General features: G+C 54.6%; 46 protein-coding genes and 2 pseudogenes (2 of these 48 cut by a window edge). 33 read left to right on the plus strand and 15 right to left on the minus strand.

Annotated elements, in window-relative coordinates; translation table 11 throughout:
* Positions 1-935, minus strand: the 5' portion of a protein-coding gene (locus AB4P92_RS24400; protein ID WP_395598279.1) for a dermonecrotic toxin domain-containing protein. The gene continues 841 nt to the left of window position 1, outside the view; only the first 935 of its 1776 coding nucleotides appear in the window; it begins with the start codon at positions 933-935; the stop codon falls past the left edge of the window.
* A gap of 451 nt (positions 936-1386) precedes the next feature.
* A complete protein-coding gene (gene mnmC / locus AB4P92_RS24405) occupies positions 1387-3366 on the minus strand; it encodes a bifunctional tRNA (5-methylaminomethyl-2-thiouridine)(34)-methyltransferase MnmD/FAD-dependent 5-carboxymethylaminomethyl-2-thiouridine(34) oxidoreductase MnmC (RefSeq protein WP_395598280.1) in 1980 nt (659 codons plus the stop codon).
* Positions 3367-3562: 196 nt separating this feature from the next.
* Between mnmC and pap the strand changes: the two genes are divergently transcribed.
* A complete protein-coding gene (gene pap, locus AB4P92_RS24410; protein ID WP_042560381.1) occupies positions 3563-5077 on the plus strand; it encodes a polyphosphate:AMP phosphotransferase in 1515 nt (504 codons plus the stop codon).
* A gap of 103 nt (positions 5078-5180) precedes the next feature.
* A complete protein-coding gene (locus tag AB4P92_RS24415) occupies positions 5181-6365 on the plus strand; it encodes a thiolase family protein (RefSeq protein ID WP_395598281.1) in 1185 nt (394 codons plus the stop codon).
* Between the two features lie 122 nt (positions 6366-6487).
* Here the strand turns inward: AB4P92_RS24415 and AB4P92_RS24420 are convergent, their stop codons facing one another.
* The gene (locus tag AB4P92_RS24420; protein WP_395598282.1) at positions 6488-6682 is read right to left on the minus strand and encodes a DUF6316 family protein; all 195 of its coding nucleotides are present in this window, start codon (positions 6680-6682) and stop codon (positions 6488-6490) included.
* Between the two features lie 213 nt (positions 6683-6895).
* On the opposite strand from AB4P92_RS24420, the gene AB4P92_RS24425 reads away from it, so the two are divergent.
* Positions 6896-7849, plus strand: coding sequence for a DMT family transporter (locus AB4P92_RS24425; protein ID WP_047302466.1), 954 nt, complete (start codon positions 6896-6898; stop codon positions 7847-7849).
* Positions 7850-7936: 87 nt separating this feature from the next.
* Here AB4P92_RS24425 and AB4P92_RS24430 read toward each other — a convergent pair whose 3' ends face one another.
* A complete protein-coding gene (locus AB4P92_RS24430) occupies positions 7937-9331 on the minus strand; it encodes a class II fumarate hydratase (protein WP_395598283.1) in 1395 nt (464 codons plus the stop codon).
* 194 nt (positions 9332-9525) lie between these two features.
* On the opposite strand from AB4P92_RS24430, the gene AB4P92_RS24435 reads away from it, so the two are divergent.
* From AB4P92_RS24435 to AB4P92_RS24465, 7 genes are all read left to right on the plus strand, one after another.
* Positions 9526-10041 (plus strand): DUF2059 domain-containing protein, encoded by a 516-nt coding sequence (locus AB4P92_RS24435; protein ID WP_042560377.1) that lies wholly within the window; start codon positions 9526-9528, stop codon positions 10039-10041.
* Between the two features lie 12 nt (positions 10042-10053).
* Positions 10054-10353 (plus strand): BolA family protein, encoded by a 300-nt coding sequence (locus AB4P92_RS24440; RefSeq protein ID WP_395598284.1) that lies wholly within the window; start codon positions 10054-10056, stop codon positions 10351-10353.
* A gap of 170 nt (positions 10354-10523) precedes the next feature.
* Entirely contained in the window at positions 10524-11465 is a 942-nt protein-coding gene (locus AB4P92_RS24445) for a rhodanese-related sulfurtransferase (protein WP_042560375.1), read from the plus strand.
* A 2-nt stretch (positions 11466-11467) separates the two neighbouring features.
* Positions 11468-12103: a DsbA family protein gene (locus AB4P92_RS24450; protein WP_395598285.1), complete on the plus strand. Its 636-nt coding sequence runs from the start codon at positions 11468-11470 to the stop codon at positions 12101-12103.
* The gene (locus AB4P92_RS24455; protein WP_395598286.1) at positions 12096-13922 is read left to right on the plus strand and encodes an ABC transporter ATP-binding protein; all 1827 of its coding nucleotides are present in this window, start codon (positions 12096-12098) and stop codon (positions 13920-13922) included. Before AB4P92_RS24450 ends, AB4P92_RS24455 begins: the two co-directional genes overlap by 8 nt.
* Positions 13923-14124: 202 nt before the next feature.
* Positions 14125-16584 (plus strand): EAL domain-containing protein, encoded by a 2460-nt coding sequence (locus AB4P92_RS24460; RefSeq protein ID WP_395598287.1) that lies wholly within the window; start codon positions 14125-14127, stop codon positions 16582-16584.
* A gap of 79 nt (positions 16585-16663) precedes the next feature.
* Positions 16664-17425, plus strand: a complete 762-nt coding sequence (locus AB4P92_RS24465) for a TenA family transcriptional regulator (RefSeq protein WP_395598288.1) — start codon at positions 16664-16666, stop codon at positions 17423-17425.
* Between the two features lie 75 nt (positions 17426-17500).
* Here AB4P92_RS24465 and AB4P92_RS24470 read toward each other — a convergent pair whose 3' ends face one another.
* From AB4P92_RS24470 to AB4P92_RS24490, 5 genes are all read right to left on the minus strand, one after another.
* On the minus strand, positions 17501-18427 hold the full coding sequence (locus tag AB4P92_RS24470; RefSeq protein ID WP_042560370.1) for a GGDEF domain-containing protein: 927 nt from the start codon (positions 18425-18427) through the stop codon (positions 17501-17503).
* 361 nt (positions 18428-18788) lie between these two features.
* Positions 18789-19529, minus strand: a complete 741-nt coding sequence (locus AB4P92_RS24475) for a YciK family oxidoreductase (RefSeq protein WP_042560369.1) — start codon at positions 19527-19529, stop codon at positions 18789-18791.
* Between the two features lie 112 nt (positions 19530-19641).
* On the minus strand, positions 19642-20313 hold the full coding sequence (mupP, locus tag AB4P92_RS24480; protein ID WP_210622846.1) for an N-acetylmuramic acid 6-phosphate phosphatase MupP: 672 nt from the start codon (positions 20311-20313) through the stop codon (positions 19642-19644).
* A gap of 4 nt (positions 20314-20317) precedes the next feature.
* Positions 20318-21016 carry a bifunctional 2-polyprenyl-6-hydroxyphenol methylase/3-demethylubiquinol 3-O-methyltransferase UbiG gene (ubiG, locus tag AB4P92_RS24485; RefSeq protein ID WP_042560367.1) on the minus strand — a complete coding sequence of 233 codons (699 nt, stop codon included), beginning with the start codon at positions 21014-21016 and terminating at the stop codon, positions 20318-20320.
* A 58-nt stretch (positions 21017-21074) separates the two neighbouring features.
* Positions 21075-22409, minus strand: a complete 1335-nt coding sequence (locus AB4P92_RS24490) for a TRZ/ATZ family hydrolase (RefSeq protein WP_042560366.1) — start codon at positions 22407-22409, stop codon at positions 21075-21077.
* Positions 22410-22517: 108 nt separating this feature from the next.
* On the opposite strand from AB4P92_RS24490, the gene mtnA reads away from it, so the two are divergent.
* The 15 genes from mtnA to AB4P92_RS24565 all read left to right on the plus strand — a co-directional run bounded on the left by mtnA (position 22518) and on the right by AB4P92_RS24565 (position 40291).
* Positions 22518-23594, plus strand: a complete 1077-nt coding sequence (gene mtnA, locus AB4P92_RS24495) for an S-methyl-5-thioribose-1-phosphate isomerase (RefSeq protein WP_047302451.1) — start codon at positions 22518-22520, stop codon at positions 23592-23594.
* A 424-nt stretch (positions 23595-24018) separates the two neighbouring features.
* Positions 24019-26793 carry a DNA gyrase subunit A gene (gyrA, locus tag AB4P92_RS24500; protein WP_042560364.1) on the plus strand — a complete coding sequence of 925 codons (2775 nt, stop codon included), beginning with the start codon at positions 24019-24021 and terminating at the stop codon, positions 26791-26793.
* 231 nt (positions 26794-27024) lie between these two features.
* Positions 27025-28110, plus strand: a complete 1086-nt coding sequence (gene serC, locus AB4P92_RS24505) for a 3-phosphoserine/phosphohydroxythreonine transaminase (RefSeq protein WP_042560363.1) — start codon at positions 27025-27027, stop codon at positions 28108-28110.
* A complete protein-coding gene (pheA, locus tag AB4P92_RS24510) occupies positions 28110-29204 on the plus strand; it encodes a prephenate dehydratase (protein ID WP_007908404.1) in 1095 nt (364 codons plus the stop codon). Before serC ends, pheA begins: the two co-directional genes overlap by 1 nt.
* Positions 29205-29216: 12 nt before the next feature.
* Positions 29217-30329 (plus strand): histidinol-phosphate transaminase, encoded by a 1113-nt coding sequence (gene hisC, locus AB4P92_RS24515; RefSeq protein WP_042560362.1) that lies wholly within the window; start codon positions 29217-29219, stop codon positions 30327-30329.
* A 28-nt stretch (positions 30330-30357) separates the two neighbouring features.
* Positions 30358-32565, plus strand: coding sequence for a bifunctional prephenate dehydrogenase/3-phosphoshikimate 1-carboxyvinyltransferase (locus tag AB4P92_RS24520; protein WP_395599698.1), 2208 nt, complete (start codon positions 30358-30360; stop codon positions 32563-32565).
* Positions 32562-33251 (plus strand): (d)CMP kinase, encoded by a 690-nt coding sequence (gene cmk, locus AB4P92_RS24525; protein ID WP_395598289.1) that lies wholly within the window; start codon positions 32562-32564, stop codon positions 33249-33251. Before AB4P92_RS24520 ends, cmk begins: the two co-directional genes overlap by 4 nt.
* Before the next feature lie 119 nt (positions 33252-33370).
* Positions 33371-35053, plus strand: a complete 1683-nt coding sequence (gene rpsA, locus AB4P92_RS24530) for a 30S ribosomal protein S1 (RefSeq protein ID WP_007908431.1) — start codon at positions 33371-33373, stop codon at positions 35051-35053.
* Between the two features lie 192 nt (positions 35054-35245).
* A complete protein-coding gene (locus tag AB4P92_RS24535) occupies positions 35246-35524 on the plus strand; it encodes a hypothetical protein (protein WP_200616958.1) in 279 nt (92 codons plus the stop codon).
* Between the two features lie 150 nt (positions 35525-35674).
* On the plus strand, positions 35675-35971 hold the full coding sequence (ihfB, locus tag AB4P92_RS24540) for an integration host factor subunit beta (protein WP_003189779.1): 297 nt from the start codon (positions 35675-35677) through the stop codon (positions 35969-35971).
* Between the two features lie 27 nt (positions 35972-35998).
* Positions 35999-36238, plus strand: coding sequence for a lipopolysaccharide assembly protein LapA domain-containing protein (locus tag AB4P92_RS24545; protein WP_200616959.1), 240 nt, complete (start codon positions 35999-36001; stop codon positions 36236-36238).
* A gap of 223 nt (positions 36239-36461) precedes the next feature.
* Positions 36462-37538: a dTDP-glucose 4,6-dehydratase gene (rfbB, locus tag AB4P92_RS24550; RefSeq protein ID WP_395598290.1), complete on the plus strand. Its 1077-nt coding sequence runs from the start codon at positions 36462-36464 to the stop codon at positions 37536-37538.
* Positions 37535-38428, plus strand: a complete 894-nt coding sequence (gene rfbD, locus AB4P92_RS24555; RefSeq protein ID WP_395598291.1) for a dTDP-4-dehydrorhamnose reductase — start codon at positions 37535-37537, stop codon at positions 38426-38428. The genes rfbB and rfbD overlap by 4 nt, the downstream gene beginning before the upstream one ends.
* Positions 38425-39315 (plus strand): glucose-1-phosphate thymidylyltransferase RfbA, encoded by an 891-nt coding sequence (gene rfbA / locus AB4P92_RS24560; RefSeq protein WP_395598292.1) that lies wholly within the window; start codon positions 38425-38427, stop codon positions 39313-39315. The genes rfbD and rfbA overlap by 4 nt, the downstream gene beginning before the upstream one ends.
* Before the next feature lie 55 nt (positions 39316-39370).
* Positions 39371-40291 (plus strand): glycosyltransferase, encoded by a 921-nt coding sequence (locus tag AB4P92_RS24565; protein ID WP_395598293.1) that lies wholly within the window; start codon positions 39371-39373, stop codon positions 40289-40291.
* Positions 40292-40693: 402 nt separating this feature from the next.
* On the opposite strand, the gene AB4P92_RS24570 is transcribed toward AB4P92_RS24565, so the two are convergent.
* Positions 40694-41683 (minus strand): glycosyltransferase family 2 protein, encoded by a 990-nt coding sequence (locus AB4P92_RS24570; protein WP_395598294.1) that lies wholly within the window; start codon positions 41681-41683, stop codon positions 40694-40696.
* A gap of 918 nt (positions 41684-42601) precedes the next feature.
* Here AB4P92_RS24570 and AB4P92_RS24575 point away from each other — a divergent pair.
* From AB4P92_RS24575 to AB4P92_RS24605, 7 genes and pseudogenes are all read left to right on the plus strand, one after another.
* The gene (locus AB4P92_RS24575; protein ID WP_395599699.1) at positions 42602-43126 is read left to right on the plus strand and encodes a dTDP-4-dehydrorhamnose 3,5-epimerase family protein; all 525 of its coding nucleotides are present in this window, start codon (positions 42602-42604) and stop codon (positions 43124-43126) included.
* Complete coding sequence (locus AB4P92_RS24580) at positions 43123-43953, plus strand: ABC transporter permease (protein WP_395598295.1); 831 nt, start codon at positions 43123-43125, stop codon at positions 43951-43953. Before AB4P92_RS24575 ends, AB4P92_RS24580 begins: the two co-directional genes overlap by 4 nt.
* The gene (locus tag AB4P92_RS24585; protein ID WP_395598296.1) at positions 43943-45334 is read left to right on the plus strand and encodes an ABC transporter ATP-binding protein; all 1392 of its coding nucleotides are present in this window, start codon (positions 43943-43945) and stop codon (positions 45332-45334) included. Before AB4P92_RS24580 ends, AB4P92_RS24585 begins: the two co-directional genes overlap by 11 nt.
* Positions 45321-49817, plus strand: coding sequence for a glycoside hydrolase family 99-like domain-containing protein (locus AB4P92_RS24590; RefSeq protein WP_395598297.1), 4497 nt, complete (start codon positions 45321-45323; stop codon positions 49815-49817). The genes AB4P92_RS24585 and AB4P92_RS24590 overlap by 14 nt, the downstream gene beginning before the upstream one ends.
* Positions 49818-50083: 266 nt before the next feature.
* Positions 50084-50404 (plus strand): hypothetical protein, encoded by a 321-nt coding sequence (locus AB4P92_RS24595; RefSeq protein WP_395598298.1) that lies wholly within the window; start codon positions 50084-50086, stop codon positions 50402-50404.
* A 724-nt stretch (positions 50405-51128) separates the two neighbouring features.
* Positions 51129-51509 (plus strand): hypothetical protein, encoded by a 381-nt coding sequence (locus AB4P92_RS24600; RefSeq protein ID WP_395598299.1) that lies wholly within the window; start codon positions 51129-51131, stop codon positions 51507-51509.
* A gap of 566 nt (positions 51510-52075) precedes the next feature.
* A pseudogene (locus AB4P92_RS24605) lies at positions 52076-52363 on the plus strand (reverse transcriptase domain-containing protein); the annotation flags it as partial.
* A 255-nt stretch (positions 52364-52618) separates the two neighbouring features.
* On the opposite strand, the gene tnpC reads toward AB4P92_RS24605, so the two are convergent.
* Both tnpC and tnpB read right to left on the minus strand, forming a co-directional pair.
* Entirely contained in the window at positions 52619-54151 is a 1533-nt protein-coding gene (gene tnpC / locus AB4P92_RS24610) for an IS66 family transposase (RefSeq protein ID WP_395598300.1), read from the minus strand.
* Between the two features lie 18 nt (positions 54152-54169).
* Positions 54170-54529 (minus strand): IS66 family insertion sequence element accessory protein TnpB, encoded by a 360-nt coding sequence (gene tnpB, locus AB4P92_RS24615; RefSeq protein WP_024647222.1) that lies wholly within the window; start codon positions 54527-54529, stop codon positions 54170-54172.
* 84 nt (positions 54530-54613) lie between these two features.
* Here tnpB and AB4P92_RS24620 point away from each other — a divergent pair.
* Positions 54614-55036, plus strand: a pseudogene (locus AB4P92_RS24620) (transposase); the annotation flags it as partial.
* 297 nt (positions 55037-55333) lie between these two features.
* Here the strand turns inward: AB4P92_RS24620 and AB4P92_RS24625 are convergent.
* From AB4P92_RS24625 to AB4P92_RS24635, 3 genes are all read right to left on the minus strand, one after another.
* Entirely contained in the window at positions 55334-56275 is a 942-nt protein-coding gene (locus AB4P92_RS24625) for an acyltransferase family protein (protein WP_395599700.1), read from the minus strand.
* An 888-nt stretch (positions 56276-57163) separates the two neighbouring features.
* On the minus strand, positions 57164-57544 hold the full coding sequence (locus AB4P92_RS24630) for a GtrA family protein (protein ID WP_395598301.1): 381 nt from the start codon (positions 57542-57544) through the stop codon (positions 57164-57166).
* A protein-coding gene (locus tag AB4P92_RS24635) for a glycosyltransferase family 2 protein (protein ID WP_395598302.1) crosses the window boundary here: on the minus strand, positions 57534-57671 show its end. The gene runs 816 nt beyond the window's last position; only the last 138 of its 954 coding nucleotides appear in the window; the start codon falls outside the window, past its right edge; the stop codon is at positions 57534-57536. The genes AB4P92_RS24630 and AB4P92_RS24635 overlap by 11 nt, the downstream gene beginning before the upstream one ends.

Here is a 57671-nt window from a genome sequence, read left to right on the forward strand (position 1 = left end):
GTGTCGTTTTGCAGTAGGTATTCAAACTTCTGACGAAAATCATCCGGGCTGTCGTACACATAAAAGCCCGGCCCCCTGTCATTGGGGACATATAATATGTACTGGTTTTTCGTCGGGTCGTCTTTGCTCACTATCAGCATGACCGTGTTGGTGTCGTACTTGCCTAAAAGTTGAACGCTGTAAAACAGGGTGCGTCCTTTTTCAGGGGCGCTACCATTGGCAGTGTCGACTTTTTTATCTGTCAGGTTCTTTAGCGTCGACCAGGTTTGTTCATCGATATCCTTGCTGAAGAATTTGGTGTACGCCGCCAATTTCATATTGAGCATGGCCAGTTGCACGGCATCTGCTCGGGCTTGCGCAGTATTGAACTTTTCCTCGATCATTTTCTGGTATTCGTTGCCAAGATCAAGGCTGCGGCTCAGCGCAGAAAATTCCTGGGCGGTGATTTTCTCCTTGGGAATATCGTCATCAGACGCGTCCTGAGGATTGAGCACGATTTCGCTGTCACTTGAGTAGTAATCGGCGGCGGCTTCGGTGTCCGTGAAGTTCAACATCGCAGCCTGCAGCAAGGTAATACTGTAATCCGCATCATCCGTGGAAGCTTTCGGTTTGAGCTTGATTTTGTGTTTGGAGGTGACCCAGGCCGGGTATTTAGTTCGCATCATCATGTTGAGCTTTCGCTTGCAGAAGACGCTGGGTGTCTCGAGTGTTGAAAGTGATTGGTCGACAGCGTTCTGAAGAACAAACGCCTCCTCCAGTGCCGCACGATATTCATCAATCTTGCTTTTGTGCGAAGGTTCAAAGTTTTCCAGAGATGTGGCCAGGAAGTTTGCTACAGGCGTTGTCATGTCCTGATCGGTGATTTTTTCGAAAGCGTTGTTGATGACTTCATGGGCGTGATTGTTATTTGTCGAGTTGTCTGTCGGTGATGTCATGTAGGAAAGCTCATCTATTGGGTGTGGAACTAGCCTACGGATGTTTCGTGGATAAATATAACTTCAATATTGAATGGTTTTAGGGTGTGTTTGTGCAAGACTTTGAAAGCTTGATATAGATATGTAGTGCACGAATGTTGTGGTTTTATGCTGCATATGATGTATCTGCGATATATCGTTATTGTCGGGTTGTAATTTGGTTTCAAGTCGATAGGTTTATTGGCTCCAACCTGCAATAAAGGATTATTGCCATGAAAACCGAAACGGAAAACACCGGCCCGCAACCGTGAGCCGTGAGCCGTGAGCCGCGTAAGGCGGCTGGCGAAGGGGGGAATAGCTTAAAACTTTTGCTTGCTCTTGGCTGGGACCTGCTTCGGCTGGAAAAACTGGATCCATGGGCTCGATACGCCTGGTGGATCTGGGCATCTGTGCGATGCCCGAGGTGTAACGGTTATTTGCCGCGAATCAGTTGGCGTAACGCAAAACGATTGGGATGACAGGCCTCGGCCACGCTGCGTGGCACCGGCAACGGCTCATTGTCCAGCCACGCGGCGAGCAGCTCACCCGACAGCGGCGCGGTGATCAGCCCGCGCGAGCCGTGGCCGCTGTTGACGTACAGACCGTCGAGCCACGGGCAGGCGATGTCCGGCACTTGCCGGGCATCTTTGCTCAGCGCGGCATACGCCTGAGTGAAGGCTTCACGGTCGGCGAGCGGGCCGACAATCGGCAAATAATCCGGACTGGTGCAACGAAAGGCTGCGCGCCCCTCAAGGTCTTCAGCATTGAGTTCGTTGATGGCCAGACGGGCAACCAGATCGCTGGAGATCTCTTCAAGCATCGCCAGATTGCCCAGGTGTTCGGCGGTGGTCGGGGTCAGGTCATCGCTATTGAAATCGAAGCTGGCGCCGAGGGTATGTTCGCCCAGCCGCGCGGGCGCAACGTAGCCTTCGGCGCACACCACGGTGGACAGCGCCTGACTTTGTCCGGTCTGCGCCAAACGGGTGATCTGCCCGCGAATGCGCTTGAGCGGTAACTCGGCGCTTTGGGCGAAACGCTTGATCTCGGCAGCGCCGGCCAGCACCACGACCGGCGCGCTGGCGAGCAAATGGTCACCGTCGAAGGCTTGCCACTGGTCATCGACCCTGCGCAGTTCGACAGCTTCCTGATGGCTGAGCAATTTGATCTTCGGGTGCGTCGCTTGTGCCTGGCACAACGCGGGCGGATGCACCCAACCCCCTTCGGGATAGTACAAGCCGCCATGGGCCAGACCGACACCGGCGCGGGTTTGCGCCTCGGGCTGTTCGAGCCACTGCAACAGATCTTCGGGGAACGCAGCGGCCAATTGCGCGTGGCGTTCGGCTTCCTTGGCGTTGAACGCCAGTTGCAGCACGCCGCAATCGTCCCAGTCGGTGCCGCGTTGCAGGGTTTCAAGCAGGCGTCGGGTGTAGCCGAAACCGCTGACGATCAGTTGCGACAGCGCGGTGCCATGGGCAGACAGTTTCAAATACAGCACGCCCTGCGGATTGCCCGACGCTTCTTGCGCAACGCCAGCATGACGCTCCAGCAAACTCACTTGCCAGCCGCGTGACGCGAGGCTGGCCGCCGTGGCGCAGCCGGCCAGACCTGCGCCGATCACCAAGGCTCGCCGCTCACCGGTCAATGGCCTCGGGCGCGCAAACCAGGGTTTCTCGGCAGCGGGCGGCGCAACGCCTTCGGGCCAGCCGAGGAACTCACCACGCAGGATTTCCCATTTGTGGCCGATGCCCGGCGTGCGCTTCATCTTGAACCCGGCGGCATTGAGCAAGCGCCGCACCCAACCGGTGCTGGTGAAGGTGCTGATGGTCGAGCCGGGCGCCGCCAGACGTGCCAGTTCGGCGAACAGTTCGGCCGTCCACATGTCGGGGTTTCTTGCCGGAGCGAAGCCGTCGAGGAACCACGCATCGACCTGGGCATCGAGCTGCGGCAATTGCTCAAGGGCATCGCCGATCAGCAGTGTCAGTGTGACGCGACCATCGGCCAGCGTGATGCGCTGGAAGCCCTGATGAATGGCCACGTAATGCTTCAACAGCTGATCGGCCAGCGGCTTGAGTTGCGGCCACAGGGCCAGAGCACGGTGCAGATCCGCCGGGCTCAGCGGGTACTTTTCGACACTGACAAAATGCAGCTGTGCACCTGCCACGGCATGCTGTTCGAACACTTGCCAGGCGCAGAGAAAATTCAACCCGGTGCCGAACCCGGTTTCTCCGATAACCAGTCGTCCACCTGCCGGCAGTGCCGCAAAACGCTCAGCCAGACGGTTCTGCTCAAGGAACACATAACGGGTTTCATCGAGCCCCGACTGATCGGAAAAATACACGTCATCGAAGACACGTGAACGCGGGTGTCCGTTTTCATCCCAGTCGAGTTGGGCGTGGGGCGATACAGGTTTCATGGCAGGCTCGGCAACGACAAGGCGGCCATTCTAGCCGATCAGGCGCAGGGCGCTTGATCCATGGCAATTAGCGTCTTGACGGAATCACGGAAGATCGCGGTCCTCCATAATCAGGAGGTCTGTGTGGCGTGGGAATTTGTGCCCTGTATCCGTGCCCAATCCGCTAGTCTTGCTGAATTCTGGAAGGAGCCGTCCAATGTTTGAATCCGCTGAAATCGGTCATGCCATCGACAAAGACACCTACGAGGCTGCCGTCCCTGCACTGCGTGAAGCACTGCTCGAAGCCCAGTTCGAATTGCAGCAGCAAAAGCGTTTCCCGGTAATCGTGTTGATTAACGGCATCGAAGGCGCGGGCAAGGGCGAGACGGTCAAGTTGCTCAACGAGTGGATGGACCCGCGACTGATCGAGGTGCGCACCTTCGACCAGCAGACGGATGAAGAGCTGGCGCGACCACCGGCGTGGCGCTACTGGCGGATGCTGCCGGCCAAGGGGCGGATGGGGATTTTCTTCGGCAACTGGTACAGCCAGATGCTCCAGGGCCGTGTGCATGGTTTGTTCAAGGACCCGCGGCTGGATCAGGCGATCGCCGGCGCCGAGCGTCTGGAAAAGATGCTTTGCGATGAAGGCGCGCTGATCTTCAAGTTCTGGTTTCACCTGTCCAAAAAACAAATGAAGGCGCGGCTCAAGGCCCTCGCCGACGATCCGCTGCACAGTTGGCGCATCAGCCCGCTGGACTGGCAGCAATCGCAGACCTACGACAAGTTCGTCAAATACGGCGAGCGCGTGCTGCGCCGCACCAGCCGCGACTATGCGCCGTGGCACGTCATCGAAGGCGCGGATGCCAACTATCGCAGTCTGGCGGTGGGCAAGATTCTCCTTGAAGGTTTGCAAGCTGCTCTGAAGCGTCCGGACGTTCATCCTCACGAAGTCAGCGCCGCGCCGCTGGGCACTGCGGTCGATCAATTGAACCTGCTCGACAGCCTGGACCTGAGCCAACACCTGGAAAAGAAAGACTACGAAGAACAATTGATCACCGAGCAGGCACGGCTGTCCGGGCTGATGCGTGACAAACGCATGCGTCGGCACGCCTTGGTGGCGGTGTTCGAAGGTAACGATGCGGCGGGCAAGGGCGGGGCGATTCGCCGGGTGGCGGCGGCACTCGATCCGCGCCAATACGGCATCGTGCCGATTGCCGCGCCGACCGAAGAGGAACGCGCGCAACCGTATCTTTGGCGTTTCTGGCGGCATCTGCCGGCGCGGGGCAAGTTCACCGTATTCGATCGTTCGTGGTACGGCCGGGTTTTGGTGGAGCGCATCGAGGGTTTCTGCCCGCCGGCCGACTGGTTGCGCGCCTACAGCGAGATCAACGACTTTGAAGAGCAACTCGCCGATGCTGGAGTGATCGTGGTCAAGTTCTGGCTGGCGATCGACAAGGACACACAAATGAAGCGTTTCCAGGAGCGCGAAGAGATCCCCTTCAAACGCTTCAAGATCACCGAAGACGACTGGCGCAACCGCGACAAGTGGGACGCCTATCGCACCGCAGTGGGCGACATGGTTGATCGCACCAGCACCGAGATCTCGCCGTGGACGCTGGTCGAGGCCAATGACAAGCGCTGGGCGCGGGTCAAAGTGTTGCGCACGATCAACCTTGCTTTGGAAGAAGCCTTCGAGAAATCCGACAAGAAGGCCAAAAAGCACAAGGATTGAAACGATGGGCACGCATACGCGGGGTGAATGATTGTCGCGGTCGGTAATGGGGTGGACTTATGCTCAGGTCCACTCTCAACCGATAACAACAATGAGGTATGCCATGCGTGAAGTGGTGATCGTCGACAGCGTACGGACCGGCCTGGCCAAATCCTTTCGCGGCAAGTTCAACCAGACCCGTCCCGATGACATGGCGGCTCATTGTGTCAACGCGCTGCTGACACGCAATGACATCGACCCGACCAGTGTCGAGGATTGCATCGTCGGTGCCGGCTCGAACGAGGGCGCGCAGGGCTACAACATCGGTCGCAACGTCGCGGTGCTCTCGCGTCTGGGCACCGGCACCGCCGGCATGACCCTCAATCGTTTCTGTTCCTCGGGCCTGCAGGCTATTGCGATTGCCGCCAACCAGATCGCCTCGGGCTGCAGCGACATCATCGTCGCGGGCGGCGTCGAATCGATCAGCCTGACGATGAACAGCGTTAACACCGATCACCTGATCAACCCGCTGCTCAAGCAACAAACGCCTGGCATCTATTACACGATGGGCCAGACCGCCGAAGTGGTTGCACGTCGTTATGGCGTCAGCCGTGAGGCGCAGGATCGCTACGCGCTGCAAAGTCAGTTGCGTACGGCTCAGGCCCAGGCGGCCGGTTTGTTCGACGATGAAATCGTGCCGATGGCGGTGAAGTATCGCGTCGAGGACAAGAACAGCGGCGAAGTGCAGATCCTCGATGGCGTCGTCGAGCGCGACGACTGCAACCGTCCGGACACTACTTATGAAAGCCTTGCCGGTCTTAAACCGGTGTTCGCCGACGATGGTTCGGTGACGGCTGGCAACTCGTCGCAACTGTCCGACGGCGCGTCGATGACGCTGGTGATGAGCCTGGAAAAGGCGCTGCAACTTGGGCTCAAGCCGAAGGCGTTTTTCCGCGGTTTCACCGTGGCCGGTTGCGAGCCGGACGAGATGGGCATCGGCCCGGTGTTCTCGGTGCCGAAACTGCTCAAGGCCAAGGGCTTGCAGGTGGCTGACATCGACTTGTGGGAGTTGAACGAGGCGTTTGCTTCACAGTGCCTGTACAGCCGTGATCGGCTGGAGATCGATAACGACAAATACAACGTCAATGGCGGCTCGATCTCCATCGGCCACCCGTTCGGCATGACCGGGTCGCGGCAGGTCGGGCATCTGGTGCGGGAGTTGCAGCGGCGTAACTTGCGTTACGGCATCGTCACCATGTGCGTGGGCGGCGGGATGGGGGCGACGGGGTTGTTTGAGGCGGTGCGCTGACTCACCGCACCCCTGTAGGAGCTGCGGCACGCTGCGATCTTTTGATCTTGCTCTAAAAAGCCAGAATCAAAAGATCGCAGCCTCGTTTCACTCGAATGCTCCTACACAGGGTCCTGTTGGGATCAGCGGTTGGAATCCTGAACTTGCATCCGCGCGATGTAGGCCTTTATCTCCTGCTCAGCCTTCTCATGGCTGTCAAACGGCCCCTCAAGGGTATTTTCCCGAGTGCTGAAAAACAGTTCGCCATTAACCCGACACACTCGGTCACTGCGAAAGTGCGTGGCGGGGGCGGGGTCTTGGGCGCGCATGCCTAACATGATCGGTCTCCCTGCTGATGCAACGCTTGGGCTGGATCGAATGAGCTTATGTCTGAACCACTTGGCCCGCCTGATCAGCCGATCAACGGCGTTGCGTCAACTTGATGCAGCGACCTGTACAGTTTCATTTGCGGCCCGGCTCTAACTGTCCCTGTGTTGCACCAGGCGCGAGGCCTAGAATGAGCGCTCCAGTCAGCAGGCTTTGGGGTTCGCATGCACATTTCATCTGGGCGCTGGGCCTACGGTTTGTTCCTGGCGCTGCTGACGGCGTTTCTGTGGGGCATCCTCCCGATCAAACTCAAACAGGTGTTGCTGGTGATGGACCCGGTCACGGTGACCTGGTTTCGTCTGCTGGTGTCCGGCGGCTGCCTGTTCATTTACCTGGCCGCGGTCAAGCGCCTGCCGAGCCGCAAAGTGCTCGGGCCCAAGGGCGGCTGGCTGGTGCTGATGGCGGTGCTCGGGCTGGTCGGCAACTACGTGCTGTACCTGATGGGGCTTAACCTGCTCAGCCCCGGCACCGCGCAACTGGTGGTGCAGATGGGCCCGATCATGTTGCTGATCGCCAGTCTGTTTGTGTTCAAGGAGCGTTTCAGCATCGGGCAGGGCATTGGCCTGGCGGTGTTGCTGATCGGTTTTGTGCTGTTTTTCAATCAGCGGCTCGCGGAGTTGCTGACCTCATTGTCGGATTACACCGCGGGCGTATTGCTGGTGCTGTTGGCATCGACCGTGTGGACGTTCTACGCCTTGGGCCAGAAGCAATTGCTGTCGGTGTGGAATTCGTTGCAGGTGATGATGGTGATTTACCTGTTTTGCGCGTTGTTGCTGACACCCTGGGTGCATCCACTCGAAGCGCTTGAGTTGAGCCCGGTGCAGGGCTGGCTGCTGCTGGCGTGCTGCATGAACACGCTGATTGCCTACGGCGCGTTTGCCGAAGCATTGGCGCATTGGGAGGCTTCGCGGGTCAGTGCGACGCTTGCGATCACGCCGTTGGTGACGTTCGTGGCGGTGGCGATTGCGGCCGGGATCTGGCCGGAATACGTGCATGCCGAGCAGATCAATGCGCTTGGGTATGGCGGGGCGGTGCTGGTGGTGCTGGGTTCGGCGCTGGTGGCGTTGGGGCCTTCGTTGATTGCCGGGCTCAAGGCGCGGCGGCTGCGGATGGCTTGAAGGTCAAAAGATCGCAGCCTGCGGCAGCTCCTACAGTTGGAATGCGTTCCCCTGTAGGAGCTGCCGCAGGCTGCGATCTTTTTGCTTCTAGCCTTTGGCGCCAGCCTCGATCATGTTCTCCGGCCGCACCCACGCATCAAACTCTTCATCAGTCAGATAGCCCAACTCCAGCGCCGCTTCGCGCAAGGTCAGACCTTCGCTGTAAGCCTTCTTGGCGATTTCTGCGGACTTGTCATAACCGATGTGCGGGTTCAACGCCGTCACCAGCATCAGACCGCGCTCCAGATGCTGGGCCATGACCTGCGCATCCGGCTCGAGTCCTGCGATGCAGTGCTGCTGGAAGTTGCTGCAACCGTCGCTGAGCAAGCGGATCGATTGCAGCAGGTTGTGGATGATCACCGGTTTGTACACGTTCAGCTGCAAGTGACCCTGGCTCGCGGCAATGCCGATCGTCACGTCATTGCCCAGCACCTGACAGGCGAGCATCGACAGCGCTTCGCACTGGGTCGGATTGACCTTGCCCGGCATGATCGAGCTGCCCGGCTCGTTCGCCGGCAAGCGCACTTCAGCGGAACCTGCGCGGGGGCCCGAGCCGAGCAAGCGCAAGTCGTTGGCGATTTTCATCAGGGCCACGGCGAGGGTTTTCAACGCGCCGGACAGACTGGTCAGCGGTTCATGACCGGCCAGCGCGGCAAATTTGTTCGGCGCGGTGATGAAGGGCAGGCCGGACAACGCAGCGAGCTCTGCCGCAATGGCCTCGCCAAAACCGTGCGGCGAATTCAGCCCGGTACCGACGGCGGTACCGCCCTGCGCCAGTTCACACACCGCCGGCAGTGCCGCGCGGATCGCCCGCTCGGCGTAATCCAGTTGCGCTATGAAGCCCGACAATTCCTGACCGAAGGTAATCGGCGTCGCGTCCATCATGTGCGTGCGGCCGGTTTTTACCAGTTTCATGTGCCGTGCTGCCAGTTCAGCCAAGCCACCTGACAGCTCGGCAATCGAGGGCAGCAACTGCTCTTGCACGGCTTTGACCGTGGCGATGCTCATGGCAGTGGGGAAGCAGTCGTTGGAGCTTTGCGAGCGATTGACGTGATCGTTCGGGTGGACCGGGGTCTTGCCGCCGCGTGGATTGCCGGCCAGTTCGTTGGCACGACCGGCGATCACTTCGTTGACGTTCATGTTGCTTTGAGTGCCGCTGCCGGTCTGCCAGACCACCAGCGGGAACTGGTCGTCGTGCTGGCCGTCGAGGACTTCGTCGGCAGCCTGCTCGATCAGGCGGGCAATGTCGGCGGGCAGGTCACCGTTGCGGTCGTTGACCCGCGCGGCGGCTTTCTTGATCAGGGCCAGGGCGTGCAGTACCGGCAGCGGCATGCGTTCCTGGCCAATGGCGAAGTTGATCAGCGAGCGTTGCGTCTGAGCACCCCAGTATGCGTCGTCCGGGACCTCGATCTGGCCCAGGCTGTCGGTTTCGATACGGCTCATCGTGCACACTCCTGTTGGTCTGTTTGCGCAGTTTAGGCCGGTGTCGGCCCTGGTGGTTCCCTCGAATCGATTGTTGACCGGTAAAACCCCGCCAATCAAGCGCGGCAAGGCTTTGGGGGTTGAGCCGCGATGAATGTTAGGCGCAGAATGGGCGCCCTTGGGGTTTTACCTCGCCTAGCTGAAAAGGAAACTCGATGACTCGTCTTCGTGCCATCTGTACCGCAGTAGCCCTGGTTTGCGCCAGCGGCCAGGCCCTCGCCGATACCGCCAGCCACAACGCCAGTGCCGAAGCTTTCCTGACTCTGGCGCACGCTGACAAACTGGGCACCCCGGTGTACATGCAAGTACAGCAAATGTTTGCCCAGCGTTTTGAGCAGACCAAAGCCCCGGAAGCCAAGAAAGCCGTGCTGGAAACCTATCAGGCCAAGGCTAACGCTGCGCTGGACCAGGCCATCGGCTGGAACAAGCTCAAGCCGGACATGGTCAAGCTCTACACCACCAACTTCAGCGAGTCCGAACTCAAGGACCTCGTCGCTTTCTACAAGTCGCCACTGGGCAAGAAAGTCCTGGAAAAAATGCCGCAGCTGACTCAGCAATCGGCCCAGATGACGCAGGCCAAGCTGGAAAGCGCCGTGCCGGTAGTCAACAAGCTGCTGGAAGACATGACCAAAGAGCTGGCTCCTGCAGCTCCTGCGGCCAAGAAGAAGTAAGCGGAGTTCGTGATGACCATGCAACAACGCATCGAATCGACGCTGGCGCTACTTCAGCCTGAGCATCTGCAAGTGCTGGATGAAAGCCATATGCACAGTCGTGGGTTACAGACTCACTACAAGGCCGTCGTAGTCAGCGCGCAGTTCGAAGGGCTGAGCCGGGTCAAGCGCCACCAGAAAGTCTACGGCACGCTTGGCGAGCTGATGGTCGAGTTCCATGCGTTGGCGCTGCACACCTACACCCCGCAGGAATGGGCAGAGACTGGCGCCGCCCCCGCGTCGCCAACCTGTGCCGGAGGAAAGCAGCGATAAGCTTCAAGCGGTAAGCTGCAAGGCAATGGCGGACAGGTTTTGGCTTGTCGCTTGAAGCTCGCCGCTCGAAGCTGCTTTTTTGCTAGAATCCGCAACGCGCCGCTCACCCGGCGCGTTTTTTTTCGCATCCGGTTCACCCTTTACGAGGGTAGCCACCTGGAGAAATACCCATGACACAACCGATTGTCGTGGCGGCACTGTATAAGTTCGTCACCCTCGAAGATTACGTCAACCTGCGCGAGCCGCTGCTGCAAGCGATGGTCGACAACGGCATCAAAGGCACCTTGCTGATTGCCGAAGAAGGCATCAACGGCACGGTTTCCGGCACTCGCGAAGGCATCGATGGCCTGCTCGCCTGGCTGAAGAACGACCCACGCATGATCGACATCGACCACAAAGAGTCGTACTGCGACGAGCAGCCGTTCTACCGCACCAAGGTCAAACTGAAGAAAGAGATCGTCACCCTCGGTGTTGACGGCGTCGACCCGAACAAAAAGGTCGGCACCTACGTTGATCCGCAAGACTGGAACGCGTTGATCAGCGACCCTGAAGTGCTGTTGATCGACACGCGCAACGATTACGAAGTGTCGATCGGCACCTTCGAAGGCGCCATCGATCCGAAAACCACCAGTTTTCGCGAATTCCCCGACTACATCAAAGCGCACTTCGACCCGGCCGTGCACAAGAAGGTCGCAATGTTCTGCACCGGTGGCATTCGCTGCGAAAAGGCATCGAGCTACATGTTGGGCGAAGGCTTTGAAGAGGTTTACCACCTCAAGGGTGGCATTCTGAAGTACCTCGAAGAGGTGCCGCAGGAAGAAACCAAGTGGCAGGGCGACTGCTTTGTGTTCGACAACCGCGTAACTGTGCGCCACGACCTCACCGAAGGCGACTACGATCAATGTCATGCTTGCCGCACACCGGTCAGCGTTGAAGATCGCACCTCCGAGCACTACGTCGCTGGCATCAGTTGCCCGCATTGCTGGAACACGCTGAGCGAGAAGACTCGCCGCAGCGCCATCGACCGGCAGAAGCAGATCGAACTGGCCAAGGCCCGCAACCAGCCGCACCCGATCGGCTTTAACTACAAGCAAGCATCCACCGAGGCTTAACCATGTCTGCGCGCCTGCTCTATGTGATGGATCCGATGTGTTCCTGGTGCTGGGGATTTGCTCCGGTGGCCAAGGCACTGGTCGAGCAAGCGCAGGCAGCCGGGGTCGAGCTGCATCTGGTGGTGGGCGGATTGCGCACCGGCAGCGGTTCGGCGCTGGAGCCGACCACCCGCCGCTACATTCTTGAACACTGGCAAGCGGTCACCGAGGCCACGGATCAGCCGTTCAAGCTTGACGGTGCGTTGCCCGAGGGTTTTGTCTACGACACCGAGCCGGCCTGCCGTGCGATTGTCACTGCACGCAGCCTGGCGCCGGATTGTGCGTGGAAACTGGTCGGACTGATCCAGCAGGCGTTTTACGCTGAAGGTCGCGATGTCACTCAGGCCAGCGTACTGGTCGAGTTGGCGGAGCAGGCGGGCGTGCCGCGCATCGAGTTCGCTGCGTTGTTCGATCATGCCGATCAACACAAAGCCACTCAGGCCGATTTCAGCTGGGTGCAGGATCTCGGCATCGCCGGTTTCCCCACGTTGCTCGCCGAACGCAACGGCCAGCTGGCATTGCTGACCAACGGTTATCAACCGCTCAGCGAACTGTCGCCATTGCTGGGCCGATGGCTGGAGCGCGCAGCCTGTGCCTGACCGGGCCGATGACACGCCAGCCGCAAAGCGTATCGACCGGCTGAGCTGGGCAGAAGTCCGGCGACTGGCACTCACTCACAAAAAATCCCTGTGGATCGCCAACGGCGTCGCCGTTCTGGCCACGCTGTGCAGCGTGCCGATTCCGTTGCTGCTGCCATTGCTGGTGGACGAAGTCCTGCTCGGCCACGGCGATGCGGCGCTGAAGGTGATGAATCACCTGTTACCGACGATGTGGCAGCAAGCGGCGGGCTATATCGGCCTGATGCTGGTGGTCACCTTGACCCTGCGTTGCGGCGCGTTGGGCTTTGGCGTGTTGCAGTCGCGGCTGTTTGCGCGTTTGGCCAAGGACATCGTCTATCGCATCCGCGTGCGCTTGATCGAACGGCTGAAGCGTATTTCCCTCGCCGAATATGAAAGTCTGGGCAGCGGCACGGTGACCACCCATCTGGTCACCGATCTCGACACCCTCGACAAGTTTGTCGGTGAAACCCTCAGCCGGTTTCTGGTGGCGATGCTGACGCTGGTTGGCACCGCGAGCATCCTGATGTGGATGCACTGGAAGCTGGCGCTGCTGATTCTGCTGTTCAACCCGTTGGTGATCTACGCCACGGTGCAGTTGGGCAAACGCGTCAAACACCTGAAGAAACTCGAGAACGACAGCACCGCGCGTTTCACCCAGGCGCTGAGCGAAACCCTCGACTCGATTCAGGAAGTGCGGGCGGGCAACCGTCAGGGTTTCTTCCTCGGCCGGCTCGGTTTGCGGGCGCAGGAGGTGCGTAACTACGCGATCAACTCGCAATGGAAAACCGACGCCTCCAACCGTGCCAGTGGCCTGCTGTTCCAGTTCGGTATCGACATCTTTCGCGCCGCGGCGATGCTCACCGTGCTGTTCTCCGACCTGTCGATCGGGCAGATGCTCGCGGTGTTCAGTTACCTGTGGTTCATGATCGGCCCGGTGGAGCAACTGCTCAACCTGCAATACGCCTATTACGCGGCGGGCGGGGCGCTGGCGCGGATCAACGAACTGCTGGCGCGGGCCGATGAGCCGCAGTATCCGGGCGGCGTCGATCCGTTCAAGGGCCGCGATACCGTGGGCATCGAGGTGCAAGGCCTGAGCTTCGGTTACGGCGATGAACCGGTGCTGGATCAGTTGAACCTGTCCATCGCGCCCGGTGAGAAAGTCGCGATTGTCGGCGCCAGTGGTGGTGGTAAAAGCACCCTGGTGCAATTGCTTCTGGGGCTGTACACGCCGCTGGCCGGGACGATTCGCTTTGGCGGTTCGACCCAGCAGGAAATCGGTCTTGAGACGGTTCGGGAAAACGTCGCGGTGGTGTTGCAGCATCCGGCGCTGTTCAATGACACCGTACGCGCCAACTTGACGATGGGCCGCACGCGCAGCGACGAAGCCTGCTGGCAGGCGCTGGAAATTGCTCAGCTCGAACCCGCGATCCGCGCCTTGCCGGATGGACTCGACAGCATCGTTGGCCGTTCCGGCGTGCGCTTGTCTGGTGGCCAGCGCCAGCGCCTGGCAATTGCACGGATGATCCTCGCCGAGCCAAAAGTGGTGATCCTCGACGAAGCCACTTCGGCCCTCGACGCCGCCACCGAATACAACCTGCATCAAGCCTTGGCGCGGTTCCTACATGGCCGCACCACGCTGATCATTGCGCACCGGTTATCGGCAGTGAAGCAGGCTGATCGGGTGCTGGTATTCGACGGCGGACAAGTGGCCGAAGATGGCGATCACCAGCAGTTGATTGCCGACGGCGGGCTGTACGCCAAATTGTATGGCCATTTGCAGCAGATTCAGCGCCCCTGAGTTTCTTGCCCTTTTTTGCCCTCAGTGTGTGAATATCATTGAGTAAACCTGCTCGGAAAGCCTCTAAAGATCAGTCGGTTGCACGATCAGCGTTGCAGACGGGCGAGCTGTCCCTTTGACATATCAAAAATTAGCCTAGGCTGAGCTGTCAGGAGCGGGATTTTACGGTTGTTCATCTGGCAGTACTTGCGCAAGGGATCTCATGGAGCAAAAGCGGACTTTCGGAACGCCACGATTGTTGGGCATCGTCTGGCCATTTATTGCCGTCGTGTTGTTTCAAGCGTTATTGGGGGGCGTGAGCCTTTACGTGCTGTCGGCCGTTCGCGGCTACGTTGCGGGGGAAAGTCTCTGGTCCAAGGGCCAGAAAGATGCCATCTACTACCTCAATCTGTACGCAGACAGTCGCGACGAAAAGATATTCCTCAAATACCAGACCGCGATTGGCGTCCCCCAGGGCGGTCATCAGCTGCGTCTGGCGCTGGACCGCCAACCGCCGGACCTGGCCGCTGCACGCGAAGGCATCCTCAAGGGTGGCAACCATCCGGACGACGTCTCCAGCGTGATCTGGCTGTACCTCAACTTCCGTCATTTCAGTTACCTGGAGACTGCCATCGACCGCTGGACGGTGGGTGACGCTTATCTGATCGAGCTGGATGATCTCGCGCGCGCGATGCACCGCAGTATTTCCGAGAATACCGCCAGCAGTGCCGATATCCTGCGCTGGAAGGCGCAGATCTTTGCGATCAATGATGCCGTGACTCCGGCGGCGAAAGCCTTCAGTGATGCCTTGGGCGAAGGCTCGCGGATGATCCTGCGACTGTTGCTGGCGATCAACCTGGCCACGGCGCTGGGGCTGATCGTGCTGGCCTTGCTGCGCACCCAGAAATTGCTCAAGCAGCGCCACGCCTTTGCCGAGGCGCTGCAATTGGAAAAGGATCGCGCGCAGGTCACCCTGCAATCGATCGGCGATGGCGTCATCACCACCGACGTGACGGGGGCCATCGATTACATGAACCCCGCCGCCGAAGCCATGACCCACTGGAAAGCCGAACAGGCCGCCGGTTTGCCGCTGGCGGCGCTGTTCAATTTGCTTGATGACAACGCCCAGGCCGAAGGTCTGACGCTGATCGAACACATTCTCAGCGGTCAACTCGGTGGCGGCAGTGAACACTCAAAGCTGATCCAGCGCCTGGACGGCAGCACGTTGTCGGTGACGCTGGTGGGTGCACCGATCCGCAATGCGGGCAAGGTCAGCGGCACCGTGCTGGTGCTGCACGACATGACCCAGGAACGCCAATACATCGCCAATCTCTCCTGGCAAGCCACCCACGATGCGCTGACGGGGCTGGCTAACCGCCGCGAGTTCGAATATCGCCTGGAGCAGGCGCTGCACACCCTAACGCGGCAAGCGGGGCGGCACGCATTGATGTTCCTCGACCTGGACCAGTTCAAACTGGTCAACGACACCTGCGGCCATGCGGCGGGCGATGAACTGTTGCGACACATCTGCACGCTGCTGCAATCAGGCCTGCGCGAGGGCGATACGCTGGCGCGACTTGGCGGTGACGAGTTCGGTATTCTGCTGCAGAACTGCTCGCCGGAGGCGGCGGAGAAAATTGCCGAGGTGCTGCGTCATACCGTGCAGAACCTGCATTTTGTATGGAAAGGGCGACCATTCCAGACCACGGTCAGTATCGGCCTGGTGCATATCACGCAAACCCCGACGACCCTCGAAACCTCGCTGCGTGCGGCAGATATGGCCTGCTACATGGCCAAGGAAAAGGGCCGCAACCGGGTGCAGGTCTATCACGCCGACGACTCCGAACTGTCGCTGCGCTTCGGTGAAATGGCTTGGGTGCAGCGTTTGCACATGGCGCTGGAAGAGGACCGTTTTTGCCTCTTTGCCCAGGAAATCTCCCCCCTCAAACCAAGTGAGGGCAAGGGCGGGCACATTGAGATTCTCCTGCGTCTGCATGATGAAGCCGGGCGAATGATTCTGCCCGACAGTTTCATTCCCGCTGCCGAACGTTATGGCTTGATGAGTCAGCTGGATCGCTGGGTAGTGCAAAATGTGTTCAAGGTGATTGCTCAATGTATTGCGCAAGAACATGAAGGCCCATTAGCGATGTGTGCGATTAATCTGTCAGGCATTACTATAGGAGATGACGCGTTTTTGAACTTTCTGCGCGAGCAGTTTGTTAACTATTCAATACCGCCTGAAATGATTTGTTTTGAAATTACTGAAACCAGTGCAATTTCAAACTTGGGCAGTGCAATTAGATTTATTAATGAACTCAAAGGCTTAGGTTGCTACTTCTCTCTGGATGACTTTTGTGCCGGAATGTCTTCATTCGCTTATCTGAAACATTTGCCTGTAGACTTCCTGAAGATCGACGGGAGTTTCGTAAAGGATATGCTGGACGACCCGATTAACCGCGCAATGGTCGAAGTGATCAATCACATCGGGCATGTCATGGGTAAGCAGACAATTGCCGAGTTTGTCGAAACAACTCAGATCGAGCAGGCATTGCTTGAAATTGGTATGGATTACGCACAAGGTTATGTTATTGAGCGTCCGCAATTGTTTACCTGTGACAGTTTGCAAAGTCGGCCCGCCAGACCGCAACCACTGTTATTCAAAGCGCCTGGCACGTTCCGTTGAAATCTCTCGCCGATCCTTACAATCACAAATCAAAAGGAGCCGAACAGTGATCGACACATTCAACCGAACCGGACCACTCATGGAAGCCGCAAGTTATCCAGGCTGGGCACAGCAGCTGATAGATGATTGCAGCGAGAGCAAGCGCCGGGTTGTCGAGCATGAACTTTACCTGCGCATGCGTGATAACAAACTCAGCGCCAAAACCATGCGCCAGTACCTCATCGGGGGCTGGCCGGTCGTTGAGCAGTTCGCCTTGTACATGGCGCAGAACCTGACCAAGACCAGATTCGCCCGTCACCCCGGCGAAGACATGGCGCGGCGCTGGCTGATGCGCAACATTCGCGTCGAACTCAATCACGCCGATTATTGGGTGCATTGGAGTCGCGCGCACGGTGTAAGCCTTGAGGATCTTCAGGCCCAGCATGTGCCGCCTGAACTGCATGCCTTGAGTCATTGGTGCTGGCATACCAGTTCCGCCGATTCACTGATTGTGGCCATCGCCGCGACCAACTACGCCATCGAAGGCGCGACCGGGGAGTGGTCGGCGCTGGTCTGTTCCAATGGCGTGTACGCTGCGGCATTCCCTGAAGAGGAGCGCAAGCGTGCGATGAAGTGGCTGAAGATGCACGCCCAGTACGACGATGCTCACCCATGGGAGGCGCTGGAAATCATCTGCACCCTCGCTGGCATGAGCCCGAGCAAAGCCTTGCAGGTCGAATTGCGTCAGGCCATCTGCAAGAGCTACGACTACATGTACCTGTTCCTGGAGCGGTGCATGCAGTTGGAAACGTCCGAACGCTTGCTGGTAAGCCGTGAGCGCAGGGCCGTGCTCGAAAACTGATTACCGGCTTCGCCAAAAGCTAATGTGGGAGCGAGCAGGCTCGCTCCCACACTGTTTTGTGCTGTCTGGAAGGATTCAGCCCGCCATTGCCAACCGATTACGCCCCTCACGCTTGGCCACGTACAGCGCACTGTCCGCGCGGCGCAACAGGCTTTCTGCCGATTCACCCGGTAGCAGGGTGGAGCAACCCAGGCTGACCGTCAGCTCGATCAGTTGACCATCTGCGTAATACTCTGCCGCTTGCGCCGCATAACGCAGACGCTCGCCGACCATCGCCGCCGCTTCCCGGCTGGTGTTGGACAGCATGATCAGAAACTCTTCCCCGCCATAACGAAAGACCATGTCGACGTTGCGCAACTGGCTCTTGATCGACGCAGCTACGGCTTTAAGCACGTCATCTCCTGCGCTGTGGCCGTGACTGTCGTTGACGCGCTTGAAGTGGTCGATATCCAGCATCAACACCGACAGCGGCTGCACATGCCGTCGAGACATCTCGATCTCGCGTTGCAGCGTCTGCTCCATTGCGATGCGATTGCCGGCGCCGGTCAGCGGATCACGCAACGCGCTCTGGGTGGCTGCTCGGTACAGCAGGGCATTGCGCATCGGGTATAGCAGCGACGACAGTAGCGATTCGAGATTGCCCTGATCCTGCTCGTTGAAGCGGTGATTGCGGCGGAACACCACTTCGCCCATGTGCTCGCCTTCGTGGCTCAGGCTGTAGCTGACGGAATGGTGGCCGCGTGCGCCGAACTCCAGGCGCAAGTCGCTGCCCTTGTGCTCGTAGCTCAAGGCGTCAAGCGGCACAAGGCGTTGAACCTCGCGGAAAAACAGACCGAGTATGCGTTGCGGTTCGAGACTGGTTTGCAATTGCAGGCTCATTTGCTGGCGCAATTGCGTCAGGCTGGTCGGGCGTTCCAGAAGTGGAGGAAGCTGACCAAAGCCCAGGCGTTGCAATTTGGCACTGTCAAAGTCAATTGCATTGGTCTGGGAGGGTGATTTCATGTGGCGTGAGCCCCTAAGCAGTAAGTCTGTCTTACAGGCTGGGTGAGAGCGGCTATGGGCTGCGCGTCGTACTGATCCATCAGTCCCGTAGGACATTTGGCGTAAGTTTAGTCTGCCTGATGACGATTAGTAAGCTATCGAATCAGGCCTCGCCCCACTGCCTTCACACGGCATGCTTTGTGGCAAATTAGAGCGAAAGTCGTGCCATTCAGTTCGGTTTTATTTAAACCCATATGAATCAATGGTTTGTGAAGTCGCGAGGAGGAGAGGTGATGGATATTTGACTTTATTGTGACGGCCGATAGCGGCAAATGACTGCCGCGGCAGTAATCCGCCGCGGCTACAAATGCGACGTATGGCATTACTGTGCGTTGAATGCCTGGCCGTTGATACCGGTGCTGTCGGGGCCCATCAAGTAGAGGTAGACCGGCATGATGTCCTCCGGGGTCGGATTGTTCAGCGGGTTTTCTCCGGGATAGGCCTGTGCTCGCATGCTGGTGCGGGTGCCGCCCGGGTTGATGCTGTTGGAGCGCACCGGCGCTACGCCGTCGACCTCATCGGCCAGGGTTTGCATCAGGCCTTCGGTGGCAAATTTCGACACACCGTACGCGCCCCAGTAAGCACGGCCCTTGCGACCAACACTGCTGGAGGTAAACACCACCGACGCATCCTGCGACAGCTTGAGCAGCGGCAGCAGCGTGCTGGTCAGCATGAACATGGCGTTGACGTTGACCTGCATGACGCGCATGAAGTTTTCCCCGGACAACTGCTCGATCGGCGTGCGCGGGCCGATGATCGAGGCGTTGTGCAGGAGGCCGTCGAGGTGGCCGAACTCAGTCTCGATCATCGCTGCCAGTTCATCGTATTGATGGGGCAGGGCGGTTTCGAGGTTGAAGGGGATGACTGCTGGTTGCGGATGGCCGGCCGCTTCGATTTCGTCGTAGACCTGCGTCAGATTGGCTTCGGTCTTGCCCAGCAGCAGCACGGTGGCACCATGGGCGGCATAGGTTTTCGCGGCGGCCGCGCCAATGCCACGACCGGCACCGGTGACCAGAATGACCCGATCCTTGAGCAATTCGGGGCGAGCGGAATAATCAAACATAAAAACCTCACAATCCGTTAATAGCTAAAAGATCGCCGCCTGCGGCAGCTCCTGCATGAGTTGGATAACTTCCCTGTAGGAGCTGCCGCAGGCGGCGATTTTTTGACTTTGATCAGCAGCTGCAGAGCGCGCTATCCAGCACCTTGCGCAACTCCAGCGGATGATCCACCACCACATCCGCGCCCCAATGCCGCGGGTTGTCGTCCGGATGGATGTAGCCGTAGGTTACCGCGGCCGTTTTGGTCCCGGCATCGCGCCCCGACTCGATATCGCGCAGATCATCGCCCACAAACAGAACGGTCGATGGATCCAGATCAAGCATCTTGCACGCGAGAATCAGCGGCTCCGGATCCGGCTTGCTGTTCTTCACGTGATCCGGGCAGATCAGCAGCGCCGAGCGCTCGGCCAACCCCAGTTGCTGCATGATCGGCTCGGCGAAACGCACAGGCTTGTTGGTGACCACGCCCCAGATCAGGTTGGCCTTTTCGATGTCGGCCAGCAGTTCGCTCATGCCGTCGAACAGTTTGCTGTGCACCGCGCAACCGACGAGGTAGCGCTCAAGGAACTCCAGACGCAGTTCCTCAAAGCCCGGCGACTCCGGGTCCATCGAGAACGTCACCGCGACCATGGCTTTGGCGCCACCGGAAATCTCGTCGCGGATGTGCTTGTCGTTGATCGGCGGCAAGCCGCGATCCGCGCGCATCGCCTGGCAGATGGCAATGAAGTCCGGCGCGGTGTCGAGCAGAGTGCCGTCCATGTCGAAAAGAACTGCTCTGATGGCCATCGGCTTATTCCTCGCGCAGGGTCTGGATCATGTAGTTGACGTCAACGTCGTTGGCCAGTTTGTAGTGCTTGGTCAGCGGGTTGTAGGTCAGGCCGATGATGTCCTTGACGGTCAGGCCGGCCAGGCGGCTCCAGGCCCCCAGCTCGGACGGACGAATGAATTTCTTGAAGTCGTGGGTGCCGCGCGGCAGCAGCTTCATGATGTATTCGGCGCCGATGATCGCGAACAAGTACGCCTTCGGGTTGCGGTTGATGGTCGAGAAGAACACCTGGCCGCCCGGCTTGACCATGCGGTAGCAAGCGGCGATGACCGACGATGGATCAGGCACGTGTTCGAGCATTTCCAGGCAGGTCACGACGTCGAACTGCTCGGGCATTTCCTCGGCCAGGTCTTCGGCGGTGATCTGGCGGTACTCGACGCTGACGCCGGACTCCAGTTGATGCAACTGCGCGACCGCCAACGGCGCCTCGCCCATGTCGATGCCCATGACGGTGGCACCGCGCTGGGCCATGGCTTCGCTGAGGATGCCGCCGCCGCAACCGACGTCGAGGACTTTTTTGCCGGCCAGATTGACCCGTTCGTCAATCCAGTTGACCCGCAGCGGGTTGATGTCGTGCAGCGGTTTGAACTCGCTTTCACGGTCCCACCAGCGATGGGCCAGGGCTTCGAATTTGGCGATTTCGGAGTGGTCGACGTTGCTCATGGTTCAATCCTCTAAAACTTGAAAAAGGCTGTAGCCCCGCGGGTTGGCTGCGAGGTGTTTACGATTCGGTGTGGCCGCTGATGCGCTGGCCCCAGGCCCGGGCGGTGGCGCCCAGTTGCTGTTCATCCATGCGCGTCAGGCGCCGGTCGTCGAGCAGTTGTTTGCCGGCGACCCACAGGTGTTTCACGCAATCGCGCCCGGTGGCATATATAAGCTGCGAAACCGGGTCATAGATCGGCTGCTGCGCCAGGCCGGACAGGTCGAAGGCGACGATGTCCGCGGCTTTGCCGATTTCCAGCGAGCCAACCTGCGCTTCGATTCCCAGTGCGCGAGCACCGTTGAGCGTGGCCATGCGCAACGCACGATGGGCGTCGAGCGCAGTGGCAGAACCGGCGACAGCTTTGGCCAGTAGCGCTGCGGTACGGGTTTCGCCGAGCAGGTCGAGGTCATTGTTGCTCGCCGCACCATCGGTGCCGACCGCGACATTCACACCAGCCTGCCACAAACGCTCGACCGGGCAGAAACCGCTGGCCAGTTTTAGGTTCGATTCCGGGCAGTGGATCACGCTGGTGTTGCTTTCTACCAGCAACGCCAGGTCGTCATCGCTGATCTGCGTCATGTGCACAGCCTGGAAGCGCGGCCCGAGCAGGCCCAGTCGGCCTAGGCGGGCCAGCGGCCGCTCACCGCGTTGCTCGACCGCTTGTTGCACTTCGAACGCCGTTTCGTGGACGTGCATGTGAATCGACGCGTCCAGCTCCTCGGCGATCACGCGGATTTTCTCGAGATTTTCGTCGCCTACGGTGTAGGGTGCATGAGGGCCGAAGGTGATCTTGATGCGCTCGTGATGCTTCAGATCGCCGAATAGCTCGACACCTTGGCGAATGGCCTCATCGGCGCTGGAGGCGCCGGGAATCGGGAAGTCGAGGATCGGAATGGCGATCTGCGCGCGAATGCCACTGTCATGCACGCGTTCGCTGGCGACTTTGGGGAAGAAATACATGTCCGAAAAGCAGGTGATGCCGCCCTTGATCTGCTCGGCGATGGCCAGATCGGTACCGTCACGAACGAAGTCTTCATCGACCCATTTGGCTTCGGCCGGCCAGATGTGGTTTTCCAGCCAGGTCATCAGCGGCAGATCATCGGCCAGGCCACGGAACAGCGTCATTGCCGCATGGCCGTGAGCGTTGATCAGGCCGGGGCTGAGCAGGACGCCGGGCAATTCGCGCACTTCAGCGGCGTTACACTTCAGTGCGTCGCTGCGCGGGCCGATAAACACGATGCGACCGTCGCGGATGCCCAGGCCATGCTCCTTGAGCACAACGCCTGCGGGTTCGACGGGTACCAGCCAGGTTGGCAGCAATAATAAGTCGAGCGCAAGGACAGGTTTCGGCATCGAGGGTCGGTTCCAGTGCTTTTGTAAAGGATGGCGAAGTATACCCGAGCGTCTTCGCGGGGGGATCGCTATAATCGGCGGCTTTTGTTCATGAGTGCGGGGTGTGGGATGCGCGATCGACTGTTGGCTGCGGAGAAAGTAAAGGCCATCGATTGGCGAGATGGCGCGCTCCACCTGCTGGATCAGCGTATTTTGCCGTTCGAGGAAACCTGGATCGCTTACACCAGCGCTGCCGGCGTGGCCGAGGCGATTCGTTCGATGGTGGTGCGTGGCGCCCCGGCGATCGGCATCAGTGCGGCTTATGGCATTGTGCTCGCGGCGCGTACGCGGGTGGCCGAAGGTGGCGACTGGTACGCCGCGCTGGAAGAGGATTTTGCCCTGCTGGCCGATTCCCGGCCGACGGCGGTCAACCTGTTCTGGGCGCTGGGTCGCATGCACGATCGGCTCGATCGCCTCAAAGGCAATGCCGATCCGCTGGCAGCACTGGAAGCCGAGGCCATCGCCATCCACGAAAGTGATCGCGAGGCCAACCTGACCATGGCCCAGCTCGGCGTCGATCTGATCCGCAAGCATCAGGGCAACGCTCAAGCGATTCTCACCCACTGCAACACCGGCGCTCTGGCGACGGGTGGTTTTGGTACGGCGCTTGGCGTCATTCGTGCGGCATTTCTCGAGGGCATGGTCGAGCGCGTTTATGCCGACGAAACCCGGCCGTGGCTTCAGGGCTCGCGCCTGACAGCATGGGAGCTGGCCAACGAAGGCATCCCGGTCACCCTGAATGCCGATTCTGCCGCCGCGCACATCATGAAAACCAAAGGCGTGACCTGGGTGATCGTTGGTGCTGACCGGATCACCGCCAATGGCGACGTGGCCAACAAGATCGGCACTTATCAACTGGCGGTCAACGCCATGCATCACGGTGTGCGTTTCATGGTGGTGGCGCCGAGTTCGACCATCGACATGAATCTGGCCAGCGGCGACGAAATTCCGATTGAAGAGCGCGATGGTGCCGAATTGCTGGAAGTCGGCGGCAAGCGTGTTGGCGCTGACGTTGAGGCGTTCAACCCGGTGTTTGATGTGACACCGGCGGATCTGATCGATGCGATCGTTACCGAAAAGGGCATCGTCGAGCGGCCGGATACGGCGAAAATGGCCCAGTTGATGTGCCGCAAGCGCCTGCATTGATTGGCTTGACGTTTGCGTTGACCTCTTCGCGAGCAGGCTCGCTCCCACAGGTTTTGTGCTCGCCGCCGATCCTGTGGGAGCTGGCTTGCCAGCGATGAAGCCCTAAAAGTCAATAAACATCCTCAAACTCAGCCCGAATTCTGCATTCAAAGAAGCTCTGAGCCTCTCTCGTCCCCGTTAAGCCTGTCACCAGTCAACTAACTATGCTCCATGCGCGTCTGGGGGATAGGTGCGTGGCGGCCTTTGTGATAACATCCGGCGTTTTCCGAGGCCGCTCCACGGAGCTGTCTTTACTGCGCAAATCCACTCTCCGGAATGTTGATTTGTCGTAAGTCGGCGCACTGCACTCTGCCGTGCCCGACGAGCTTCGTTGCTCCCACATGGATATGACGAAGTTTCACCAGAAAAAGGAATCAGGCTTCTCATGGGCGAACTGGCCAAAGAAATCCTCCCGGTCAATATCGAAGACGAGCTGAAGCAGTCCTACCTCGACTACGCGATGAGCGTGATCGTCGGCCGTGCACTGCCGGATGCGCGCGATGGCCTCAAGCCCGTGCACCGTCGCGTACTGTTCGCGATGAGCGAGCTGGGCAACGACTACAACAAGCCGTACAAGAAATCTGCCCGTGTTGTCGGTGACGTGATCGGTAAGTATCACCCGCACGGTGATACTGCGGTGTACGACACCATCGTCCGCATGGCTCAGCCTTTCTCCCTGCGCTACCTGCTGGTCGACGGTCAGGGCAACTTCGGTTCGGTGGACGGCGACAACGCCGCGGCCATGCGATACACCGAAGTGCGCATGACCAAGCTGGCGCACGAGCTGCTGGCCGACCTGCACAAGGAAACCGTGGACTGGGTGCCGAACTACGACGGCACCGAGATGATCCCGGCGGTCATGCCGACGCGGATTCCCAACCTGCTGGTCAACGGCTCCAGCGGTATCGCCGTGGGCATGGCGACCAACATTCCGCCGCACAACCTCGGTGAAGTCATCGACGGTTGCCTGGCGCTCATCGACAACCCTGAGCTGACCGTCGATGAACTGATGCAATACATCCCCGGTCCGGACTTCCCGACCGCCGCGATCATCAACGGTCGCGCCGGCATCATCGAAGCCTACCGCACCGGTCGCGGGCGCATTTACATGCGTGCCCGCTCGATCATCGAGGACATCGACAAGGTCGGTGGCCGTCAGCAGATCGTCATCACCGAACTTCCTTACCAGTTGAACAAGGCGCGTCTGATCGAGAAGATCGCCGAGCTGGTTAAAGAGAAGAAGCTTGAAGGCATCACCGAGCTGCGCGACGAGTCCGACAAGGACGGTATGCGCGTCGTGATCGAGCTGCGTCGCGGTGAAGTGCCTGAGGTGATCCTCAACAACCTCTACGCCCAGACCCAGCTGCAAGCGGTGTTCGGCATCAACATCGTCGCGCTGATCGACGGTCGTCCGCGGATCCTTAACCTCAAGGATCTGCTGGAAGCCTTCGTTCGTCACCGCCGCGAAGTTGTCACCCGCCGTACCGTGTTCGAGCTGCGTAAAGCCCGTGAACGTGGCCATATCCTTGAAGGTCAAGCGGTTGCCCTGTCGAACATCGACCCGGTGATCGCCCTGATCAAGGCTTCGCCGACCCCGTCGGAAGCCAAGGAAGCGCTGATCAAGACCGCGTGGGAATCCTCCGCCGTGGTCGCGATGGTTGAGCGCGCTGGTGCTGATTCGTGCCGTCCTGAGACGCTCGATCCGCAATACGGTCTGCGTGAGGGCAAATACTTCCTGTCGCCAGAGCAGGCGCAAGCCATTCTGGAACTGCGTCTGCACCGTCTGACCGGTCTGGAACACGAGAAACTGCTGGCCGAGTATCAAGAGATCCTCAACCAGATCGGCGAACTGATCCGCATCCTCAACAGCGCCGTGCGCTTGATGGAAGTGATCCGCGAAGAGCTGGAAGTGATCCGTGCCGAATACGGCGATGTGCGTCGCACCGAAATTCTCGATGCGCGCCTCGATCTGACCCTGGGTGACATGATCCCGGAAGAAGAGCGCGTCGTGACCATCTCCCACGGTGGCTACGCCAAGACCCAGCCATTGGCTGCGTACCAGGCTCAGCGTCGTGGCGGTAAAGGCAAATCGGCGACTGGCGTGAAGGATGAGGACTACATCGCTCACCTGCTGGTTGCCAACAGCCACACCACGCTGCTGCTGTTCTCCAGCAAGGGTAAGGTGTACTGGCTCAAGACCTACGAGATCCCGGAAGCGTCCCGCGCTGCCCGTGGTCGTCCGCTGGTCAACCTCTTGCCATTGAGCGAGGGCGAATACATCACCACCATGCTGCCGGTTGATCTCGAAGCCATGAAGCGTCAGGCTGACGAAGAAGAAGCCGAAGGCGCCGAGGCTGATGTAGAAGAAATCGAAAACAGCAACGAGACCGACGAAGAGCGCCGCGCGCGCATCAAGGCGGCCGATCGCAAGAAGGCGCCGTTCATCTTCATGTCGACCGCCAACGGTACCGTCAAGAAGACCCCGCTGGTGGCCTTCAGCCGTCAGCGTAGCGTTGGTCTGATCGCGCTGGAGCTGGACGAAGGCGACATCCTGATTTCCGCGGCCGTCACCGACGGCGAGCAGGAGATCATGCTGTTCTCCGACGGCGGCAAGGTCACTCGCTTCAAGGAATCCGAAGTTCGCGCCATGGGCCGTACCGCCCGCGGTGTGCGTGGTATGCGTCTGCCGGAAGGTCAGAAGCTGATTTCCATGCTGATCCCGGAAGAAGGCAGCGAGATTCTCACCGCTTCCGAGCGCGGTTATGGCAAGCGTACCGCCATCACCGAGTTCCCTGAGTACAAGCGTGGCGGTCAGGGCGTTATCGCCATGGTCAGCAACGAGCGTAACGGCCGTCTGGTCGGTGCGGTTCAGGTGCAGGACGGCGAAGAGATCATGCTGATCTCCGATCAGGGCACGCTGGTGCGTACCCGTGTCGACGAAGTGTCGAGCCTGGGTCGTAACACTCAAGGTGTCACGCTGATCAAACTGGCCAAGGATGAAACCCTGGTCGGCCTGGAGCGGGTTCAGGAGCCTTCGGAAGTCGAAGGTGAAGAGCTCGAAGGTGAAGAGGGCGAGGAGTTCGAAGGCAATGTCGTGATCGACGACGCAGTCGAAGACCAGCAGCTCGACGCCGCAGCAGACGAAGAACCGCAAGAGTAAGCGGACAAGCGAGGGGGCGGATGAGAATTCGCCCCCTTGTTATTTGTCCGGTATGAATTTTCGACATCATGGAGATCCCCTGTGGGAGCGAGCCTGCTCGCGAAAGCAGGCGCTGCGGTACCTTCGAAGCACTGCGGTGATGCGTTCGTGAGCAGTCTCGCTCCCACAGGGCCGTGTTGATCAATAGTGTGATTTATTGCGTGATACCACCAAATCAGAGCGAGATTGGATGTGAGCAAGCGAGCCTATAACTTCTGCGCCGGTCCTGCGGCGCTTCCTGAAGCTGTCCTGCAGCGCGCCCAGGGTGAACTCCTTGATTGGCATGGCAAGGGCTTGTCGGTCATGGAAATGAGCCATCGCAGCGATGAGTTCGTGTCCATTGCCACCCAGGCCGAGCAGGATCTGCGTGACCTGCTGAATATCCCGTCGAACTATAAAGTGCTGTTTCTGCAAGGTGGCGCCAGCCAGCAATTTGCGCAGATTCCACTGAACCTGCTGCCTGAGGGCGGCTCGGCCGACTATATCGACACCGGTATCTGGTCGCAGAAAGCCATCGAAGAAGCCTCGCGTTACGGCCATGTCAACGTCGCCGCGACCGCCAAGCCTTACGACTATTTCGCCATCCCCGGCCAGAACGAGTGGAACCTGTCGAAAGACGCCGCTTACGTTCATTACGCCCCGAACGAGACCATTGGCGGTCTGGAATTCCAGTGGATTCCGGAAGTCGGCGACGTGCCGCTGGTCGCTGACATGTCTTCGGACATTCTGTCGCGTCCAGTCGATGTCTCGCGTTTCGGCATGATCTACGCCGGCGCACAAAAGAACATTGGTCCGAGCGGTATCGTCGTCAACATCATTCGTGAAGACCTGCTGGGCAAGGCCCGTGCGCTGTGCCCGACCATGCTTGACTACAAGGTCGCGGCCGACAACGGCTCGATGTACAACACGCCGCCGACGCTGGCCTGGTATCTGTCCGGTCTGGTGTTCCAGTGGCTCAAAGAGCAGGGTGGTGTCGAAGCCATCGCCAAGCTGAACGATGCCAAGCAGCGCACGCTGTACGACTTCATCGACGCCAGCGGTCTCTACAGCAACCCGATCAACAAGTCGGATCGCTCGTGGATGAACGTGCCGTTCCGTCTGGCCGATGATCGTCTCGACAAACCGTTCCTGGTCGGTGCCGAAGAGCGTGGTCTGCTCAACCTCAAGGGCCACCGCTCTGTGGGCGGCATGCGCGCCTCCATCTATAACGCCGTCGACATCACCGCCGTTAACGCGCTGGTGGCGTACATGGCTGAATTCGAGAAGGAACACGGCTGATGTCCGAGCAAGAACTCAAGGCACTGCGCGTTCGCATTGACGCTCTGGACACCAAAGTCATGGAGCTGATCAGTGAGCGTGCGCGTTGCGCCCAGGAAGTTGCGCGAGTAAAGATGGCCTCGCTGGCCGAAGGCGAAGTGCCGGTGTTCTATCGTCCTGAGCGCGAAGCCCAGGTACTCAAGCGAGTGATGGAGCGCAATCAAGGGCCGTTGGGCAACGAAGAAATGGCGCGGTTGTTCCGCGAAATCATGTCTTCGTGCCTCGCGCTGGAGCAGCCGCTGAAAGTGGCTTACCTCGGCCCTGAAGGCACCTTCACTCAGGCTGCGGCCATGAAGCACTTCGGTCACGCGGTGATCAGCAAGCCGATGGCGGCGATCGACGAAGTGTTCCGTGAAGTGGCGGCCGGTGCGGTGAATTTTGGCGTGGTGCCGGTGGAAAACTCCACCGAAGGCGCGGTCAATCACACCCTTGACAGCTTCCTCGAGCACGACATGGTGATCTGTGGCGAAGTCGAGCTGCGCATTCACCATCACCTGTTGGTCGGTGAAAACACCAAGACCGACAGCATCAGCCGCATCTATTCCCATGCTCAGTCGCTGGCCCAGTGCCGCAAGTGGCTGGATGCGCATTACCCGAATGTCGAGCGCGTGGCGGTGTCCAGCAACGCCGAGGCGGCCAAGCGGGTCAAGGGCGAGTGGAATTCGGCGGCGATTGCCGGCGACATGGCCGCCGGTCTGTATGGTCTGACGCGTCTGGCCGAGAAGATCGAAGATCGTCCGGACAACTCCACGCGCTTCCTGATGATCGGTAACCAGGAAGTACCGCCAACCGGCGACGACAAGACCTCGATCATCGTGTCCATGAGCAACAAGCCCGGCGCGCTCCACGAGTTGCTGGTGCCGTTCCATGACAACGGGATCGACCTGACCCGCATCGAAACCCGGCCGTCGCGCAGCGGCAAATGGACCTACGTGTTCTTCATCGACTTCGTTGGCCATCACCGTGATCCGTTGATCAAAGGTGTACTGGAAAAGATCAGTCAGGAAGCAGTAGCACTCAAAGTGCTGGGTTCCTACCCGAAAGCAGTTCTGTAAGGGGCGGTAGTAATGAGTGGCAATTTCCTCGCTCTGGCACAGCCGGGCGTGCAACAACTTTCGCCTTACGTTCCGGGCAAGCCTGTGGACGAACTGGCGCGCGAGCTGGATCTGGACCCGGCAAAAATCGTCAAGCTGGCGAGCAACGAAAACCCGCTGGGTGCCAGTCCAAAAGCCTTGGCGGCGATCCGTGAAGAGCTGGCTGAGCTGACTCGTTATCCCGATGGCAACGGCTTTGCGCTGAAGTCCTTGCTGGCCGAGCAGTGCCGCGTCGAGCTGAACCAGGTCACCCTGGGCAACGGCTCCAACGACATTCTTGAGCTGGTGGCGCGTGCCTATCTGGCGCCAGGCCTCAACGCCGTGTTCAGCGAACATGCGTTCGCGGTGTACCCGATTGCCACTCAAGCGGTCGGCGCTCAAGCCAAAGTGGTGCCGGCCAAGGATTGGGGGCATGACCTGCCTGCGATGCTGGCGGCCATCGATGCCAACACTCGCGTGGTGTTTATCGCCAATCCGAACAACCCGACCGGTACCTGGTTCGGCGCTGAAGCGCTGGACGAGTTCCTGCAGGATGTTCCGGAGCATGTGCTGGTGGTCCTGGATGAGGCCTACATCGAGTACGCCGAAGGCAGCGACTTGCCGGATGGTCTGGATTTCCTCGCGGCGTATCCGAACCTGCTGGTTTCGCGCACCTTCTCCAAGGCTTATGGCTTGGCGGCGTTGCGCGTCGGCTATGGTTTGTCAACTCCGGTAGTGGCGGACGTGCTGAACCGTGTTCGCCAGCCATTCAACGTCAACAGCCTGGCCCTTGCGGCTGCCTGTGCGGCGTTGAAAGACGAGGAGTATCTGGCACAAAGCCGTCAGCTCAACGAGTCCGGTATGCAGCAGTTGCAAGCGGGTTTCCGTGAGCTGGGTCTGGGCTGGATCGAGTCCAAAGGCAACTTTATCTGCGTCGATCTCGCTCAGGTGGCGGCTCCGGTGTTCCAGGGGTTGCTGGCCGAAGGTGTGATCGTGCGTCCGGTGGCCAATTACGGCATGCCGAATCACCTGCGGATCACCATTGGTCTGCCGGCCGAAAACAGCCGTTTCCTTGAAGCGCTGCGCAAGGTTCTGGCTCGTGGGTGATGTCACTGCGCTGCAATCTGCTGCACCTATGATCGGTCGCCTTGTGGTGGTCGGTCTGGGGTTGATCGGTGGTTCGTTTGCCAAAGGCTTGCGTGAAAGCGGTGTTTGCCGCGAAGTGGTCGGGGTCGATCTCGATCCGCAATCGCGCAAGCTGGCGGTCGAGTTGGGTGTGGTGGATCGCTGTGAAGACGATCTGATGGCTGCGTGCCAGGGCGCTGACGTGATTCAGTTGGCGGTGCCGATTCTGGCCATGGAAAAAGTCCTCGCGCGTTTGGCGAGCATGGATCTGGGTCAGGCGATTCTGACTGATGTCGGCAGCGCCAAAGGCAATGTGGTGCGCGCGGCGACCGAGGCGTTTGGCGGCATGCCTGCGCGGTTCGTGCCGGGCCATCCGATTGCCGGCTCCGAGCAGAGTGGGGTGGAGGCCTCCAATGCCGAACTGTTCCGTCGTCATAAAGTGATCCTGACGCCGCTTGAGCAAACCGATCCGGCTGCGCTGGCGATCGTTGATCGGTTATGGCGCGAATTGGGGGCTGACGTCGAGCACATGCAGGTCGAGCGTCACGATGAAGTGCTGGCCGCAACCAGTCATCTGCCGCACTTGCTGGCCTTCGGTCTGGTTGACTCGTTGGCCAAGCGCAATGAAAACCTTGAGATCTTCCGTTACGCTGCCGGTGGTTTTCGCGATTTCACAAGAATCGCCGGAAGCGACCCGGTGATGTGGCACGACATCTTCCTCGCCAACCGCGAGGCTGTTCTGCGCACACTCGATACATTTCGCAGCGACCTCGACGCCTTGCGCGACGCGGTCGATGCAGGGGATGGGCACCAATTGTTGGGCGTTTTCACTCGCGCCCGGGTTGCCCGTGAGCATTTCAGTAAAATCCTGGCCCGCAGGGCCTATGTGGACGCTATGAATTCCAACGATCTGATCTTCCTGGCTCAACCTGGTGGCCGCCTGTCCGGTCGGATTCGCGTACCGGGCGATAAATCCATTTCCCACCGCTCGATCATGCTCGGTTCGCTGGCCGAAGGCGTCACCGAAGTCGAAGGTTTCCTTGAGGGCGAAGACGCCCTGGCAACCTTGCAGGCGTTCCGCGACATGGGCGTCGTCATCGAAGGCCCGCATCATGGTCGCGTGACCATTCACGGTGTCGGCCTGCATGGCCTGAAGCCTGCGCCGGGCCCGATCTATCTGGGCAACTCCGGTACATCGATGCGTCTGCTGTCCGGCCTGTTGGCGGCGCAGAATTTCGACAGCACCCTGACCGGCGATGCTTCGCTGTCCAAGCGTCCGATGAATCGCGTGGCCAATCCGCTGCGTGAAATGGGCGCCGTGATCGAAACTGCTGCTGAAGGTCGTCCACCGATGATCATTCGTGGCGGTCATAAGCTCAAAGGGCTGACCTACACCATGCCGATGGCCAGTGCGCAGGTGAAATCCTGCCTGCTGCTGGCGGGTCTGTACGCTGAAGGCAAGACCACCGTCACCGAGCCTGCGCCAACCCGTGACCACACCGAACGCATGCTGCGTGGCTTCGGGTACCCGGTGAGTGTTGAAGGCGCGACGGCTTCGGTCGAGTCCGGCGGCAAGTTGACCGCAACGCATATCGAAGTGCCGGGCGATATCTCGTCGTCAGCGTTTTTCCTGGTGGCGGCTTCGATCGCCGAAGGCTCCGAGCTGGTGCTCGAGCACGTCGGTATCAATCCGACCCGTACCGGTGTCATCGACATCCTGCGCCTGATGGGCGCAGACATCACGCTGGAAAACCAGCGTGAAGTCGGCGGCGAGCCAGTGGCTGACTTGCGCGTGCGAGCAGCTAAGCTCAAGGGTATCGAGATTCCGGAGGAGCTGGTTCCGCTGGCCATCGACGAGTTCCCGGTGCTGTTCGTGGCCGCTGCCTGTGCCGAAGGGCGTACTGTGCTGACCGGCGCCGAAGAGCTGCGGGTCAAGGAATCGGATCGTATCCAGGTCATGGCGGACGGTTTGCTGGCGCTGGGCGTCAAGTGCGAACCGACCCCGGACGGCATCATCATCGACGGCGGCCAGATCGGTGGCGGCGAAGTGCATGGTCACGGCGATCACCGCATTGCCATGGCTTTCAGTGTCGCGTCATTGCGCGCTACCGCGCCGATTCGCATCCATGATTGCGCCAACGTCGCGACATCGTTCCCGAACTTCCTCGCGCTGTGCGCTCAGGTCGGCATTCGTGTGGCACAAGAGGCTCAGTCGTGAAAAACATTGCACCGGTCATCACCATTGATGGGCCAAGCGGCTCGGGCAAAGGCACTGTAGCCGGGATTCTGGCCAAGCGTCTGGGCTGGAATCTGCTGGATTCCGGTGCGCTTTACCGCTTGCTGGCGTTTGCTGCGCACAATCACGGTGTCGACCTGACCAATGAAGAGCTGCTGAAGAAACTTGCCGCTCATCTGGATGTGCAATTCATTGCGGCGACCGACGGTCAGCTGCAGCGCATCATTCTGGAAGGTGACGAAGTCAGCGATGTCATTCGCACTGAAAGCGTCGGTTCCGGCGCCTCTCAAGTGGCTGCATTGCCCGCCGTACGCGAGGCGCTGCTGCAGCGTCAACGCGCGTTCCAGGAGGCGCCGGGTCTGGTGGCCGATGGTCGCGACATGGGTACGGTGGTTTTTCCGACCGCACAGCTGAAGATTTTCCTGACCGCCAGTGCCGAGGAGAGGGCGCGCCGTCGATATTTGCAGTTGAAGGGCAAAGTCGAGGGTGTTAGTCTGTCGAGTCTGCTAGATGAGATCCGTGCACGCGATGAGCGTGACACCCAGCGCGCAGTAGCCCCGCTCAAGCCGGCGGCTGATGCCATACAGCTGGATTCCACGGAGTTGTCCATCGATCAGGTGCTTGAACGCATCATGAGCGAGATCGCCATTCGCGATATCGCCGGGTGACCAAGAAGGTCGCAGGGGACCAGTCATAGTCCTGCGGCGCTTCTTCTATATGAAACTAACCCACACCGTCTGGGGTGTGGAGATGGGCGTATCCTTCGCCCTCATTTACAGGAATTAAAATGAGCGAAAGCTTTGCGGAACTCTTTGAAGAAAGCCTAAAAACCCTGAACCTTCAGGCAGGCTCCATCATCACCGGTGTTATCGTTGATATCGATTACCAAGCTCGCTGGGTAACCGTTCACGCTGGCCTGAAGTCTGAAGCACTCATCCCGCTTGAGCAGTTCTACAACGACGCTGGCGATCTGACTATCAATGTCGGTGACGAAGTTCACGTTGCTCTGGACTCGGTTGAAGACGGTTTCGGTGAAACGAAGCTGTCCCGTGAAAAAGCCAAGCGCGCTGAATGCTGGATCGTTCTGGAAGCTGCCTTCGCAGCCGAGGAAGTGGTCAAGGGCGTTATCAACGGTAAGGTTAAAGGCGGCTTCACTGTCGACGTTAACGGCATCCGTGCGTTCCTGCCAGGTTCCCTGGTTGACGTCCGTCCAGTGCGCGACACCACGCACCTGGAAGGCAAAGAGCTGGAATTCAAGGTCATCAAGCTGGACCAGAAGCGCAACAACGTTGTCGTTTCCCGTCGCAGCGTCCTGGAAGCCGAGAACTCCGCCGAGCGTGAAGCTCTGCTGGAATCCCTGCAGGAAGGCCAGCAAGTCAAAGGTATCGTCAAAAACCTCACCGATTACGGCGCATTCGTCGATCTGGGTGGCGTGGACGGCCTGCTGCACATCACCGACATGGCCTGGAAGCGCATCAAGCATCCTTCCGAGATCGTCAACGTTGGTGACGAAATCGACGTTAAGGTTCTGAAGTACGATCGCGAACGCAATCGTGTTTCCCTGGGCCTGAAGCAGCTGGGCGAAGATCCATGGGTTGCTATCAAAGCCCGTTACCCAGAAAGCACTCGCGTTACCGCTCGTGTAACCAACCTGACCGACTACGGCTGCTTCGCTGAGCTGGAAGAAGGCGTTGAAGGTCTGGTACACGTTTCCGAAATGGACTGGACCAACAAGAACATCCACCCTTCGAAAGTCGTACAAGTCGGCGACGAAGTGGAAGTTATGGTTCTGGACATCGACGAAGAGCGTCGTCGTATCTCCCTGGGCATCAAGCAGTGCAAATCTAACCCATGGGAAGATTTCTCTGGCCAGTTCAACAAGGGCGATAAAATTTCCGGCACCATCAAGTCGATCACCGATTTCGGTATCTTCATTGGTCTGGACGGCGGCATCGACGGTCTGGTTCACCTGTCCGACATCTCCTGGAACGAAGTTGGCGAAGAAGCTGTTCGTCGTTTCAAGAAGGGCGACGAGCTGGACACCGTTATCCTGTCGGTTGACCCAGAGCGCGAGCGTATCTCCCTGGGTATCAAGCAACTGGAAAGCGACCCGTTCTCTGAGTACGTTCAAGAGAACGACAAAGGCGCCATCGTTAAGGGCACTGTGAAAGAAGTTGACGCCAAAGGCGCCATCATCGTTCTGGCCGACGATATCGAAGCGACTCTGAAAGCCTCCGAAATCAGCCGTGACCGCGTTGAAGACGCGCGCAACGTTCTGAAAGAAGGCCAGGAAGTAGAAGCCAAGATCATCAGCGTTGACCGCAAGAGCCGCGTAATCCAGCTCTCCATCAAGTCGAAAGACGATGCTGAAGAGAAAGAAGCTATCCAAAGCCTGAAGGCTGAAGAAGCTCCTGCTGGCGACACCACCATGGCGGCACTGCTGCGCCAGGCAATGGCCAAACAGAACTAAGTTCTGCTTGATCATTAAAAAGGGCGACTTCGGTCGCCCTTTTTTGTGCCTGCGATTTGATGCGACGCTTCAGCGCGTGAAACCAATTCCTTTGCTCGTAGGTCTGTTTCTTTAATCGGATCAATCGTCTATTCACGACTAAGCTGGTCTTAAGCGTGTAGTCGTCAGGCATGGCCTGGCATAAGGAAGTGGATGAACAAGTTTATTGTCGTTGCAGTGGTGCTGGCGTTAGCAGGTTGCACCACAAGTGCGAAGACCCATGCCGTGCGCGGCGTCAGTGGTATCGAGGTCGACTGCTCAGGGCTGGGCTCTGGGTGGGAGAAGTGCCAAAAGCGTGCGGCGAAGGAGTGCAAGGGAGCAGGCTACAAAGTGATTACACGATCCGACGACGCCGAGGATGAGGATGAATACCCGTTCGGCTTCAACCCTGCGGGCTTCGTGACTCGAACCATGCTGGTGATCTGTCGCTAATCTCGCATGATCCGGTCGGGTGTTGATCTCATGAAAATGCGCGTATCGACGCGTAGGAAGATATGTCAATCCCTGGGCTGTTCAAAATCTTCCGGGCGTGCTAAAACCTTTCAAGCGCTGATCTAGCTGCTTGAAAAAGAAGGGAAAAATATGACGAAGTCGGAGTTGATCGAACGAATTGTCACCCATCAAGGGCTGCTCTCATCCAAGGATGTGGAGCTGGCCATCAAGACCATGCTTGAACAAATGTCCCAATGCCTGGCCACCGGTGATCGCATCGAGATCCGTGGGTTCGGCAGCTTCTCTCTGCATTATCGCGCGCCGCGCGTTGGTCGCAACCCGAAAACCGGCCAGTCCGTCAGTCTGGACGGCAAATTCGTTCCGCACTTCAAGCCGGGCAAAGAACTGCGCGATCGGGTGAACGAGGAAGAGGAGGAGGGGGTTTGACAGTGGCTATTTTTCAGGGAGCTGGTCATGCGTAACTTGAAACGCATACTTCTCGGCGTTTTTATTCTTTTGCTGGTGATGGTGATTCTGGCGTTTGTTCTTGAGAATCAGCAGTCGGTATCTTTGTTGTTTCTTGGGCTGTCTGGTCCGCAGTTGCCAGTCTCGTTGGTCGTCGTACTGGCGTTGCTCATTGGTATGTTGATTGGGCCAGTACTTGGCTGGTTCTTGGGGCGTTCCTCCAGAGCCGCGCGTAAACGACTGGTCTGAGAGCGACAGGTGCAGGGCATCTGTCGAAATTGCGCCCCAGCCTGTCTTTATCCATTAGTAAAACCATCATTAAGCTGTAAAATGCTGCCCTTGTTCGATAGTGCCTTATTGCATGTCGTTTCAGACTGACTCTGACGGATGCCACTGCTTGATGGCTTCTGCATTCATGGATTAGACAGCGCTCGTTGTTGGCTCTGTCCGCAGCTCAAGGGTATCGTTTCGCGTGAAAATTCTAGTTACCGGCGGCGCCGGGTTCATCGGCTCGGCAGTCATCCGTCACATCATCTCCAATACCACCGACTCCGTCGTTAACGTCGATAAGTTGACGTATGCCGGTAACCTCGAATCCCTGGCAGAAGTCAGTCAGGATTCGCGTTACGCCTTCGAGCGCGTCGATATCTGCGATCGCGATCAGATCGACCGAGTCCTGCGTGAGCATCAACCGGATGCGATCATGCATCTGGCCGCAGAATCCCACGTTGATCGCTCAATCTCCGGCCCGTCTGAATTCATCCAGACCAACATCATCGGCACCTACACGCTGCTCGAAGCTGCTCGCCATTATTGGGCGGCGCTGGATGATGCGCGTAAAGCCAACTTCCGCTTCCACCACATTTCGACTGATGAAGTTTACGGAGACCTCGAAGGTCCGGAAGACCTCTTCACCGAAACCACGCCGTATCAGCCAAGCTCGCCGTACTCGGCCAGTAAAGCCAGTTCCGATCACCTGGTTCGCGCCTGGGCTCGTACATACGGCTTGCCTACTCTGGTGACCAACTGCTCGAACAACTACGGCCCGTGCCACTTCCCTGAGAAGTTGATCCCGCTGATCATTCTTAATGCACTGGAAGGCAAGCCGCTGCCGGTTTACGGCAAAGGTAATCAGGTCCGTGACTGGCTGTACGTAGAAGATCACGCTCGTGCGCTGTACAAAGTCGTGACCGAGGGTGTGATCGGTGAGACTTACAACATCGGCGGCCATAACGAAAAACAAAACATCGAAGTGGTGCATACCCTATGTGCGCTGCTCGATGAGCTGCGTCCCGATTCTGCCCATCGCCCGCATGCCAGCCTGATCACTTATGTTCAGGATCGGCCTGGTCATGACGTGCGCTATGCAATCGACGCGAGCAAGATTCAGCGCGAGCTGGGCTGGACGCCGGAAGAGACGTTTGAAACCGGTATTCGCAAGACTGTCGAGTGGTATCTGAGCAACACTGAGTGGGTAGAGCACGTGAAGAGCGGTAGCTACCAGCAGTGGATCGACCAGAACTACGCGGATCGTTCGAACAAGGCATGAAGATCCTACTTCTAGGGAAAAACGGCCAAGTGGGCTGGGAGCTGCAGCGCTCACTGGCACCGCTTGGCAAGTTGGTGGCTCTTGATCGTCATCCCGTTGATGGGCTCAGTGGTGATCTGTCCAATCTCGAATCCCTGCGCGCAACGATTCGTCAGGTAAAGCCTGACGTTATTGTTAACGCCGCTGCGTATACCGCGGTCGACAAGGCTGAATCGGAAACCGAGTTAGCAGATCGCGTAAACGGCCTTGCGAGTGGCGTTATGGCGGAAGAAGCCGCAGCGTCGGGCGCATGGCTGATTCACTACTCAACGGATTATGTTTTCAGTGGCCAGGGCGTCACGCCATGGCAGGAGACAGACGCTGTTGCGCCGGTGAACCATTACGGCTCCAGCAAGCTCGCCGGCGAGCAGGCAATTATCGCGTCGGGTTGCAAGCATCTGATTTTCCGCACCAGTTGGGTGTACGGTGCCCGCGGCAATAACTTTGCAAAGACTATGCTGCGCTTGGCGAAAGATCGCGAAACGTTGAGCGTGATTGCGGATCAGATGGGAGCACCGACCGGGGCTGATCTCATTGCTGATGTAACGGCGTTGGCCGTCCAGAAAGTTCTCAGGCGTCCAGAGTTGGCCGGTCTCTATCACCTGGCTGCTGCGGGCGAAGTGTCTTGGCATGGCTATGCAAGTCATGTCATTGACTTCGCAAAAGCCCAAGGCGAGGAGTTCGCTGTGACGACGGTCAGTCCGATCGAAACAACCGCCTACCCAACACCTGCGCGCCGCCCTCTGAACTCGCGATTGAATACTCAGAAGCTGCGCGACAATTTTTCACTACACTTGCCGGATTGGCAAAGTGGCGTAACCCGAATGCTTATGGAAGTCTTGAATAAATGACCACAACAAATCGTAAAGGCATCATTCTCGCTGGCGGATCGGGGACTCGTCTGCACCCGCTGACTCTTGGTGTGTCCAAGCAGATGCTGCCGATCTACGACAAGCCGATGATTTTTTATCCGCTGTCGGTACTGATGCTTGCAGGGATGCGCGAGATTCTGATTATCTCCACGCCAGATGACTTGCCATGCTTTCGCAAGTTGCTTGGGGACGGCAGCCTGTACGGTATCAAGTTGACTTACGCTGAACAGCCTAGCCCGGACGGACTAGCTCAAGCCTTTATCATTGGCGAAGAGTTCATCGGCAATGACCCTTGCTGCTTGATCCTTGGCGACAATATCTTCTACGGTCAGCACTTCTCGGATAACTTGCGTTCTGCGAATGAACAGAAGACTGGTGCAACCGTATTTGGTTATCACGTTTCTGATCCCGAGCGTTTTGGTGTGGTTGAATTCGATGCTACTGGGCGTGCTCTCAGCATTGAAGAAAAACCACTGAAGCCCAAGTCCAACTATGCGGTAACCGGCCTGTACTTCTACGACAATGAAGTTATCGAGATAGCCAAGAACATCAAGCCTTCCGAGCGCGGCGAGCTGGAAATCACCGATGTCAACCGTGCTTATCTAGAGCGCAAGTCCCTCAACGTCGAAATGCTTGGCCGTGGTTTTGCCTGGCTCGATACGGGGACTCACGACTCGCTACTTGAAGCCAGCCACTTCGTGCATACCATCGAGCAGCGTCAAGGCTTGAAAGTTGCCTGTCTCGAAGAGATCGCCTATCACAATGGGTGGATTACTGCCGAGCAATTGGGCGCGCAGGCTGATGCTCTAAAGAAAACGGGTTATGGTCAGTACTTACAAAAACTGCTGAACTCACCTTCCCACTGACACTAAGGCTGCATTACACGGAATAGTGCGTTCAATCAGTGCAAGCAGGAATGATATGCCAGTAGAACATCCTAAGGTCGCGGTTTTGCTGGCTGCTTATAATGGCACTCTTTGGATTGAGGAGCAGCTTACCTCAATTCTCGGCCAGTCAGCTGTCGACGTAACTGTTTATATCAGTATCGATGCCTCTACTGATGGCACCGAAGCGTGGTGCGAGACTTACTCTAGTCAGCATCCAGAGGTTTTGGTTTTGCCGTTCGGTAACAGTTTTGGTGGCGCCTCCCGTAACTTCTTTCGACTCATACACGATGTCGATTTTGAAAGTTTCGATTTCGTTGCATTTGCCGATCAGGATGATGTCTGGCACATCGATAAACTTCAGCGTGCGATCTATACCATTCAGACCCGGCATGTCGATGCCTATTCCAGTAACGTTACTGCTTTTTGGCCAAATGGTAAAACCCATTTGCTGAATAAAGCGCAGGCCCAAGTTGAATGGGATTTTCTGTTCGAAGCTGCAGGTCCGGGTTGTACTTACCTGATGAGTAAAAGGCTTGCAGATACATTAAAGGTCTCAGTGCTCGACAATTGGGAGTTAGTGCAAAAGGTCAGTTTGCACGACTGGTATTTTTATGCCTTCGCCCGTAGTCATGGTTTTCGTTGGTACATAGACCCTGAGTCATCAATGGACTATCGCCAACACAAATGTAACCAAGTAGGCGCTAACAAGGGTTTGGGGGCAATGATTGCTCGCTGTAAAACCATTCATAACGGTTGGTGGTTCAATCAAGTGCAGTTGATTACGAATTTAGTCGGTCAAGATACAGATCCGTTTGTTCAAACTTGGTTGAAAATGCAGCGAGGACACTTAATAAGGCTTTCCTTCAGTGCTTGGCAGTGCCGGCGACGGGGTCGGGATAAAGTATTTTTCTTTTGTATTTGCTGGGTTGCTGCATTTATCGGGCGTAAGGCTTGATTAATGCTTTTTTTTTAGTGGGGCAAGCGGTTTTTTGGGAAGGTTGTGGTTCCGCCAAGAAAAAGTACGCCCTGATCGACTACAATCTTAGCTTCAGTAGGCTCCAAAGCGCTGAATTACAGCCATCACCAGATGGCCTCGACTCAATACTCACAGAAGGTGTTGAGACTTTAGTTAAAAATAGAGTGATTCATAACATCACCTAATCTCAGCGATTAGGTGATTGGTCTGCCCGGTCCATGAACTGAATCGGCTGCTTGATGATTTTTCTTCTGGCACAGTTTTGACACCGCGTTACGTAGCCTGGCCCTTTATAATTCGGGCCATGATCACTATGTCAATCGATCTTCCTCATTACAATGTTTTGCATTAAGCAGATTTCTCAATACGCTTTGCGAGTTATCATATTTTATTAAGAATGATTGCAAGTAGCAGGCTAATGTTGCCTCTTTTTGTTTGTCGGTAAATACCACTTCTTTTCATTAGTCGTAATCTAGAAATCAAATTGCTCTTTCGTGCTTGTTCAAAGCATTCAAGACGTTTTTGATTTTCTTTAGTAAGCTTTTCTTTTATAGAGTTAAGAGCTGTTAAGTTTGTTGCGTTCCAGTCGCCAAATCTACCGGATAACATTTTTCGTATGCGTAATATCTGGTTTTTTAGATCGGTATTAGCACCGATGAGATTGCTCTCGTGCTGGCGATAGTTGAGAGATGGCAAAGGGTCGTAGATTACTTTTCCTCCGCATCCGCTAACTATTAAATAGGCAAGCCAGTCGTGTGCGACCACTTGAGTATTCACTGCAAGTTGAATTATCAAATTTCTGGCGGCATTATTGATCAGCATTGTGTTCGCGCCAGCAATGCTTTGAACAAGCGCGTTCTGGAAGCTGGTTGGACTTTTGAAAAGAGGGGAGCGACCTATTACCTCTTTTTTAGAGTTAACTAAAAGTGTTCTTGAGCAATAAAGTGAAGGAGTGTGAATGGGGAGCGATGCTAGCTTAAAAATACTCCGTTCCAGTTTTTTTTCAAACCATATATCATCTTGATCGCTGAAAGCGAAGTAATCTGCCGAAATTGAAGGGTTTCTAACCAAGGATAGAAAGTTTTTAGCAAAGCCTTCCTGTGGGCCCTGAAAGATGGAAAGCCGATCTTTTCCTAGCTTTATTTGGTAATCATTAAGGATATGCAATGTTTCATCACTGGAACCATCATCTGAAGCATAAATTGCCCAGTTTTTATGACTTTGTGTGATAAGGGAGTCTAGTTGTTCCCGCAGGAATTTCGCGCCATTATAGGTGCAAATAAGTATCGCGACTCTATAACTATTAGGCGGAACATCAGCTGCTTGGGATAGAATTGGTGACTGTTTGAAATGGGTAGGCTGTATTTTCATGGGAATCTCAAGTAAAGCCAATGCAGTGATAAAAGTACAGTATCTTTTTTGCTTGTAGCATTAAATCTTCCGCCATGCCCGATTTTGCAATTGGTTTGCGCGCTTGCTCCGATTAAAAGCACCAACTTTAACAGCTTTGACTCGCAATTGACGAGTTTGTCATCAGTGAAACCGTAGCTGGACTGGTTGATGCTCGTATCTGGATTCTCCACGCACTGTGCGTATGCTTGGTCATCCAGTTCTTGGAAATGAGGCGGTGTTAGAACGCTTGAGATCGATAACATGGCAAGCGATGCTTCGTCGAAGAAAGGAATTTTAGGCTTTTGCTCGAGTAGCGCTGGGTGGTGGGGGGGGGGCGCAGCGGCTGGCCTACGTAACCTCAAGATGAGCACTGCGTTGCCGGATCGACTGATTTGCATCAGCATGGTTGAAACGGATAACGATCACTACCGCATCTAGTACAGTGACCTAATCGCTCAAAAAATATCGAATCACGTGAACGTAAGCGTCGAGACTATGTGGGTGTCTTTGACGATGGAGGTTTATACGGCCCTGGGTGCGCGTGCCCAAAAACGCTGATGCACATTGGCAATCTACCCGAGTAAAATTGTAATAGGTAGACTCATTCATCGCCGACAGATACACGTCGTTCTGTTATATTTGCTAGGATAATTTCCTTACCATAGGGCTGCTCGATTGATCAATGCTGTCCTCTCTGCGGCCTGCGTTGAACGCAAGCGCCTGCTTCTGATGAAGTCGCTGGGGCCTCGCTTGATTACCATAAGAGATCTTCCAATGACCGCTTGTCAGTACCTACACAAACTCCATGAAATCGTCTGAGTCGTAAACGAAAATAAGCCATCAAATTACAAAATCAGGAGGTTTTCAGTGAAGCCCCGCTGCCCATCAATCCCCGAGGTGACCCTTTCCGTACCTATGGCGTTCCGGGTCGATCGAAGTGTTCTTTTGGAAAATGCTCACCACAAATTTTTCGAGGAGTTAGAGACGGACGCAGTCCAGTGCAATCAAGAAAACCTCTCTAGATCGACCAGAAATGTATCAAAGAGTTTGCGCAATAAAGTTAATACTTCAAAGGGAGCGCTTGCAAGAGTCGCATGTGCGAGTAGTTTAGACGTTGCGAATGGTCTTTGTAGGTCGTCTCCCCAGTTTAAGAAATTGATAGGTGTTCTGCTGAGGGGGAATAATCATATTCAGCAATGGACTCTACAAGGATTGATTAATGTGTTATTGGTTGTTTCCGCGCTTGCGGGATGTATGAAAAAATCATTCTATTATATCTCTGAGTTTGAGCCGATTTTTAAATGGATTTACTCAGGCTTACCTACTAATTGGAGGTTTAACGAAGTCATGGCTGTTCGATCGACGTTGTCGGCTAAAGAACTATCAATACCTACATTTGACGATGCAGGGAAGTTTTCATGAACCCGCATGCAAAAAGTTCAATATCCCCCGTTTTTTTGCTGCATCGACTTCAACAGCATTGGCCGCTTATTGTGCAGATGACTAAGCGTGATGTGGTAGGTCGTTATAAGGGTTCAGTAATGGGATTGTTATGGTCATTTCTCAATCCTCTGTTCATGCTAATAGTATACACTTTCGTATTTTCTGTAGTATTTAAAGCTAGATGGACAGGAAGCGGCGAAGAAACCAGAAGCGAATTTGCGGTGGTCCTATTTGCAGGAATGATCGTTCATAGTCTGTTTGCTGAAATAATTAATAAAGCACCGACGATAATTTTGAATAATTCAAGTTATGTCAAGCGTGTTGTGTTTCCTCTGGAGATTCTTCCTGTGATCACCGCGGGGGGAGCATTGTTCCATACATTTATTAGTTTAATAGTATTGGTTGGGGCTATCTTTGTTGCCGGAGGTGCGCTTCATCTGACAGTCTTTTTGGTGCCAATTGTTATATTTCCATTGCTGGTTTTTACACTGGGTCTGGCTTGGTTTTTTTCGTCGCTAGGAGTTTATCTGCGGGATGTAGGACAAACCGTGGGGATTTTTACGACTATTATGCTTTTCCTATCACCTGTTTTTTTTCCCGTATCAGCACTCCCTGATTATTTACAGCCATACATGATATTTAATCCGTTAACATTTATTATTGAGCAGTCAAGAGCGGTATTAATACTCGGGAAGCAGCCAGACTGGAGTGGGCTAGGGATATATATGGTTATTGCTTTGATTGTAGCGTGGCTTGGATTCGCCTGGTTCCAAAATACTCGAAGAGGATTTGCTGATGTCCTTTGAGGAAAGAGCTATTTCCGTTCGGTCTGTGAGTAAGTGCTACAGAACCTACGCAAATCCTAGAGATCGTTTGAAGCAAGCGTTCATTCCTAGATTTCAGCGGTTGGTTGGCATACCAGCAGCGCAGTATGGTCAAGAATATTGGGCGTTAAATGATATAAGCTTTGAAATATATAAAGGCGAGACTGTTGGGATTGTGGGGCGCAATGGTTCCGGAAAATCAACGTTGCTCCAAATGATCTGTGGCACTCTGACTCCTACTCTGGGTGAAATTCAAACCAACGGACGTGTCGGAGCATTACTTGAGTTGGGGTCTGGATTCAATCCTGAATTTACGGGGCGTGAGAACGTTTATCTCAATGGGGCTGTTTTAGGTTTAAGTCAGACTGAAGTGGATGCCCGTTTTGATAGTATTGCTGCGTTTGCTGATATAGGAAAGTTTCTTGATCAGCCGGTGAAAAATTATTCTAGTGGAATGGCTGTTAGGCTTGCGTTTGCGGTGCAAGCTCAGATAGACCCTGACATTCTTATTGTGGACGAGGCTTTGGCCGTAGGTGACGCAAGGTTTCAAGCAAAATGCTTTGATAGGCTTAGGCAACTGAAAGACAATGGAACCAGCATATTGCTCGTCACTCATTCAGGTGAGCAGGTTGTCACCCATTGCTCTCGAGCGTTACTGCTGGATTCCAGCGAACTTAAAATGATTGGCGAACCACGTAAAGTGGTGAATCGCTATATGGATCTACTGTTCGGTCGTGAGAGAAAAGTTCAAGCCGGGAACGAGGTTGGCGATTCCGTAATTTCTGAAAATGAAAATGAAAATGAAAATGAAAATAAAAATGAGAATGAAGATGAGACTTTGATTAGTCTTAATGGCGAAGATCTTTTTCATACTAGAGCTCACTATAATTCAAATGAATATCGTTGGGGTGATGGGGCGGCCACAATCCTCGATTTTGATATCAGAAGTAATGGGGAGCGATTTAGTTCGGCGTGTGAATCCTTGTCCGTTATGACAATTGATCTTTCTATTAAATTTAATGAGCATATAATTTCTCCGATTCTTGGCGTAAATATAAAAACTAAAGAAGGTGTAACTTTATTTGGTTCCAACTCTGCTCTTCAAGATTGTGTTGAATTTGAGGGCAGTGGTGCGGCAGGTTCGGTAGTATCTGTAAAATTAAAATTCGATAATGTTCTCGCGAGTGGTGATTATTTTATTTCCCTAGGTGTAGCGTCAAAAAATGGCGAGGAAGTAGTTCCGCATGATCGTAGATATGATTCTATCCATCTAGTAGTGGCTCCTACGAATCATCTTTTTGGGCTCGTAGATCTTCAATTATTTATGGATGTAGAACAGGTGACGGCATATGTTTCAGCTTGAAAAATATGGTTATAGCTTTGATGAAGCTAATAAGTTTTGGATGAGGTCTGATTTTTCAGGGATTGCTTATAATGATGGTGATGCATCAGAGCAGAAACTCGCGCAAATTATAAAAAATACGGATGATATATCTATTTTTTCCGTAGATCTCCGCCGGCAATGCACTGAATGGGCGATTCATTATCATTTGAGTTCTCAGCGCGGAAACATACTTCGTCCATTTGTCCACCTACTGCAAGGTAAAGTGCTGGAAATTGGTGCAGGTTGTGGTGCGATTTCAAGATACTTAGGTGAGTCAGGCGGTCAGATTCTATCACTGGAGGGTAGTCCTAGAAGAGCTAGCATTGCGGCGAGTCGAACACGAGACTTGAAGAATGTTACAGTCCTTGCTGAGCGTTTCGATGATTTTGAATGCCATGAGCAGTTCGACGCGATTACGCTGATAGGTGTTCTTGAGTATGCGAGTATGTTTAGCGAAGGTGACTCACCCGCGCTCAACATGCTGACTAAAATCAGAAAGATGTTGAAGCCTGATGGACACCTTTTCATCGCTATTGAAAACCAACTTGGTTTGAAATATTTTGCTGGGGCTCCTGAAGACCATATCGGGGAAGCGATGTATGGCATTGAAGGCCGCTATCAGGAAGATGGCCCCAACACGTTTGGTAGGAAAAAATTAGAGCTGCTTATAAATAATGCAGGGTACGGCGGCGTTGAGTTTCTAGCCCCGTTTCCGGATTATAAAATGCCGCGTTCGATCCTGACTGAGGAAGGTTGCCTCTCCGATAGTTTCGATGGCGCTGCATTTGCTTGGCAAAGTGTTAAGGCTGATCCACAATTACCCAAGGCTGTTAATTTTGATCTAGGGGCGGCATGGCCGGTCATTTTTAAAAATGGCTTGGCTATGGAGTTATCTAATTCATTTTTAGTGGTCGCTAGTTTAAATGATGATAGTACTGTAGATGAAGATTTGTTAGCATTTCATTACAGTACCGAACGAGCTTCTAACTACTGCAAAGAAACAAAGTTTTTTAAAGCTGAGGGGGGGGGGGTAGGCGTTGAATATCGGCTTTTAGCCGACGATGCTACTTCGCCTTCGTCGCAATATCAACTGAACTTACGGTCCCCTGAGAAATATTTTCATGGTCACGTACTTAGCCAGTCGTTCGTAGAGTTGCTATCTTCTAAAGAATGGCGAGTCCAAGACGTTGCAGAATGTTTAAGCGTGTATTTGACACATCTATCAAACATTTTAAGGTCGTTAGGATATGACCTTGACTCTCCTCTTCGTCTTGATACAAAAATTCCTGGGGCGTTTATTGACGCTGTTCCACAAAATATTATTATTGATGAGTTTGGTTGTCCTAATTTTATAGATATGGAGTGGCGTTCGCTGGAAGATATCCACCTTGGGCATCTAATTTTCCGTAGCTTGTTACTTTTACTAAACCAAACATCTAGCCTTAAAGCCACGCAAGAAAATCCCGTACTCACTCGAAGAGATTTTTTTGTTGACCTCTACTCGCTTTTGGGTATGCCAGTTACCATTGATGATTTGGATAGATTCAACGCGAGCGAAGTAAACTTTCAACACGCAGTAACGGGGCTGCCTTCAGAATTACTCATAAACTGGTTTCCCGACCATCCGCTCGTTACAACACATCTCTCCGCAAGTATTTTTTTTGCAGTTAACGGTGAGGATTTTTCAGAGGAGCATGCATTGCATCAACCTCTGCAGCTTGGTAGGCAAAAAATTACTTTCCCATTGCCAGTTAAACCTGGCACTACCTTGACGATTCGATGTGATCCGGTAGATCAATCTCACTGGTTCAATTTATATGAGTTCACTGTTCGCGACAGTGTCGGATCTGTAATATGGGATTTTGCCGGAAACAAAGATTCGATAAAAAAAGGAGTTGTCGAAATTGAATCGGATGACCAGTGCATTCTCTACTACGCCTATAATAGCGATCCGCAATTTGTTACTCCAGAACTGCAGCTCCAAAGTCATGTGGATTTGCAAGTAACATTGGATGTAGAAATACTCGATATACCTCAATCGATGGAAAAGATCTTGCGTTTAGGCGAGGCTTTGGCTCAGTTGAACCAGCAGGCTAAGGCGAGAAGTATAGAGAATGAACTTCTGCAAAAAGAATTGGAGTTTGTCAAACAGGAAAATGTTTCTGATGGGGTGCGTCTGAAAGCGCTAACTTCAGAAATAACTAGGCTTCAATTGGCTCAAGCTGAACTACTCAACTCTACTAGTTGGGCAGTCACCCGTCCGCTAAGAAAGTTGAAACGCATTCAAGGAAATATGCGCAACATGACGCACATTAAGCACTGTCTAGGTCGCCTTGCTAAGCATACTTATAATAATATACCCCTCAATCAAAGAGATAAACAACGGTTAAAATCAACTATCTATAAAATTTTAGCACCGTTAATCAGCCAAACAAATAGCTACAAAGCTTGGGCAAGAAATCAGGTAAATGATGAGCCCACTGTCGTAATTGCAAAAAAATTTCAGTCATTGAGCACCGGGGCAGACTCGCATGGCGGTGACTTGGCTGCGCGCTTTATTCAAAACATGATGAATATACCAGGGCCTGCTGATCAGGATTATTGTCCGATTTCTCCGGTTCCTGTCGATCCTTCATCGCTTCGCGCACGAGCAATCGCATATTATCTTCCGCAGTTCCATCCAACGTCTGAAAATGACGAGTGGTGGGGTAAGGGCTTCACTGAATGGACTAATGTTTCAAAGGCTGTCCCACAGTTCATCGGTCACTACCAGCCTCATCTTCCGGGTGAGTTGGGGTTCTATGACTTGAGGCTCGTTGAGGTCATGGAGCGGCAAGCTGAGCTTGCTAAGCTGTATGGGGTTGAGGGCTTTTGCTTCCATTATTATTGGTTCGGAGGAAAACGAATACTTGAGCGGCCGCTTGATCAGCTTGTGAAGTCCAACATCAATATGCCTTTCTGCATCTGCTGGGCTAATGAAAATTGGACCCGCCGTTGGGATGGTCTGGATAATGAAGTTCTTTTGGCACAGAATTATAGTGCCGAAGATGATCTCGCGTTCATAAAGTCCTTAGAGCCATTATTGAAAGATGAGCGCTACATACGTGTTGATGGCCAACCTTTGGTGATTTTATACAGGCCTTCGTTGTTGCCTGACGCCGCAGCGACCTTAGTCCGATGGAGGGAGTACTGCCGGGAAGCTGGTATTGGCGAACTATTTTTATGCATGGTTCAATTCGATAAATTGGATCCGCGCGAGTTTGGGTTTGATGCTGCAGTAGAATTTCCTCCTCATAAGGTGGCTGCGAATATCCCATGTATAAATGACACCTTGGAAATTGCAAATGCTAATTATGCAGGTTATGTTGTTGACTATCAGGATGTCGTAGATCGCGCTGCGTTGGAACCTGTTTCAGAGTTCCCACTCATCCGAGGTGTATTCCCATCTTGGGATAACGATGCACGGAAACCAGGGCGCGGATATACTGTAGCGAATTCAACTCCCGCAAAATATAGAACATGGTTGCGTTCATCGATCGAATATGCACGTGCAAACCCAGTCAAAGGTGAGAGCTTAGTATTCATTAACGCTTGGAACGAGTGGGCGGAAGGTGCGCACTTAGAACCAGATCGCCGTTATGGCTATGCATATCTCGAAGCTACAAAACAAGCTCTCAAAACGCTACCTTCTATGTTACCGAGTCCTCGTGCAAATAAAATTTGCGTAATTGTCCACGCGTTTTACCCTGAACTGCTTCCTGAAATCTTTGCTTATCTTAAGCAATGGTCAACTCTCTATCGTTTAGTCATTACGACGACGCCAGAGAAATCCGAAGCTGTTCATATCGAATTGGATAAACATTCGATGAAAGCAGATGTTTTGGTACGGGAAAATCGGGGTCGTGATATCTTGCCGTTCATCAGAGCACTGCAGGCTATCGCCAAGGACGAACATCTGATACTGAAGCTTCATACGAAGAAGTCGATGCATAGGGAAGATGGCGACTCGTGGCGAAAGGATTTGTTGAGCAAATTACTAGCACCTGAAAAAGCCAACCAGATATTTTCCGCATTTTCTGAACATAATGATTTAGGGTTGGTTGCTCCAGAAGGCCATATTTTGTCGATGAGCACCTATTGGGGATCAAACGCTGATACTGTCCATAGACTGACGAAGCAAATGGGCGGAGATGTTTTCATGCCTGAATCTACCTTGTTCGCTGCAGGATCAATGTTTTATGTACGCAGTACGGCAATTCAACCCATAATGGAACTTGGTCTTCAAGATTTTGATTTTGAAGAGGAACAAGGCCAGGTCGATGGAACATTAGCTCATGCAATTGAACGGTGCTTCAGTGTTGCGACATGTCTTTCAGGTTACTACCTCGCGTCGAGTGAGCATCCGGAGGCCTCAGCTTCTTCTTCTGGGGAAAAGTATACTTATGCGAAACCGAGTTCTTAGGGGGGTACACTGAATAATCCAGTTTGACAGTCTCAGTGCCTAAATAATAGGTACGACGAGTCCTGCTTGGCTTGATGTATTTGGGTGTTTTCCGCTAACAGAATATATCCCTACCCTAGTGGTAGGGATCGGTTTTTATTTGATCTATTTATTTACTTCAATCTTCTTGTAATATCTTTTTTTCTGCAGTTCTTGCGCGGGGAAGCCAGTTGCCGATAGAGCGCTAACTTCGTATCGGAGCTCTGAGCAGTGTTCTGCTTTTTTCATTGAAAAAGCTCGATGGTCCGATACTTCGCATTCAGGATTGGGTGGCTACCCTGGGCTACGGTATTGTCTCTGGTGAGGCGGCAGCGGAGGATGAGGTTGAACAGGTAGTGCTGGTCACTAGTTTTAAAGTTTGGAAGGCTTATAAATTCGCTCTAGGTAAAGTGGCTACTCAGGAATCATGGCCGCTTTCGCCGAGTTGGGCGACTGCCCCGGTAATCCCTGACATTAGTGCGGACCCTAACTTGCTGAGGTTAAACTACAAGAAAAAAGGATTGCCTTCAGTGGCAAAGACGGCTGGGGGGCGTGTAGCCAAAGATTGATAACATGGATATGCCGTCTGCCCTTTCTCAGCACTTGCTGCGTCAGATAGAGTGGTGAACCGCTGATATGAGGCTGGGGCTGGGGTACCCCAAGAATGGCGAGAATATCGAATGGCCCTTCCATCTATTGTCTCTAGGCAGTCTGTATAGAACATCATTCCTGAAAAAAGCGGGCTATCCAGAAGGCAGCTAGCGGCTGACAGTTCTCATGTGAAGATGTGTGATAAATTCCACATTTTCAGTTGGGTATAGTCATGCAAAGTAGATTTGATGTGGCTGAAGGGATACGAGTCCTAGCTTGTATAATGGTGCTTTGCGCCCACCTGCCTGGTTTTTTATTCCAGAAATAGCAAAGTATTTTGCAGGAACTGGAGAATATGTTGTTTGGCTGTTCTTTGTTCTTAGCGCGATTTTGCTTACTAATAAGTTTTCGCAGATTGGCTTTTCATTTTCTGAGCTTTCCGGATACGCTATCGGTCGAATTCTAAGAATCATTCCTCTATTCTTTGTAGTAATAATTTTTTTACTGGTTTTGCAGTTCGGCTAGCATATTTACACATCTTATATGTGTTTAATGCTGTTTCATTCAGGCAGGGCTATGCCCATCTATGGGTGATACCTGTAGAATTTAAGTTCTATTTTTTTTCTTTCGCTCATTGCTTACTTATTTATTTTCGTTGAGAGAAAATATGGCTATGTGTTAACCGCATTTTTCGTGGGAGTCATGATTTCAGTTCATCAATTTGTTTGGCCTTATTGGAATACACCGGAAAATAGTATTTCTACTCTCTGGTATATTCCTACTTTCGTACTCGGATGGTATGCAGCGGTATCGATTAGTGCACTCAGGAAGTATATCAATTCAGTCTCGGCCATTTTTGTGGCTGTGTTAGTGATTCTATCGTTATTTTTTTTAGTCCAGGACGAACAAATACCCATTCTGGGAATGCCGTTTTACGGTTGGCTTCAGAATAAATTCATCATGCTGAGTTTCTCATGGATGTTGTTTTTAGCGTTTTTAGCCGATGGCAGAGGTTTCGTAGGTGCATTAATGCAGACAAGATTTTTAGAAGTCTGGGAGCATGGAGCTATTCAAATTATCTAATTCATTGGCTTGTCTACGAAAAGCTGCCAGTTGTTCAGCATGGCTGGATATTTGCTTTGGTTCCCGTTTTAGGCTCTATCGGCACAGGCGCACTCTTGTATTTACTTATGGAAGCTCCAATGGAGAAGTTCAGACATTTTTTACAGCGGAAAATTAGTTTAAAGCAGCCACTGCCTGCTTAACCAAGATAATAAAAGCCTGCCTAGGCGGGTTTTGCGGTGCGCCCAGCAGGGCGCAATCTCGTGGGTGAAAGTCCCGTCATGTGCCGACCACAGCGAAAGAAGTGAAGCGCAAATGCATGAGAGCGACCGAGTGTGGGGAGGTAGCGTGAATCGAAGCCACGAGCCCATTTACAAGAACCGAATGAAGGGGGAAGCCGACAGGGCGAGCGGGCACAAAACCGCGACACTCTTGTAGTCAAAGATCAGGTTGTGTAAATCCGGCGGTTATGGGGTGATGGATTGCGTTCTTACCTGGGGAGATCTCGCCTTGTGCCTGAAAGGGCGACGGTGCAAGTCGGAGCGAGAAGTCAGCAGAAGCCGTAGTAGTCTTCTTCTTTCACGAAGGGCCGCAAGGTGGTGGTGGATGTTGATCTGGAGAAGTTCATCGACCAAGTCGATCACGATATGTTGATTGATCGTTTACGCAAGCGGATTGCCGATCAGGTGGTCATCCAGTTGATCCGGGCCTATCTGGCCGCGGGAATGCTGATCAATAGCGTGGTCGAGGAAAGCCGCTGCGGGGCGCCGCAAGGCGGTCCGCTGTCGCTGTTGCTTTCGAATGTGCTGCTGGACGAGGTGGATCGGGAGCTTGATCGTCGAGGTCATTACTTTGTCCGCTACGATGCTAATGTATAGGATCGCAGCCGCAGGGTTGGGCAGTGGACACTGCCGGAAACGACGCTCTTTATCTTCATCACAAAGAATTTGCTATCCCGGTAACAGTACGCCATCTGCTTAATGATCGTAGGCGCTCCATGAACCCCGCGTATTCAAAAATAGGCGGCGCGCTTAGCAAGGCGATGTGAGCGAGCAGTTCCAAGGCCGCAAGGCCCCAAAGTCTTCGTAAGCGCTCCATAAACCCCACCGACTTCAAGATGGGTGGTGCGCTTAGCTAGGCGACACCGGCGAGCAGTTCCACGGCAACAGCGCTTCGTAATCTTCAACCGAGGTCGCCAGTGGCAGCCGTTCTAATGCGTGGCGCAGCCACGCATAGGGCTCTTGGCCGTTGGCTTTGGCAGTCTCGACCAAGCTGTAAAGTTGAGCACTGGCCGTCGCGCCGTTGGGTGTGTCGCTAAACAACCAGTTCTTTCTTCCGATGACGAAGGGCCTGATCGCACGCTGGGCGGGGTTGTTGTCGATCGGCAAATAGCCTTCCTCGGCGTACCGTTCCAGTTCGTTCCAGTTACTCGCCAGATAGCCGATGGCCTTGCCCAAGGCGTTCTGAGACGTAACTTGTGGCTGCGTCTTTTCCATCCAGATTTTTAACAGAGCCAGCACTGGCAGACTCCGATCATGACGGCCGGTTTTACGAACGTCGTCGCCTGCATCCTTCAGGTCACGCTCTACGCCATAGAGTTTGTTGATCAGGTTCAGCGCGATGTCAGCACGTCCCGTCTTGCCTTTCGGCTGCACTTTTTGCGCCTCAACAAACTTGCGCCTTGCGTGCGCCCAGCAGCCCAAACGCTCGACTCCGGCCTGAGCGCCCAACGCGTTATAACCGGCGTAATCATCGGTCATCACGTAGCCACGATAGCCATCGAGCAGGCGTGTCGGCACCTCCTGCGCGCGGCTGGTGGAGTAGTCAAAAAGGATCACTGGTTTATCTGGCGGGCCGCCGGTTTGCACCCACATCCAGGACTGGCTGCTTGGGTCTCGGTCAGGCTCTTTCAACACCTGTACCCGTGTTTCATCGCAGTGGACAACACGGCTGCTCAACAGGCTATCGCGCATTAAATTCAGCAGCGGCTGGAAGTGTCCACCGCACTGGATAACCCAGCGTGCCAGCGTTTGGCGCGGGATATCGACACCATGGCGGCCCAAGACTTTTTCGAAACGGTGAAGCGGTAGTCCATCGACGTACTTGGTGGTCAGCAGCATCGCCAGAACACTTGGGCTGGCCATGCTTTTTTCAATCAGTTGAGCCGGCTTGTCAGCAGTGATCGGCGCCATCTCGCAGTCGCGGCAACCGTAAACTTTCCGAACGTGTCTGATCACACGGATCTGCATCGGCACGATTTCAAGCTGCTCGCTGACTTCTTCGCCAATAGTGTGTTTGCGGCAGCCGCAGACGCACGTCAGTTCATGTTCGGGAAGTTCGTGGATGATCTCGATGCGCGGCAGATCGGCGGGCAGTGGCTTGCGTTTGCCGCGGCTCTTGGTCTGGGCAACGACCTCTTCATCTGAGGCTTCGCCCACAGGCTCGACGACGCTTTCTACTTCATTAAAGAGGGCCAGTTGCGGCGTTGCCGCATCAGCTGTTTGCTCGGACTTACGTCCGAACAGACGCTGAAGCAGGAGGGCATTCTGTTCTTCTAGCCGAACAATCTTTCCCTTATCCAACTGACGCTCGTCGAGCATTTGCCCAAGCATTTGCTTGAGCAGAACGGGATCATCTGGAAGATTTTCGGGCAAGGAATTCATTCCCTGGATTATACCGAATCAGGCTACGAATCGCGGCGTCAAAACTTGATGAGGACGGTTGCGCCAGAGGTCAAAGCCATCGAGCATCCAGTTGAGTTCCTGGACGGTCAGAACGATCGCCTCGTCGGTGGCGTCCGGCGATGTTTTGAATCGTTCGGACTCGAGGCGCTTGAGCCAAAGGCAGAAGCCGTTGCGCTCCCAATATAAAATCTTCACTCGGTTGCGGGGCTTGTTGAGGAAAACGAAAAGCACAGGGTCGAATACTGCGACTTTAATATCCAGTTCGACCAGCGCAGCCAAGCCGTCGATGGATTTTCGGAAGTCCACCGGCTTTGGGTACAGATACACTTTTTCGACTTTCGCATCGGGTCGCATCATGGCGAGCTGGCTCCTGAGGGAATCGGGAGCACAGCATCCGGGATCAGCTAAGCGCTTTGAATGTGGGGTTTATGGAGCGCTTACCGTAAAACCGGCCGTCATGATCGGAGTCTGCCAGTGCTGGCTCAGTTAAAAATCTGGATGGAAAAGACGCAGCCACAAGTTACGTCTCAGAACGCCTTGGGCAAGGCCATCGGCTATCTGGCGAGTAACTGGAACAAACTGGAACGGTACGCCGAGGAAGGCTATTTGCCGATCGACAACAACCCCGCCGAGCGTGCGATCAGGCCCTTCGTCATCGGAAGAAAGAACTGGTTGTTTAGCGACACACCCAACGGCGCGACGGCTAGTGCTCAACTTTACAGCTTGGTCGAGACTGCCAAAGCCAACGGCCAAGAGCCCTATGCGTGGCTGCGCCACGCATTAGAACGGCTGCCACTGGCGACCTCGGTTGAAGATTACGAAGCGCTGTTGTCGTGGAACTGCTCGCCGGTGTCGCCTAGCTAAGCGCACCACCCATCTTGAAGTCGATGGGGTTTATGGAGCGCTTACGGTATTTCGCTTTCATGCGCATGGCGCAGCCATTTCTTTCAGGCCGATCGCAAACCCTTGGCAGTACTCGAGATTCAGAGTGTCTTGAGTTCAGCCTTCATCAAGGAGATTGTTATCAACGCTTGGTTGGCCATCAGGAGATCCTCCAGCCGAGTGAGGATTTTGAGTTAGTGGCGCACTGCTTTTACCGTTGGCTCAGACGGATGAAGCTGTGAAATTGAGTCCATTGAGATTGCCACGTGATGAAATATTTTATTTCGATTGTTTATTTACATAAACTTTTGTTTTTAATGCGGTTAGATTAGTTAGCAGGCGCTGCCCAGGCAGTTCAATTGCGAAATAAGTTGCAGTCGAAATTGCAATCACTAGGCAGATCGTTAGCATGCTGTTGAAAATGAATGCGTTTATCCCTTCGCCAACTATTGAATTTACATAGTTGTATATTCCGTGCTCACGAAGAGCTTGGATGATGGGGAACTGTACTAGATAAATGCTGTAACTTATGAGACCTAACCAGCGAGAAGCGCTGTTATCTAAGATGCGCGGTAGCCCCATCACTGATAAAAGGACAAGAAAAAAGCCAAAAAAAGATAAGAATATCTCCTCCGGGATGCGTTGATTCAGTTTGAACGTAACTGCAATGGCTGCTAGTGTGCAGCAAAAAACAATTCCACATAGATTTTTATGTTTTTCATTGTTTACAAGAAGTGGGTACTGCTGTGTAAGGAAATACAATAATAGCCCTAGAACAAAATATTGAGCATGGGATAGGATGTATAACAGTCCGAATACTCTAAGCTCGCCATTCAAAAAAATTGTGAAGTGATTTCTTCCTAATACCGCGATTGAAGTAAGTAAGATCCATGATAATAGGGCCGAGCGCCAACCAACGATAAGTGAAATAAATAATGGAAATAATGCATAAAATAGCCATTCAATACTGATTGACCAACCGCCACCGACCAATCCATCTGAGCCTGGTATCAACTGGAAAAGAAAGCTTACAGATGTGAGGAGTTCAAAAGCCGATGGCCAAGGCTGTCCCATTGCCTTGGAGTATAGGACTCCAATTGCCAACATGAAGTAAAAAAGTGGAGCAATTCTAAAGAAGCGTTTCAAGTAGAATCGTTTGATTGAGTCAAGATCTGTTATATTGCACGCATATGCATTCGCTATCGCAAATGCGCTGAGTATAAAAAAATTCGCACAAAAAAATCAAATCTGCCTACGATCGATGCCGCAGTTTCGTTTATCGGTAGTCCAGAAAGATACAAGACATGAAAAAAAACGACACCCGTAGCAGCTATTCCTCTTAATACGTCAGGTCCATGCATTCTTTGTTTTAACATGTGTAGGTCTCTGCTGATTTTCGTGACTTTAAAAGGTGTTGGCATATCGATGTTAAATGGTTTGAGGAATGATAAAAGAAAATTTCCTGTTCGTATATCATGCTCGCACGTTGTCCGGCGCCATTCGCACATTTATTGGGAAGCGTTGATCATTTTTGTTGAATTTACATAAAGTCGCATCATGGCTAGCTGGCTCTTGAGGGAATCGGGCGCTCAACATCAGGTTAAAGCTTGATGGTTTGAGTGTGTAGGTGATGGGTCGTAAGCGCTACATGGACCCCACATTCAAAGCGCTAAGCGGATGCCGGATACCGTGCTTCCGACTCCCTCATGAACTAGCTGGCAATGTAGGGAGCCCATGCTGCGTAGTCTGACCCTTCATAATCCATGCCATGACTTCTCTGCCCGTCTATCAGTCCTAATGACCCAGATTTGCTCAAGCAGATGTTGCTTGAAGCGCCCAAACGCCAAGTAAAAACTGCCTAGGCCTATCCCTCGCATCGTCGACCTTCAAGTATGGTTTCGGGGGTGGGGGGGGCGGCAGTTGTGAGCTTCAAATGTGGTATTCCTGAGCCACATATGATCCGATTTTATGGGGCGAGGTCCGTTGTGCGTAACACTGGCGGGTCATCGACACGCCCAAAGGTGGTTTAGCCACGCTCAGTTTTACAGTACGGTGGCGGCGTGTCGACTAAGCAGTTAGTTGTGATCTGTTTCTTATTTGAAATGCCGGTTATTGATTGAATACGAAGTGTCTGTTAAGTAAATAACCGATTATGGTAACAAAAAATACGGACATCAAAACTCCAGCAAGATAATGCAATCCTAATAATTCGCTAGCGAACACGCAACCCCATGAAATCGCTAGGCCTGATAAGCTGACAAGGAAAAACCTTGAGTAACCTGTAAGCGATGTTTTTTTCTGAAATGTCCACTTTGAATTGAGTATATAGGATACGACGTTGGCTGCAGTAAATGCTGCGGCATTAGCCAGCGGCGGCTGTATAGACAACTGCTCTACGAGCAAAAAAACTATGCATAGATGTATGGTTGTATTGCCAATCCCTACGCAAGCAAATCTAAAAAATCTCGGCAGTTGCTGATTACGAATCATAACTGTCAACCTTGGTTTGTACCGAGCGAATTATAAAGGCTGGACGTCGTTTTGATTCTAAATAGGATCGTCCAACATATTCTCCAAGAATGCCCATCCCTATCATCTGTAATCCCGACATGAATAA

It is taken from the genome of Pseudomonas sp. A0308, assembly GCF_044218815.1.
Taxonomy (GTDB): domain Bacteria; phylum Pseudomonadota; class Gammaproteobacteria; order Pseudomonadales; family Pseudomonadaceae; genus Aquipseudomonas; species Aquipseudomonas iridis.

Coding starts and splice junctions, on each gene's coding strand:
- AB4P92_RS24465 (WP_395598288.1), top strand. CDS start 16,664: ATGGAAGCCGCAAGTTATCCAGGCTGGGCACAGCAGCTGATAGATGAT.
- AB4P92_RS24420 (WP_395598282.1), bottom strand. CDS start 6,682: ATGTTAGGCATGCGCGCCCAAGACCCCGCCCCCGCCACGCACTTTCGC.
- AB4P92_RS24460 (WP_395598287.1), top strand. CDS start 14,125: ATGGAGCAAAAGCGGACTTTCGGAACGCCACGATTGTTGGGCATCGTC.
- AB4P92_RS24475 (WP_042560369.1), bottom strand. CDS start 19,529: ATGTTTGATTATTCCGCTCGCCCCGAATTGCTCAAGGATCGGGTCATT.
- AB4P92_RS24600 (WP_395598299.1), top strand. CDS start 51,129: ATGATTTCAGTTCATCAATTTGTTTGGCCTTATTGGAATACACCGGAA.
- AB4P92_RS24425 (WP_047302466.1), top strand. CDS start 6,896: ATGCACATTTCATCTGGGCGCTGGGCCTACGGTTTGTTCCTGGCGCTG.
- mupP (WP_210622846.1), bottom strand. CDS start 20,313: ATGGCCATCAGAGCAGTTCTTTTCGACATGGACGGCACTCTGCTCGAC.
- AB4P92_RS24565 (WP_395598293.1), top strand. CDS start 39,371: ATGCCAGTAGAACATCCTAAGGTCGCGGTTTTGCTGGCTGCTTATAAT.
- AB4P92_RS24630 (WP_395598301.1), bottom strand. CDS start 57,544: ATGATTCGTAATCAGCAACTGCCGAGATTTTTTAGATTTGCTTGCGTA.
- rfbA (WP_395598292.1), top strand. CDS start 38,425: ATGACCACAACAAATCGTAAAGGCATCATTCTCGCTGGCGGATCGGGG.
- mtnA (WP_047302451.1), top strand. CDS start 22,518: ATGCGCGATCGACTGTTGGCTGCGGAGAAAGTAAAGGCCATCGATTGG.
- ubiG (WP_042560367.1), bottom strand. CDS start 21,016: ATGAGCAACGTCGACCACTCCGAAATCGCCAAATTCGAAGCCCTGGCC.
- AB4P92_RS24585 (WP_395598296.1), top strand. CDS start 43,943: ATGTCCTTTGAGGAAAGAGCTATTTCCGTTCGGTCTGTGAGTAAGTGC.
- AB4P92_RS24415 (WP_395598281.1), top strand. CDS start 5,181: ATGCGTGAAGTGGTGATCGTCGACAGCGTACGGACCGGCCTGGCCAAA.
- tnpC (WP_395598300.1), bottom strand. CDS start 54,151: ATGAATTCCTTGCCCGAAAATCTTCCAGATGATCCCGTTCTGCTCAAG.
- AB4P92_RS24430 (WP_395598283.1), bottom strand. CDS start 9,331: ATGAGCCGTATCGAAACCGACAGCCTGGGCCAGATCGAGGTCCCGGAC.
- tnpB (WP_024647222.1), bottom strand. CDS start 54,529: ATGATGCGACCCGATGCGAAAGTCGAAAAAGTGTATCTGTACCCAAAG.
- AB4P92_RS24490 (WP_042560366.1), bottom strand. CDS start 22,409: ATGCCGAAACCTGTCCTTGCGCTCGACTTATTATTGCTGCCAACCTGG.
- rpsA (WP_007908431.1), top strand. CDS start 33,371: ATGAGCGAAAGCTTTGCGGAACTCTTTGAAGAAAGCCTAAAAACCCTG.
- AB4P92_RS24520 (WP_395599698.1), top strand. CDS start 30,358: ATGATCGGTCGCCTTGTGGTGGTCGGTCTGGGGTTGATCGGTGGTTCG.
- AB4P92_RS24570 (WP_395598294.1), bottom strand. CDS start 41,683: ATGAAAATACAGCCTACCCATTTCAAACAGTCACCAATTCTATCCCAA.
- AB4P92_RS24440 (WP_395598284.1), top strand. CDS start 10,054: ATGACCATGCAACAACGCATCGAATCGACGCTGGCGCTACTTCAGCCT.
- AB4P92_RS24590 (WP_395598297.1), top strand. CDS start 45,321: ATGTTTCAGCTTGAAAAATATGGTTATAGCTTTGATGAAGCTAATAAG.
- AB4P92_RS24450 (WP_395598285.1), top strand. CDS start 11,468: ATGTCTGCGCGCCTGCTCTATGTGATGGATCCGATGTGTTCCTGGTGC.
- AB4P92_RS24580 (WP_395598295.1), top strand. CDS start 43,123: ATGAACCCGCATGCAAAAAGTTCAATATCCCCCGTTTTTTTGCTGCAT.
- gyrA (WP_042560364.1), top strand. CDS start 24,019: ATGGGCGAACTGGCCAAAGAAATCCTCCCGGTCAATATCGAAGACGAG.
- hisC (WP_042560362.1), top strand. CDS start 29,217: ATGAGTGGCAATTTCCTCGCTCTGGCACAGCCGGGCGTGCAACAACTT.
- AB4P92_RS24535 (WP_200616958.1), top strand. CDS start 35,246: ATGAACAAGTTTATTGTCGTTGCAGTGGTGCTGGCGTTAGCAGGTTGC.
- ihfB (WP_003189779.1), top strand. CDS start 35,675: ATGACGAAGTCGGAGTTGATCGAACGAATTGTCACCCATCAAGGGCTG.
- pheA (WP_007908404.1), top strand. CDS start 28,110: ATGTCCGAGCAAGAACTCAAGGCACTGCGCGTTCGCATTGACGCTCTG.
- AB4P92_RS24445 (WP_042560375.1), top strand. CDS start 10,524: ATGACACAACCGATTGTCGTGGCGGCACTGTATAAGTTCGTCACCCTC.
- pap (WP_042560381.1), top strand. CDS start 3,563: ATGTTTGAATCCGCTGAAATCGGTCATGCCATCGACAAAGACACCTAC.
- rfbD (WP_395598291.1), top strand. CDS start 37,535: ATGAAGATCCTACTTCTAGGGAAAAACGGCCAAGTGGGCTGGGAGCTG.
- AB4P92_RS24545 (WP_200616959.1), top strand. CDS start 35,999: ATGCGTAACTTGAAACGCATACTTCTCGGCGTTTTTATTCTTTTGCTG.
- mnmC (WP_395598280.1), bottom strand. CDS start 3,366: ATGAAACCTGTATCGCCCCACGCCCAACTCGACTGGGATGAAAACGGA.
- AB4P92_RS24470 (WP_042560370.1), bottom strand. CDS start 18,427: ATGAAATCACCCTCCCAGACCAATGCAATTGACTTTGACAGTGCCAAA.
- AB4P92_RS24435 (WP_042560377.1), top strand. CDS start 9,526: ATGACTCGTCTTCGTGCCATCTGTACCGCAGTAGCCCTGGTTTGCGCC.